The following is a 57,671-nucleotide window of genomic DNA, read 5'->3' on the forward strand; positions in this document are numbered from 1 at the left end:
ACGGAAACGCGCCTCCAGCTTGCCGGCCTGGGGCACCAGCTTCACTTCGCATCCCGGCGCCGGCAGCCCCACATAACCGGCCATCGACAACGGCCCGGTGGTGAAGGTGCAGGACGGCGCCGCTTCGGTCATGCCCAGGCCAGCCATCATGCGGATACGCTCGCCACAGTGCTGCTCAGCGATGCGGTCCAGGCGGTCCCACACGCTTTGCGACAGGCCCGCGGCGGCGAAGAAAAACAGCTTGATGCGGGCGAAGAACACCTCACGCAACTGGGCGTCCTGTTCCAGTGCCTTGGCCAGTTCTTCCCAGCCCTTGGGCACGGTCAGGTAGGCCGTTGGCGAGATTTCGCTCAGGTTGCGCAAGGTTTCGCCGAAGCCTTGCGGGGTGGGTTTGCCGGCATCCAGATAGAAGCTGCCACCGTTGTACAGCACGATGCCAAGGTTGTGGCTGCCGCCAAATGTGTGGTTCCAGGGCAGCCAGTCCACCAGCACCGGCGGCTCTTCAGCGAACACCGGGAAGGTTTGCAGCAGCATCTGCTGGTTGGCGCAGAGCATGCGCTGGGTAGTGATCACCGCCTTGGGCAGTTTGGTGGAGCCCGACGTGAAGAGGAACTTGGCGATGGTGTCGGGCCCGGTGGCGGCAAACGCTGCATCGCCAGCAGCGGTGTCGCAGGGTTGCAGCAGGCTGTCGAAGCTCAAGTGCCCACGCCCCGGCGCTTCGCCGCGCATGCTGACCACGGGTACCGACGCATCAAGCACGGCATCGAAGGCGCGCAAAAACGGCTGAGTATCGGTGGTGAACACCAGCCCGGGGGTCAACACCTGGCACACATGCCGCAGCTTGGCAAAGTCCTGCGACAGCAGCGCATAGGCCGGCGATACCGGGCAATACGGGATGCCGGCATACATGGCACCCAGTGCTATCTGCAGATGCTCGATGTCATTGCCGGAAAACAGCGCCAGCGGCCGCTCGGCGCTCAGGCCAAATCCCAGCAGGTGGGTTGCGATGGTGCGCACCTGGCTGAGCATTTGCGCATAGGTGATCTCGCGCCAGGCGCCGTCAGGCTCACGCGCGGCAATAAAAACTGTATCGGGGCGCATCTGTGCCCAGTGCAGCAGCCGGTCGAGCAAACGCGCAGGCAGCGGCGCCAGGGGCTCGACCGGCTGCATGCGCAGGATGCCGTCGGCTTCACTGACCTGCACCTGAGGGTGCCCGATGGACACCTGCCGGTAGGGCGGGCATTGGCCAGGGTCGGACGACCGTAAGCGGGCTTCGGTATTCACGCAGGTTGCTCCTTGTTCTTGTTTTACATCCGCCGCCGCCCGGCGCTGCCGGTGGCGGCCAATCGCGTGTTGCTCAGATGGGATAATGCCGCGGGCCATGCTGCAGGGTGACCCAGCGCAACTGGGTGAACTGGTCGACGGCCGTGCGGCTGCCGAAGCTGCCGTAGCCACTCGACTTGACCCCGCCAAATGGCATCTGCGCCTCGTCGTGCACGGTCGGGCCATTGATATGGCAAATGCCCGACTCCACCCGTTGGGCCAGGGCCAGCGCACGGCTGGTGTCGCGACTGAAGATGGCCGACGACAGGCCGAATTCGGAGTCGTTGGCCAGTTTCAGCAAGGCCTCGTCACCCTCAGCGCGCAACACCACCGCCACCGGCCCGAAGGACTCCTCGCGGTACAGGCGCATACTGCTGTCGACGTGGTCGAGCAGGGTCGGCTGCAGGATGCTGCCATCCAGCTGGCCACCGCACACCAGGCGTGCGCCCTTGGCCACCGCATCATCGATCAAGGCTTTGATGCGCTCACCGGCCGCGCCGCTGACCAGCGAGCCGAGCACTGACGTGCTGGCCTGTGGATCGCCGGCGCGCAACCCGGCCACCTTCACCGCCAGCTTGTCGACGAAGGCGTCGGCGATGCGGCTGTCCACAACCAGCCGCTCCGTGGACATGCAGATCTGCCCCTGGTTGAAGTAGGCACCAAACGCCGCGGCTTCGACGGTAGCGTCAAGGTCGGCGTCGTCCAGTACCATCAACGGGGCTTTGCCACCCAACTCCAGCAAAGCGGGTTTGAGGTGCCGGGCGGCCAGCTCACCGACAATGCGCCCGACGTGGGTAGAACCGGTGAAATTCACGCGGCGTACGGCCGGGTTGGCGATCAGCCGCTCGACGATGGCCGGTGCGTCTTCCGGGGCATTGCTGATCACGTTGACCACACCGTCGCCAAGGCCTGCATCGTGCAGCACCTGGCCGATCAGGCGGTGCACGGCCGGGCTCAGCTCCGAGGCCTTGAGCACCACCGTGTTGCCGCACGCCAGCGGCATGGCGATGGCGCGGGTGGCGAGGATGACCGGGGCGTTCCACGGCGCGATGCCCAGCACCACGCCACAGGGCGCACGCAGGGCCATGGCGAAACTGCCGGGCACATCCGAGGGGATCACTTCGCCGGTAATCTGCGTAGTCATCGAGGCGGCTTCGCGCAGCATGTTGGCGGCCAGCTTCACATTGAAGCCATACCAGTTGGCCATGGCCCCGGTTTCACCCGCCACCGCGATAAATTCGTTTGCCCGCGCCTGCAGCAGGTCTGCGCCGGCCAGCAAACGGCTGCGGCGCTCGCCCGGCGCCAAAGCGGCCCAGGCCGGGAACGCTGCACTGGCAGCAGCTACCGCCGCATCGGCATCTGCCAGCGTGGCGGCGGCAGCTTGCGACACCCCCTCACCAGTGACCGGGTTGCGGCGTTCGAAGGTACGTCCATCGCTGGCGGGGCACGACCGCCCGCCTATCAGCAAAGGCACCTGCAACATGCTTATTCCTCTTGTTGTACTTATAGGGAATATCCGCAGGCTGTGGCTGGTGATGGCCCAGCCTGCTCGAACTCAGCGCTTGTAGGCCTGCAGGCCCGGCTTGATGCTCTTGTCATCCAGAAATTGCTTCATGCCCTGCTCGCGCCCACCTTCGGTGTCCAGCAGGCGCGACTGGTCGAGCTTGGCGTACAGATAGTCTTCGTTCTGCTCCCAGGTCAGTTCGCGGCAGCGCTTGAAACCGTTCTTGGCCGCACGCAGCACAACCGGGTTCTTTTCCAGCAGGTTGAGCGCCAGTTCGCGGGTGACGTCGCGCAATTGCGCCAGCGGCACGCTTTCGTTAACCAGCCCCATCTCGGCAGCTTTAGGCCCGCCGAACGTCTTGCCGGTCATGATGTAGTACAGCGACTGGCGGTGGCCAACGGTATCGGCCATGGCTTTGCTGACCAGGTTGCCCGGCGGGATGCCCCAGTTGATTTCCGACAGGCCAAAGGTGGCCTCGTCGGCACAGATGGCCAGGTCGCAGGCCACCAGCGGGCTGAAGCCGCCGCCAAAGCACCAGCCGTTGACCATGGCGATAGTCGGCTTGGCGTACATGCGCAACAGCCTCCATTGCCATTGCGAGGCATCGCGGCGGATTTTTTCCTGGAGGATTTCCGGGCCGGCGTCCACCTCACGGAAGTATTCCTTCAGGTCCATGCCTGCCGTCCACGATTCACCCGCGCCGGTCAGCACGAGCACGCCGGCTTCGCCGTCCTGTTCCAGGGTTTCCAGCACGTCGACCATTTCCCGGTTCAGCGTGGGGCTCATGGCATTGCGCTTTTCCGGGCGGTTAAGGGTGACCCAGGCAATGCCCGACTCCAGTTCGACCTTCACGGTAGCCCAGCGGCCTTCGTATTTGCTCATGGTTCTGCACTCTTGTTGTTCGAGGTGGTGAACACCAAGCTAAGCGAGCAAATTAGTTATGTCAATTAACTATTATGAAAATTATCTTTCCTGTGGAGCCTGTGTGCCGGTTGTTTCCCAGTCACTCCCCTAGCCGGATGGCGCCAAGGCAGGCAGACTGGGTAACTTTCTTATCCATGAGCCAGGAGCCTGTACCCAAATGGCAAGGTCTGCCCGCACTACCGAAACCGCTTCCATGCCCGCTGCAGCTGCGGATGGGGTGCTTGAAGACTTGATCGGTTACGCCCTGCGCCGCGCCCAATTGAAACTGTTTCAGAACCTTATTGGCAGGCTCTCGGCGCACGACCTGCGCCCGGCGCAGTTCTCGGCACTGGCGGTGATCGAGCAGAACCCTGGGCTGATGCAGGCAGACCTGGCGCGGTCGCTGGCGATCGAGCCACCGCAGGTAGTGCCCCTGTTGAACAAGCTGGAAGAAAGGGCCCTGGCCGTGCGCGTGCGGTGCAAGCCGGACAAGCGGTCTTACGGAATCTTCTTGAGCAAGGCGGGAGAAGCGCTGCTCAAGGAACTGAAGCAGATCGCCAAGGACAGCGACCGCGAGGCGACCTCGGCGCTGGATGATGAGGAGCGGGACCAGTTGTTGCGGTTGTTGACCAAGATTTACCTGGAGTGACGCTCAGGCGCAGGGGTGCAAACCGGGGACAGCTAGCCCCCTGCGTTGGCCAAAGAGGTGTGCTTTTCATCCTTGAGGCTTACGAACCTTGGCCCGCAGCGATTCGAAGTAACCCTCGTCGGCACGGGCGCCAGCCGCCGTTGCGCCACCCGCAAGCAACAGGTTGCGAAGCTGCATACGGTCCTGTTCCTTACGTATCAGTTCGCGTACATATTCGCTACTGGTGGCGTAGCCTGAAAGACCACCTCTACACCAACCATAAAATGCATTTATTGAATTTTAAACATTTTAAGTAATTCATATTAATAATATTAGCTTAGACACAAAAAGTATTTCAAAACGTTTTTTCATAGAGATATGTTCTCACCAGACCGACCCCTGACTGGCGGAGGCAAAGGAACCTAATACCTCCTTGCGCCTCAGGTCATCACACCCGGCTGCGGTATCCAGGTATCCGAAATCCCACTCGATGCTGGTTATCTGGAAGCTGCAGCATGAAGCCTTTGCCCTACCCTGTTTGCCATCACCTGACCGCCGCCGTTGCATTCGCCCTGTTCACGCCAACGGCCTTCGCCGAGCCTGCCGAAACGCCAGGCGACAAGCTGCCAACAGTCACCGTCACAGCGGAGCACCGTGAAGAGAACCTGCAGAAAACCCCGCTGGCGATCAGCGCCTTCGACGAGCGCACCCTGCAGGATGCGCAGATCAACAACGTGCGGGACCTGTCCGGTCGGGTGCCCAACCTCACCCTGAACCGCCAGTCCATTTCCTACAGCGCACAAACCTACGGCATACGCGGTATTGGCGAGACCGACCCGATTCAGGAAGCGGCCGTTGCGGTATACGCCGACGACCTGTACATCCCGCGGGCGATTTCTTCGATGCTGGACTTCAACGACGTGGAGCGCGTTGAAGTGCTACGCGGCCCACAAGGCACCCTGTACGGGCGCAACAGTGCAGCCGGCGCGATACGGGTAATCACCCGCGACCCGACCCAGCAGGCCCGCGCCTTCGTCGAGCTGGGTGCCGGCAACTACAACGCACAGAACGGGCGCCTGCTGGTCAGTGGGCCACTGGTAGACAACACCCTGTTCGGCAGCTTCTCGGCCATACGTCTGACCCGCGACGGCACCGTGTACAACCGCACCCGCCACAAGGACGTCAACAACATCGACATCCAGTCGTATCGCGGCAAACTGCGTCTGGCCCCGCAGGATTCGCCCTGGGACGTGCAACTGACCCTGGCCGGCACCTTTGACCGTGGCGATACCACCAGCTATACGCCCTTCAACCCTGCCAACGGCCATTTCGACAAGTTCAAGACTTACAGCAGCCTCGACCCGAAGAACAAACTGGACCAGGGCAGCGCGGTGCTGCGGGCGATCTACAGCATCGATGACCACCTGAATTTCAAGTCGGTCACCGCCTGGTCGGAGTTCGACCAGCCGGTGGACTACGACAACTCTGGCCAGGCCAACAGCGGCACCGCGTCGCCGATCCAGAATAACCTGATCACCTACAAGCAGCGCTACGCCACCCAGGAGTTCCAGCTAAACGGCGAATACGACAGGTTCAGCTACACCCTCGGTGTGTACCTGTACAAGGAGCGCTTTCGCGCCGAGCGCGACAGCCTGACCTTTTCGGTGGCGCAAAACCGGGTCAATGCCAGCGGCCAATACAGCACCACCGATACCGAAAGCTATGCGTTGTACGGCCAGAGCAATTACAAGCTCACCCCTCGCCTGTCGCTGACCACCGGCCTGCGCTTCACCCACGAGCACAAGAATTTCGATTACACCAACTACGCCATCACCACCGACCGGGTAATCACCGGCACCAACTTCGCTGCCGAAACCAGCGATTCCTGGGCATCCCTCAGCCCCAAGATCGGCCTGGAGTACGCCTGGAGCGACAACCTGGTGCAGTACGGCTATGTGGCCCGGGGCTTCAAGGCCGGCGGCTTCGACAACCGCGCGCCAACCCGCGCCGCTGCCGAGCAGGGCTTTGATCCGGAAAACGTCACCACCTATGAGGTGGGCTTAAAGGGCGACTTTGCCGATGGCCGCCTGCGCAGCAACATCGCTTTCTTCTATAACGACTACGACGACCTGCAGACCAATGCCTGGGACCCGGCCATCAGCGCCAACCTGCGTACCAACGTTGGCAGTGCCCACACCTACGGCGTGGAGCTGGAAAACACCGTGCTACTGGCACGCGACCTGCGCCTGACCGCCAATTTGGGCTACTTGAAAAGCCAGTACGACGACTTCCAGAACGCCAGTGGCCCGGGCGTGAGCGCCGACGGCAAGAAAATGATCTTTGCGCCGGAATGGAACGCCAGCCTTGGCCTGAACTGGACAGTACCCCTCACCCTGCCGGGTGAGCTGGTGGCCAACACCGACTACCAGTACCAGACCCGCTCCTACGCCAACCCGCTGAACGCCGACATCTACGAAGTACCTGCCCAGGGCTTCTGGAATGCCAGCACCAGTTATGCCAGCGCGGACGGCCACTGGACCACCACCTTGTCGGTCAAGAACCTGCTCGACCGCGCCTACCCGCAAAGCATTGCCTACTCGGCCGCCAGCCGCACCGCCTATTACTCGGTCAACGACCCACGCACCGTGCTGCTGAGTGTGCGCTACGAGCTGTAGCGCCACGCTGAACGGACTCACTTTCCACTTGCAAGGAGAACACACCATGGGCTTGACCCGTAGAGACCTTATTGCCCACCTGATGGCCGCTGGCAGCTACGGCGCCGCGCTTGGCAGCCTGTCCGCGCTGGGCCTGTTGCCTACTGCGGCCACGGCCAGCACCTTCCAGCCGCTGGGCCTGCCGACCACGTCCGGCAACGGCAAGCGCGTGCTGGTGGTGGGGGCTGGCATCAGCGGCCTGGTGGCAGCCTATGAACTTGGCAAAGCCGGTTTTGAGGTGCGCGTGCTGGAAGCCCGCGAGCGAATCGGCGGGCGCGCATGGACGCTGCGCAACGGCGACGAGGTACTGCACAATGACGGCAGCCGCCAGCAGGTGCGTTTCGACAACGGCCACTATTTCAATGCAGGGCCCGCACGCCTGCCCAGCCATCACCTGACCATCCTCGGCTACTGCCGCGAGCTGGGCGTGCCGCTGGAAGTGCTGGTCAACAGCAGCCGCAACGCCCTCGCCCAACCGGACCTTGCGCAACCACCGTTGCTGCTGCGCCAGGCGGTGAATGACACCCGTGGGCACCTCAGCGAACTGCTGTCGCGCAGCATCAGCGGCAAAGCGCTGGACAAGGAACTGGACACCGGCGACCAGAAGGCCCTGCTGGACTTTCTAAAGGTATACGGCGACCTCGACGAGCAGCGCCATTACAAGGGCTCGGTCCGCGCCGGCTATACCCGCTTCGCCGGGGCGGGCGACCAGACCCCGATCCAGCGCCAGCCCGTGGCACTCAGGCAACTGCTAAACCCTAACCTGATGCTGCCGCTGGTGTTCGACGAGATCCCGGAGTTTTCCGCCACCATGTTCCAGCCGGTCGGCGGCATGGACCAGATTGCCAAAGCCCTGTACGCCAAGGTGCAGGACAAGGTGCAGCTACACGCCGAAGTGCAGGCGATCCGCACCGGCGACAAGACCAGCCAAGTCACCTGGCGCGACCGGCGCAGCGGCAAGACCCAGGTAGAAACGGCCGACTACGCCATCGTCACCATTCCCCTGCCACTGCTGGCCCGGGTTGACCACAACTTTGGCAAGACGACCCAGGCGGCCATCGCCCAGGCCAAGCCAGACCTGGCCAACAAGGTGGCATGGCAGGCGCCTCGTTTCTGGGAAAGCGAGTTCCAGATCTACGGCGGTCTCTCCTACATCAACCACGAAGCGCGGCTGCTGTGGTACCCCAGCGACCACCTGAACAGTGCCCAGGGCATCTTGGTGGGCACCTACAACACCGGCGAAGTGGCGCGCACATTTGCCACGCGTTCGACAGAGCAGCAACTGGCGTCCTCGCGCCAGGCCGTGGAGTCGCTGCACCCGGGCCATGCCGGCAAGTTGCAGCGCGGGGTGGCGGTGAACTGGTCCAAGGTGCCGTTCAGCGAAAGCCCATGGATTGTCCACGACGTGCTGGCCGAACCCGGCTACTCGCACCTCAACCAGCCCCAGGGCCGCACCTGGCTGGCCAGCGATGCACTGGCCCATGGCGGGGTGGGCATCTGGCAGAACAGCGCTGCGGACTCGGCACGCCATGTGGTCGGGCAGATCGCCCGGCACGCCCTGCAACAGCAACGCGGCGTCGCCGCCTGAACAAGGAAGCCCTCTGATGAACAAGACTGCCCTGCTGCTTGGAGCCTTCATGTCACTGTCTGCACTTACCGCCCAGGCCGACACCATCAAGCGTGTCGACCCGCCAGGTTCGAAGTTCCCCATTTCGCAACTGGTTACCGTACCCGCCGGCACCTCGCTGACCTTCGTCAGCGGCACCTTGCCCGACGTTGCCGACCCCAAGGCACCACCACAGACCATTGCCGCCTATGGCAACACCGAAACCCAGACCCGCTCAGTGCTGAAAAAGATCCAGGCTGCGCTGCAAAGCCAGGGTCTGGGCCTGGGTGACGTAGTACAGCTGAGGGTGTTTCTGGTAGGCGACCCGGCCACCGAGGGCAAGCTGGATTTTGCCGGGCTGCAAGCCGCCTACACCGAATTTTTCGCCACTGCCGAGCAACCGAAAAAGCCAACCCGCACCGCCTTGCAGGTGGTGGCCCTGCCCCTGCCGGGCGCCCTGGTCGAGATCGAAGCGGTCGCTGCAAAAGCGCCCTGATACCCCGCTAGCCAATTTCCCCTATTGCTTGCCTGCCGGGGCCACCCGGCGGGCGGCCCCTGTGCACCCGCTGTTCGACAGCGCTCATGGAGAGCGAACATGCTTCACGCCTTGAAACTGCCCAGCCCGCGCCTGCAACCCGCACTGCTGACCATGGCCCTTGGTACCACCGGCCTGGCCGCGCCTGACGCATTTGCCGAGAGCGCTGCCCAGGCCACGGCCCCGTCACAGCTGGGCACCGTGATCGTCACCGGCAACCGCGGCTCGGAAAAACGCACCGTCACCACCAGCCCGGTGCCGATCGATGTGATCAGCGCCAAGCAACTGCAGCAAACCGGCAAGCCCGGCCTGATGGAAGCCCTCAGCGCCACCGTGCCATCCTTCACCCTGCCGGAAAAAACCGGCTGGGACGCCAGCGGCATGGCCCGTGCGCCCAGCCTGCGCGGGCTGAATGCGGCCCAGGTGCTGGTACTGGTGAACGGCAAGCGCCGCCATACCAGCGCCACCCTTAACATCAGCGGCATCCATGCGGGCGCAGCGCCCACCGACCTTGACCTGATCCCCATCAGCCTTATCGACCACGTCGAAGTGCTGCGCGATGGCGCAGCTGCCCAGTACGGCTCCGACGCCATCGCCGGGGTGATCAACGTGATCCTCAAGGCCGACGCTTCTGGCACCTCGGTGACCAACATCGGCCAAGGTTACGACGGCAAGAAGCAGACCGTGCAGCAAGGCTTGAACAAGGGCTTCGAGGTCGGTGACAGCGGCATCGTGCAGCTGGCCCTGGATGCGCGCAGCCAGAACGACGACAACAAGGCCAGCGCCAACGGCTACAGCTATGCAGAAGCCTTCGACAAGGCCGGCAAGTCGACCTACGGCGGCTACGGCACGCCGAAGATCAACCTGCTGACCCTGGGCTACAACGCCGAACTGCCGCTAAGCGACGATCTGACCCTGTATTCCTTCACCACCTATTCGCACCGCAAGGCCGAGCAGGGCCAGAACTTCCGCCTGCCGACCATCACCAACACCATCACCACCGGCTCCAACGGCTACCCCAGTGGCTACACGCCCACCTGGTTCATCGAGGAAGATGATGTGCAGGGCGCCTTCGGCGCCAAGGGCAATGCCGGGGAATGGGCCTGGGACCTGTCCAGCACCTACGGGCGCAACGAGGCGCTGCAGGGCACCACGCACAACCAGAACGCCTCGCTGGGCGAGGCCACGCCCAACCATTTCGAATCGGGCACCTGGATTGCCACACAGCTGACCAGCAACCTGGACCTGCAACGCAGCTTCGACATCGGCCTGGACAAGCCGCTTGACCTGTCCTGGGGCCTGGAACACCGGCGTGATACCTATCAGGTGCGCGATGGCGACTGGGCCTCGTGGGCCAACGGCGGCTACTGCCGTGCGCCCGGCGACTGCGCCGCCTCCGGTGCACAGGTCACCAACGGCATCTCGCCGGACGAAGCCACCAGCACCAGCCGCAACAGTGTGGCCAGCTACATCGACGTCGGCTTCAACCCGCTGCCGCAGTGGTACCTGGGCAGCGCGCTGCGCTATGAACACTACAACCGCGGAGTAGGCGCCACCCGCAGCGGCAAGCTGACCACCCGCTACGACTTCACCCCCGAGCTGGCCGTGCGCGCCACGGTCAGCAACGGCTTTCGTGCACCCTCGCTGGCCAACAGCCTGTTCAGCGCCCGCTCGACCACTTACGGCGTGGTCAATGGCGTATACCAGTCGATCAACTACGGCGTACTGCCGGTGGACTCGGCGGCAGCCAAGGCATTGGGCGCCACCGCACTCAAGCCCGAGCGCTCGACCAACTACAGCTTGGGCCTGACCTACCAGCCTGCCCCGCAGCTGTCGTTTACTGCGGATGCCTACGTGATCAATGTGCGCGACCGCATCACGCTCACCGGCACCCTGCTGGGCGACGAAGTGACGCAGGCGCTGCTGGACAACGGCATCGACTCCACCTCTGGCGGACGCTATTTCACCAACGGCGCCAGCACCCGCACCAAGGGCCTGGACCTGGTCGGCAATTTCGACCAGAACCTGGGCAACTGGGGGCAACTGAAATGGACAGCTGCCTTCAACTGGAACCAGACGCAGATCCTCAGCTACAAGGAGAACGTCACCATCCAGGGCACGGACTACAGCCTGATGGACCGCCAGGCGCGCAACTTTTTGACTGAGGTGCAGCCGCACACCAAGTTGATTCTGGGCGCCAACTGGCAACACGAGCGCTGGACCAGCAACCTCACCCTGACCCGCTATGGTTCGTGGCGTGAAGTGAACTCGGCGACCGACCGCAGCCTGGACCGGAAGTACAAGGCGCGCTGGATCACCGATATCGACGTAGGGTACCAACTGACCAAAGACCTCAACCTGGCCGTGGGGGCGCAGAACCTGTTTGATGTATACCCGGAACGGCAGAACCCCAGCAGCAAGACCATGACCAAGGGGTATGGGGCCTATTCGCCTTATGGCTTTACCGGGGGTTACTACTTCACCCGGCTGACTTACAACTTCTGATATGCACCGTTTGCAGACCGGGGCTGCTGCGCAGCCCATCGCGACACAAGGGCGCTCAAGGAAATGGTAAGCCTGACCGATTGAGCCATTGCCGGCAAAATTACCATGGGGGATATCCGCACCGGTGAGCAGACCATCCTCGATTACCTGATCCAGCCGCTGAACCGGGCCAAGGAGGCACTGGTTTCAAGCCATGCAAAGTAACTGTAGGAGCAGCCTTGTGCTGCGAAGTGGCCATAGCTGGCGAAGATAATCGTTAGCCTTGCCGGCCTCTTCGCAGCACAAGGCTGCTCCTACAAGGAAATGGCAAGCCTGAGCGAATGAGCCATTGCCGGCAAAATTGCCAAGATGGATATCCGCACCGGTGAGCAGACCATGTTCAATTACCTGATCTAGCCGCTGAACCGGGCCAAGGAGGCACTGGTTTCAAGTCATGCAAAGTACCTGTAGGAGCAGCCTTGTGCTGCGAAGAGGCCATAGCTGGCGAAGATGATCTTTTGCCTTGCCGGCCTCTTCGCAGCACAAGGCTGCTCCTACAAGGAAATGGCAAGCCTGAGCAAATGAGCCATTGCCGGCAAAATTGGCAAGATGGATATCCGCACCGGTGAGCAGACCATGTTCAATTACCTGATCCAGCCGCTGAACCGGGCCAAGGAGGCACTGGTTTCAAGCCATGCAAAGTACCTGTAGGAGCAGCCTTGTGCTGCGAAGTGGCCATAGCTGGCGAAGATGATCTTTTGCCTTGCCGGCCTCTTCGCAGCACAAGGCTGCTCCTACAAGGAAATGGCAAGCCTGAGCAAATGAGCCATTGCCGGCAAAATTGGCAAGATGGATATCCGCACCGGTGAGCAGACCATGTTCAATTACCTGATCCAGCCGCTGAACCGGGCCAAGGAGGCACTGGTTTCAAGTCATGCAAAGTACCTGTAGGAGCAGCCTTGTGCTGCGAAGAGGCCATAGCTGGCGAAGATGATCTTTTGCCTTGCCGGCCTCTTCGCAGCACAAGGCTGCTCCTACAAGGGCATGGCACGCCTGAGCGATTGAGCCATTGCCGGCAAAATTGCCATGGGTGATATCCGCACCGGTGAGCAGACCATCCTCGATTACCTGATCTAGCCGCTGAACCGGGCCAAGCAGGCATTGGTTTCAAGCCATGCAAAGTACCCGTAGGAGCAGCCTTGTGCTGCGAAGTGGCCATAGCTGGCGAAGATGATCTTTTGCCTTGCCGGCCTCTTCGCAGCACAAGGCTGCTCCTACAAGGGCATGGCAAGCCTGACCGATTGGGCCATTGCCGGCAAAATTGCCATGGGGGATATCCGCACCGGTGAACCATTTGATACGGCCAAGCTTTTCAGCTCTGAGTACCTTAGAAAAGCTTGACCGCCAACGGAGGATCTACAGGAATCGCGATCGCCTGCAGGAGCAGTCTTGTGTCGCGATGGGCCGCAAAGCGGCGCCGAAAACCCAGGCTAGAACGCATATTTAAAACAAAAGACCATGCCGGTGGGCTAGATTCATTCGAAACATGAGGCGCACCCAATGAGCCTGATCCCCGGATTATCTGACAATGCCCACGTGCTGATATGTGGTGCAAGCCGAGGTATCGGCCTGGCACTGTGTGCGGCGTTGCTGGCCCGCGATGATGTAAGCCGGGTCTGGGCTGTGTCGCGACACGCCCGCACTGCTGACGGCCTGCTTGCGCTGGCCCAGGCACATGGCGAACGCGTGGTACTGCTGGATTACGATGCTCGCGACGAGCAGGCGCTGGCTGCGCTTGCAAGCGAGGTGGGCCTTGCCTGCCCGCACCTTCACCTGGTTATCAGCACACTCGGCATCCTCCACCAGGAGGGCACCAAAGCCGAGAAATCACTGGCCCAACTGGACCTCACCAGCCTGCAGGCCAGCTTCGTCACCAATGCCTTCGCACCGATCCTGTTGCTCAAGCACCTGATGCCACTGCTGCGCAAACAGCCCGCCACCTTTGCAGCCCTGTCGGCGAGGGTTGGCTCGATCAGCGACAATCGACTGGGCGGCTGGTACAGCTATCGCGCCAGCAAGGCAGCGCTGAACCAGCTGCTGCACACGGCAAGCATCGAACTGAAACGCCTGAACCCGAACGCCACGGTGCTGGCGCTGCATCCGGGCACTACCGATACCGAGCTGTCGCGGCCGTTTCAAGGGAATGTGCCGGAGGGGAAGCTGTTTGAACCGGGTTTTGCGGCACGGTGTGTGATCGAACAGGTGGGGCGGCTTGGGCCGTCGGAGAGTGGCAGTTTTTGGGGGTGGGATGGCGAGCGGATAGCGTGGTGAGCTATCAGGCCCCGAACCGCCCATAAAGGCATATTGACATCAGTGCGTCTCTGGGGAAAATCTAGTGTACGTTTCCCTCAAGGATGGCCTCACGTGTATCGAACTATTTTCCTGCAACCCACTGAAGGCTTCGGCTCCCACCTGATCAGCCACGACAGTGTCCCGATGCCACGCGGTACGCTGAGCAGCACATTCATCTTCTCGTCTATCGGGGATGCGTTGTCCCGGGCCTACGATTCGGTTAAGGAAACCGTAGGGGACGTTACCGATAGCGTCTCCGAAACGGTATCCAATGCCTACGATGCCACCGTTGAAACCGTCAGCAATGTGGCAGATACGGTCGCCGAGACGGCTTCAAGCGCATACAGCTCCACCGTCGAAACCCTCTCCGACGCCGCTGATACCGTTAGTGAAACGGTATCCGACGGTTACGACGCCACTCGCAATTATGTAGAGGGCGTTGCCTCGGGCGAGAAAGAAATAAACTACTGGAAAGTGCTCGGCGGCGCCGCGATCGGAGTCGGCGCTGTTGCTGCCGCGCCTTTTACCGGGGGTGGCTCACTGGCCGGGGGCGCAACATTGCTCGGTTCACTGGCTGGAGCCGGCACAGTCGCCGCCGCAGTGAGCGCCGGTGTCGCCGGCGCCGTGGTCGCAGCGAAACTCGACGGTGATGAAGAAATTCACAAGGCCGGCGTCGAGGCTGGTCGCAAACAAGCCAAGGCCGAGCACCTGGCCGAAATCACAAATCTTCATCAGCAACTGGAAAAGGCCATGCAGAGCCTCAAGCTTGCTGGCAAGCATTTCAATGCCATCATCGCGCTGAATGCGGTTGCGGTTGCGACGGCCAATTGCAAAGGCGGGATAACCGACGAGGATCGTGAAGGTATAGAGCAGTTCATTGCCGGTGTCGCTGCAGGTGCCATTCCGCAAGCCGTGCAGGGCAAGATCGAATCGCTTTATCTGCTGCCACCAAGCGTCAGGGAAGCCTTCACCATGGCAGCAGAGTCGGGCATGGACATGGCCATCTTCGACGAAATCATCAATATGGTCGTTCTTGGCAAAGCCAGCGTTCATCCGCAGGAAGCAGCCTTCATGCAAGCCTGGAACCACCTGAAAGCCGCCTAAGGAAAGCGCCGATGAGCAAGCTTGAACTGTTCCGAAAGCAACAAGCACTTCGCGCGCAACTGGCCAACCGCCCGCTGATTCATGCCGCAGCCAATCCTGAGGACGTGGCTGTCCTGCTAGCCAGCGAAGCCGACGCCACACGTCTCGCCAGCCTGGATTATCACGCCTCGCTGAGCCTTACTCTGCAAACTGCACCGCAAGATGCTCACGTATTGCTGGACGAACTTGAAAAGGAGTTCGATCAGGCGCGGGTCTCAGAGCTGCTGGCCAAGGCACAACGCGATATTGTCTCGGCCATTGCCGGCCCGTTGGGGCTGGGTAAAGTGCTTGCGGTTTACGACAAACAAGGGGGCAATGTGACGACTATTCACAATGCCCAGCAAGGCATCTATGCAAACGCCGACGAACTGTACAACCGCAACGACTACGACAGAGGCTTTAACAGCCAAGGTAAGAAGTTTGCCGGTGACAGCAAGAAGTCGGTAGGTGCCACCTTCACCAAAGGGCAGTTGGACAGCAAGGATCAGCTCGTTGACGGATACACTGGCGAAACCGTCATGGGCATGCATACCAGTCCCGACCATATCGTGCCGCTGAAGTCTTATCACAAGAACGGCGGCTACATGCAGTCGAAGACCCAACGCGCCGACTTTGCAACGGATACCGAAAACCTGACCTCCACCCAGCGCGGCATCAACCACTCGATGAGTGATGAAGACAAACTGGACTGGCTGGATAAAAAGTCCAACGGTCGTTCGGTCAGCAACGAACAACACTATGGCATTGACCGTGAGCGACTTGAGGCAGCAGTCCAACGCGGCCAGGCCGCAGCTGACCGCCACGGCCCTACCGCCGCAGAGAAAGCCGCCTTCTACTCGACCCACGCTGCCCAGACGGGTATGACCGAAGGCTTGAAGATGGGCGCCCAGCAAGCCTTCGGCCTGTTGATGGTAGAGCTGTTCAGCAACGCCTTGGACGAGATCAAAGACCTCTACCGCAATGGCCGCGAAAGCGACACTTTATTGGCCGAGCTGGGCAAGCGACTTAAGCGTGTCGGCGATAAAGTTGCAGCCAAGTGGGAACAGATGCTCGACAGCTTCAGTGGCGGGTTCATATCCGGGTTTATCTCCAATGCAGTAACCGTGCTGGTGAACTTGTTTGTCACCACCGGAAAACGAGCCGTGCGGATGATACGCGAAGGTATTTTCTCGCTGTTCAAGGCACTGAAAACCTTCCTTTTCCCACCTAAAGACATGACCTTCGCCCAGGCGGCGCACGAAGCGTTGAAGCTGATGGCGGCAGGTGGCGTGGTGGTCGGCGGCGTTGCGTTGGAAGAAGCTGCCGAAAAGCTGATTCTAAGTGTGCCGCTGTTTGCCCCGATAGCCGGCATGCTGACGGCAATTCTGGTAGGCGCAGCGACGGCACTGAGCATGACCTTTGTCTGCTATCTGCTCGATAAGCTCGACCTGTTTGGTGTTGTGCGGGCTGAGCGAGACAGGCAGGTGATTGGCGCCCTGGATACCCGCATCAGTGGGCAAATGGCATTGTCGGTGAATATCATTGAAGAGCTGGATGGGTATTTGCTGGATCAGCCACTGCCAGCTTGATTTATAGCTACGCTGGAGCGACAGGGTTATATCTCCGGCGTAGCCTGCTCACCGCAGGCTACGGGTTAGGGTTACTAACTGCAATCCAGCAGTACAGGAAAGTGCTGAACATATTTTAATGACCACCAACACCTGATGCACTCATTACACACACGATAGGAAATCAAGCTTTGTTTATTATCACCGCAGTAATCCGGCTCATATGGTCACTCACAGTCGGATTATTTTTTTTCGCCCTTGGCCTCATACTATTTTTGCTCTTTGACATTTTCAAACCGTCGTCCGATCTGGGCTACCGGATTCTAAATTCCATGTACAAATTCGGCAGCCTGGGCGTCTTTAAAGGCCTGAGAATGGTGCAAGACCAATTCGATATTCGCGTCGAGAAGCGTCGCGGACAAGCAGTTGATCAAGGCAAAACTGACGGTCTGAGCTAGTTGAGGGAGTAGAGGTTTCTGGGGACAGGATGGCAGCGGCCAGATGGGCAGGCGGACGAGCCGCCGGCCCCGTAAATGCTGATGAATGCTCTCGCGCCGGGTGCCCAGTTGCATCCCGGCCGAGGCAGTGCGTTCCATCGCGAGGTCAGCTCAGCGAGGGCCGCCGCCTTGATGGCCGCCGAAGCCACCGCCACCGCCGCCACCGTGGCCACCACCGTGACCGCCGCCACCGCCCGGCGGCATGAACATCCAGCAACCCGACAGGCTAGATACCAGGACTGCAACCAGGGCTGCACGGAAAAGCTGTTTCAACTTCATTGGAACGCTCCACAGGGTTAGATCTGCTGCCTGCCAGTAGCCGGTTCGGCAGCGGGCGGATTCTAGAGCTGTGGGGTGATGGCACAGGGAAACTTTGCATAACTTTACAGTTGGCGCAGTCACCAGGGCGTAGTGAACAAGTCTTGCCAGCGCTTGGGCCGGCGGGTAGTCAGCATGTGCCGGTGTCGCGCTCCTGCAGCAACTTGCGGGCTTCGCGGGCCAGCTTGTCGAGACGGTCGACCATCACGTCCAGCGTGTCCGCTTCTTCGTCCCGCTCGTGATTCTTCGCTCGATCACTTCATCGCTGAGTGAGCTTGGGTCCACCATCACCCCGTACTTGTGCAGGAGGTCGAAGGCGACTTTGTAACGCGGGGTCAGCAGCTTGCGGTTGATGCCCTGATGAAATGGCGCCGACAAGGTGCGCATTGCGTCGTTCAGGGTTCGGTTATCCAGCACCCCGACCAGCTCGCCCAAGGTGTCTGCGTCGCTGGCACCTTCTGGTACCACCCAGTCGGCCATCAAGACACGTGCTTCATCCAGCGCCTGGGTGATCGTTTATACAGCGTGCGGCATGGGAAATCCCTTTTGTATAAGCGTCCATGCACAGGGCCTGGAACAATGCATGATATCTTTTTGATATTGCGGCGAAGATTGCCAATTTATGCCGGCTTCGGCAAGCCGCGCCAGAGGGCTGCGGTATGGCGCCACCACGACGTCCTTGACCCACTTCCCCCACCGCCGCATGCTCGAACGCTTCCACCCCACGCTCAAGGACCGACTGCATGAAGCTGGAAACTCTCGCCATCCACGCAGGCTTCAGCCCTGACCCGACCACCAAGGCAGTGGCCGTACCGATCTACCAGACCACCTCCTTCGCCTTCGACGACACCCAGCACGGCGCCGACCTGTTCGACCTGAAAGTGGCCGGCAACATCTACTCGCGCATCATGAACCCGACCAACGATGTACTCGAAAAGCGCATGGCAGCCCTCGAAGGTGGGGTTGGCGCGCTGGCGGTGGCCTCGGGCATGGCGGCCATCACCTACGCCATCCAGACCGTCGCCGAGGCTGGTGACAACATTGTCTCGGTGGCCAAGCTGTACGGCGGCACCTACAACCTGCTCGCCCACACCCTGCCGCGCATGGGCATTCAAACCCGTTTCGCCGCCCATGACGACATCACTGCGCTCGAAGCCTTGATCGACGCACGCACCAAGGCGGTGTTCTGCGAATCCATCGGCAACCCCGCCGGCAATGTCGTCGATATCGCCGCACTGGCCGAAGCCGCCCACCGCCACGGTGTGCCGCTGATCGTCGACAACACCGTGGCTACCCCGGTGCTGTGCCGACCGTTCGAACATGGCGCGGACATCGTCGTGCACTCGCTGACCAAGTACATCGGCGGCCACGGTACCAGCATCGGCGGCATCGTCATCGACTCCGGCACGTTCCCCTGGGCCGACAACAAGGAACGTTTCGCCCTGCTTAACACCCCCGACCCGTCCTACCACGGCGTCACCTACACCGAAGCCTTCGGCCCCGCCGCCTTCATTGCCCGCTGCCGCGTGGTGCCGTTGCGCAACACTGGCGCTGCGCTGTCGCCGTTCAACGCCTTCCTGATCCTGCAAGGCCTGGAAACCCTGGCCCTGCGCATGGAGCGCCACACCGAGAACGCGCTGAAGGTCGCCCATTACCTGCAAGCGCACGAGCAGGTGGCCTGGGTGAAGTACGCCGGGCTGCCCGACCACCCCGAGCATGAACTGGCCCAGCGCTACACCGGCGGCAAGCCGGCGTCGATCCTGTCGTTCGGCATCAAGGGCGGCCAGGCTGCCGGTGCGCGTTTCATCGATGCGTTGCAACTGGTGGTGCGCCTGGTGAACATCGGCGATGCCAAGTCACTGGCTTGCCACCCCGCCTCCACCACCCACCGCCAGCTCAACGACGAGGAGCTGGAAAAGGCCGGTGTACCGCGGGACATGGTGCGCCTGTCGATCGGCATCGAGCACAGTGACGACATCATCGCCGACCTGGCCCAGGCCCTGGAGGCCAGCCGCGGGTGAATCATCCGCGCCCTACCCAATGCCGACGGCGGGCGCACCGTCATCTAGCCTGGATACACCCGCAATGACCTTGTTCTACCTGAAACTTATCGTCACCCCCCTGCTGATGTGGGCCATCTCCCTCGCCTCGCGCTCGCCTCGCGGCGCTGGGGCGGTTTGCTGGGTGGGTTGCTGTCCGGCCTGCCGATCACCTCGGCACTGGTAATGACCTTCCTGTGCCTGGAACAGGGCAATGCCTTCGCCTTGGGCGCGATACCGGGCGCACTGGGCGGCTTGGCGGCGGTGCAGGCCACCTACACCTTCTACCTGTTGGCCACGCGCAGGCTCGGCACCGCCGTAGCCGTGCTGCTGGCGTTGCTGTGCTATGGCGTGGCCGCCTATGCGTTTACCCACTGGGGCAACCTGTACCTGTCGATTGCCGTGGCACTGGTGCTGATCGGCGTGCTGATACGCGCCAGCGGCCGTGAGCCCAAGCCCGACACTTTGAGCCGCACCCGTCAGCGATTTTGGGAGATCCCCCTGCGCATGGTGTCTGCAACTTGCCTGCTGATGATCATCACCAGCCTGGCCAGTTGGTTGGGCCCGGCGACCAGCGGGATGCTCGCCCCGATACCGGTGATTGCCTGGCCGCTGGTGGTGTTCGCCCATGTACAAGGCGGGCGGGCCGGGATGGTAGCGATGGTGCGGGGCAATGCGATCGGAGCGGTGGGGGTGATCGCGTTTTATCTTGTGCTGGCGGCGCTGCTCGAAGTGTGGGGCGTTGGCCTGACCATCGGGCTGGCCATGCTTTGCGCCGTAGTGCTGACCGTTGGGCTGGCTACCGTATTACGACGGCGTTGATGCGCCAGAGGGGCTGCTGCGCAGCCCATCGCAGGCAAGCCAGCTCCCACAGGGGCGGTGCAACGTCTGAGCCTGGCGCCATACCTGTGAGAGCGGGCTTGCCCGCGAACACCGGCGCAGCCGGTGCCATACTCCGCGCAGGATGCTTCGCGGGTAAACCCGCCCCCACGGTGGCCGTGCCAGATCAATGAATTGAGGTAACCCCATGAAGTATCAGATTCGCAGGGCGCGACCAGAAGATGCTGCGGATATTAGCCGAGTGATCATCGCTGCCCTGCGGCAAACGAATGCAGCGGACTACGATACCGCGACCATTGCCAGGGTCGAGCAATCGTTCAGCGAAGCGGGCATTGCTGGCCTGCTGGAGAAACGCCTGATCTTCGTTGCAGCCGATCATGATGAGGTCGTGGCTACTGCCAGCCTTGCAGACGATGTAGTCAGAAGCGTATTCGTCGCCCCCGAATATCAGCGGTCAGGTCTCGGCGAGAAGTTGATGTTGGCAGTCGAAAACCAGGCGCTGATGCGTGGCTCACAACGGTTGCGAGTGCCCTCTTCGATTACGGCGCAGGGTTTCTACAAGCGCTTGGGGTACAGCAAAGTGCGTGATGAATACCACGGGGATGAACGCACGATCATCATGGAGAAGCAACTGATCAAGCCATGATGGCAGGGCCTGGACGCCTTGTAGTTGTTGGCATCAGGCCCTGTAGGGCAAATTCCATCAACGCGGTTGAGGATGCTCGGCGGATACCGAGTTATTGGCCTGCACGTCTTTCATTTCCTCTTCAATCGGGCCTTCATCATCTGCGGGTAATGGAACCTCTCCATCACCTGCACCCGCCTGCTCATCGTTGGTTCTTGCGGTACCGTTGTCCCGGTCGAGCTGCCCGTCCTGGTCCGAGCCGGGATTGCCGGGAGGTGGGTCCCAGTCTACCGGGCGCTTTTCGGACCAGGCTTCACCGACGCCTTGCTTGGGCTCGGACTCGGCTTGATCTAGGCCCGAGCCGTGGCCCCCTGCGTCGGTGGTATTTTCCGTAGGCCCCGGGTACGGCGAGTCCGGGCCATTGTGGTCGATTGCCATGGGTGTTCTCCTGATTGCAGCGCAGCGATGGTGCGCTTGTTGTTCAGAGCGAAATCGGCTGGCGAGAGTGCCTTGTGTTCGACCGGTGGTGCAAAAGGCCGGGCTCGCGGCTTTTGCTTGCCAGGTTGCAAGCGGGCGGCATGACCAGGCTCTTTGCACTATCACCCAAGTGCAGCACCATCAAGTGAAGGGCCGCTTCGTGCAGGGCGAGTTCGTCCTGTTTCAGTTCAAAAGCCTGCGGCCCTAGTCGAACGCCCCGTTCAACACCTCATAGATGATCCCGGTCGCCACAGCGACCAGAATCAGGTCCGCGCCCGCCTGCATCCACTCATAGCCGTCATAGTGCGGCAGCTGCCCCAAAAGGCGGCCATCCAGTTTTTTGGCGATTCCGGGCGGCAAGGGCTTGCCGCGCGCCAGGTTCTTCTGAATACCTGGAGGCAATGCGGGGCCTGGGCTCCAGTAACTGCGGTGCCCACCGAGAATGCCCAGCACATCACCACGGTCGATGGACGGGCCGCCGTGCCAGTCCTTGCCGCCAGCGCTCTGCTTGTGGCCGCCCGCATTACCCTGGCCTTGGGAGTGTTGAGCCTGGCCCTTGCCGTGCCCCTGACCTTGGCCCTGGCCTTTGCCGTTACCCGGGTCAGCGAGCGCCGGGCCAAAGGCCAAGGCCAATGAGGTGAGAACAGCTGTAAGGACTGTTGATCTGGCCATGTGAGCATCCGTCGCGCGAAGAGTTGCCCACATTATAGACAGTGCGCAGCGCGTGCTTCGCTCTGCAGGCCGTGGAAATAGCAGTTGTCCCCTCAAGGGGACATCGCTGGCTGTCGCCTCGAGTACAGTCACTTGCACACCTGAAAAGCTACAAAAATAAGGATGTGCACCACATGCATCAGCCCCATAGCGAGCCGCGTCGTTCCCTCTATTTCAACTATCAAGTCTTCCCCGCCCATACGGCCAGCGTCGGGGCCGCCCGCGTTGAACGCAAACCTGTAGTGGTGGTAGGCGCCGGCCCGATCGGCCTGACCACTGCCCTGGACCTTGCCCGTCATGGCATAGCCTGCGTGGTACTGGCGGCGGAACGGCAAGTGAGCGAGGGCAGCCGGGCGATCGTGTTCACCCGTCGCTCGATGGAAATCCTGCAGCAGGTAGGTGTCGCCGAGCGGGTCTGCGAGCTTGGCTTGCCGTGGAGCTGTGGCAATTCGTTTTACCGCAACCAGCTGGTGTTTCGAATGGAAAACCCACACGACCCTGACGACCGCTACGCGCCCATGACCAACCTGCAACAACCCTGCCTGGAGCAGTTGCTGGTCGAGGCCGCCGAGGCTGATCCGTTGGTAGACCTGCGCTGGGGCAACCGCGTAAACGGCCTGGCGCAGCATGAAGACTTCGCCCGGCTGAGCATCGATACCCCAGCCGGTAGCTATGAGCTGGACGCTGACTGGGTAGTAGCGGCGGACGGTGCCCGCTCGACACTGCGCACCCTGCTGGCGCTGAAACTGGAGGGTACCGCCTACGAAGGGCGCTTCGTGATTGCTGATATCAAGATCGACCTGGGCCTGCCCACCGAGCGCCTGGCCTATTTCGACCCGGACTGGAACCCGGGCAACACGGTATTGATGCACCGCGAACCAGGTGATATCTGGCGAATCGACTACCAACTGCCCGCAAACGAAACCCCGGAACAGGCGCTGCAGCCGGAGTCACTGCGCGAACGCATCAATGCCCAGCTACACATGCTTGGCGTTAAAGACCCACAGTGGGAAATGGACTGGAGCTCGGTCTATTCCACCCGGGCGCTGACCCTGCCGAATTACATCCACAAGCGCGTGATATTTGCCGGGGACGCGGCACACCTGTTGCCGATTTTCGGCGTGCGTGGCGCCAATACCGGGTTCCAGGACTGCCATGGCCTGGTGTGGAAACTGGCCCTCACCCACAAGGGTTTGGCAGGCCCCAAGCTGCTGCCGTCCTATTCCACCGAACGCGTCAGTGCGGCGCGGGAAATCATCGGCGAGGCCGGCAAGAGCACCCGGTTCATGGCGCCACCCACTGCGGGTTACCGCCTGGTACGCGATGCGGTGTTGTCGCTGTCGCTGACCCAGGCATTCGTCCGCCCGTTGTACCACTGGCGCACCTCGCGGCCACACGACTACGCGGACTCGGTGCTCAACTGTGCAACTGACGACAATGAGCATTTCACTGCCGGCCCGCGCAACGGCGCCCCGCTGCTGAACATCAGGCTGGCCGAAGACGACTACCTGTTCGACCACTTGGGTGCCTGCTTCTACCTGCTTTATTTCACCGACAGTGACTGCATCCCAAGTGACGTGATCGAGCAGGCGACTGCCATTCGCAGCAGCGGCGTGCCCTTGCAGATCATCGCGATTGCGCAAAACGCCCAGGCCATCATCACCGGGGCAGACCAACTGATCGACGACACCACCGGCCGCATCGCCGCCAAGTATGGCATCCCCCGAAATGGCGCTTACTTGGTGCGCCCAGACCAGCACATCTGCGCCCGCTGGCTGCAGGTATCGGCCGCACAACTGCAATCCGCCATCGACACTGCCTTGGGCAAGCACTGAGAGGAAGCGCCATGAACACCCTGACCGCAACAGACCTGGAAGTGGTTTACGACATACTGGCAGACGCTTTGGACCAGGCCACACCGGCCAAGGCCGAGCTGTTCCTGACCAAGCTGGCGCTGCTCAGCGCCCATGCGCTTGGCGATGCCCAGGCCTTCACCGAACTTGCCCAGTGCGCGCTTCAAGACCTGTAGTACCTGCACTTGCCAATGCACCGGAGCCGGTGCCGCTGAAACCAATAATAATCAGGCGCCCACATGCATCAGAACACTGCCCCCATTACAACGATAAAAACCGCCAGCAGTCCCCAGCAAACTGTGATGCGCAAAGTGTCCAGGCGCCTGCTCGGCTTTCTGTTCCTGTGCTTTGTGCTGTCGTTTCTCGACCGGATCAACATCGGCTTTGCCGGCCTGACCATGATGGGTGACCTGGGCCTGAGCAGTACCCAGTTCGGCATGGCCACCACGCTGTTCTACATCGCCTATATCGCCTGTGGTATCCCCAGCAACATGGCCTTGGCCAAGGTTGGTGCACGCAAATGGATCGGCAGCCTGATGATCGCCTGGGGGCTGGCCTCGACCGCGACGTTGTTCGCGACCGATGCCAGCAGCCTGTACCTGCTGCGGATTCTGGTCGGTATCACGGAGGCAGGCTTTCTGCCCGGTGTGCTGCTGTACCTGACGTTCTGGTTCCCGGCGGCCTATCGGGCACGGGCCAACGCTTTGTTCATGATCGCGATGCCGTTTACCGCAGGCTTCGGGTCGGCGCTTTCGGGGCTGATACTGGGCCTGGATGGCGTGTGGGGCTTGCACGGTTGGCAGTGGCTGTTTCTGCTGGAGGGCATGCCTTCGGTGATCATGGGCTTCGTGGTGTTCGGCTACCTGAACGACACGCCGCAGCAGGCCCGCTGGCTGAGCCGCGAAGACAAGCAACATCTGCAGCATGCCCTGGCCGCAGACACCCCACCTTCCAACCGCACAACAGGGGACGGCCCCGGCAGCCTGCTGCGCGAAATGCTCTCACCCACGGTGCTGATGTTCAGCCTGGTGTATTTCTGCCTGGTCAACACGCTGGCCATGATCGCCGTGTGGACGCCGCTGATCATCAAGAGCATCAGTGCCGCCGACAGCAGCAACAGCACCATTGGCTTTCTGGCGATGATTCCGCAGGTGTGCACCATCATCGGCATGGTGGTATGGGGGCTGCATTCCGACCGCAGCCAGGAACGCAAATGGCACCTGGTGTTGCCCATGCTAATGGCCGCTGCCGGCTGGATGTTTGCCGCTTATGCCGGTAACCCGATGGTGCAACTGTGCGGCATCTGCATGGCGGCCACGGGGTCGTACACCGCCATGTCGATATTCTGGACTACCCCGGACCAGGCGCTGACGTTCAAGGCGCGCGCCATTGGCATTGCGGTGATCAACGCCTTCGGCAATACAGGTTCGGCGCTGAACCCGCTGGTGGTTGGCTGGTTGAAAGACCTGACCCAAAGTTTCACGGCCGGGATTCTCTATGCCGCAGTGCTGTTGGTGATAGGCGCGTTGCTGACCTTCATGCTGCCCCTGCCCTCGCCCGCATCAGTTCCAAAGCATGCACAAAAGCTGTAGCCGGCGGTTGGCCGCCTCGATAAATCCGAGCCTTACGCAAAACCTGTGGGAGCGGGTTCACCCGCGAAGAATTCAACGCGGTGGATGGCACCGGCGCTGCCGGTGTTCGCGGGCGCGCCCGCTCCCACATGCCTGCGACCCGAGAGCCCGTCAGTGGACAGTTTTATGATTATCCAATGGCTCATTTAGAGACGTTTCCTACAAGGTTTTAGGACGCCCCAGGAACCTCCGGCAAGCGATTCCTCGTTAGTGTTCAGGGACCATCACAGTCCCTTTCAACGCGAGGTCGTTTTTGACAATCAGCCAACGTATCGCCATTGCGGCAGCCGAAGCCGGGCTCCCTTCTGACCAGTGCATGTCTTGCGAACGCCAGGGCCTGCCGATCCTGCCGCTACGTCGCGCCCTGGTGCCGGATGCGCGCCCAGGTTGCGTCACCACCGTCGCCGGTAGCCTGCACGTTACAGCCAAGATGGGCCTGCGCACCTTGCGCATGGGTTACCTATATGTACTGCTCGATCAGCAGGTCTGGCATGCCTACGAAGTCAGCGAACAGGGCCACCTGCGCCGCTTCAACCCCTACGAACCGTCAGACGGCCTACCCGCGTCGCTGCCCGAAAAGTGCGTGAATGAGAACCACGACATTCCTTCATCCTTCCTGAACATCGATACCGACCGGTATGGCACAGCCTGGCTGGCCTTCTCCAGCGATGCCTGGCCGGTCAGCGTGCTGAATGCCTACAAGAAGGGCCAGGCACCTGCACATCGCTTCGAGGGGGTTGACCTGACCCAGGCGCGTAACAACCCAGAATTACTGGGCATTGCCATGACGCCCGACAACCTGCAGGTCGACAAGGATGTGTTCGAGTACGCCCAGCATGGGTGCTCGCCGTTTGACAGTGCGCATGGGTTTCACACTCGCAAGCTGCGTAGGTTTGCCTTGAAGGGGTACCTGGTCAACGCGATGAACCGGCACAAGCTGGAGAACGGCGTGCTGGCGGTGGTGCTCGACGATACCGTTGGCCTGATTCAGGAATTCAACCATCAGCGGTTGAACTGGGTGGTGAAGCGCCAGGTCTGGCGTGAAGACCCCATGCGTGCCTACCAGTTGCAGACCTCGCAGATCCTGCAGGCCATTCGTGCCACGCACCGGGAGTGGGCGGCGCAGAAGGTGCCTTCGCTGGAACCGATGACCGGCGATGGGCCACCGGTCTTCGTCGACCCGGCAGTGGAACGTCAACGGTTGGTAGAACGAGCCCAGCTGGAAAGTGACGAGCGTCTTGAAGAGCGCTACCACGAACCGAAGCGAGCGGCGTTCCAGGCCGAGTATGACCAGCAGGAAGCCGAGTTCCAGCGCTACATCGATAAGGACGCCCATGCTTATACCGCGCTGTTCGACACGCCCATGTTCAAGGTGGCCGAGCAATACGACTACGACGGCGATCATCGTGAGTCTGGCGTGGCGTATGCCAAGACCATGGCCTTATGCCTAGGTGGCGGTATTACCGAGGCGGTGGCGTCCGATGTGAGTCCCGCTGCCGGCACCACCGAAACGCTCTGGCAGAAATGGCTACAGGATCCTGATAGCCCTCCCTATCGCGCGTTGTTGATGCGTGACCGTGCGTTGTTGGCCGGACTGCTTCCCAGCTTTTCCGACGTCACCAACTGGAATGACAGCGACAAGCTCTACGGCATGCTGAGCAAGATCATTGCGAGCGACGATGCCGGCTTGCGCATGCGCAATACCTTGAAGCAGGCCATTGCCGAAACCCAGGGCGCGCTCAACGCGGCGAGCCAACGCCTTGCGCCCAATTTGCCACCTGGTATTCAGACCGCCGTGCGGCATCTGAACAGTGCAACCCAGTTCCTTTACAACGGCGTGCACCTGATCGAGCTGGAAGTGAAGATGAAGCTGGGCGAGTACTACGCCCTGCAGAGTGCTCATCTACGCGAATTGCAGCACAAGGCCAATGCCTCGATTGCCGAGGCCAGGGACCGGATGCCTCGCACCATCGCTGACAGCGACATTCATTCGACCAAGGCCTGGAACAAGGTGCGGCCGATCATTCAGCACGGGCTGATGAGCCTGGCAGTGCTCGACCCGCGGTTTACCAACACCATGATCAGTGTGTCGGTGTGGGTCGAGGGTACTGCGGCGGACGTGCAGGGTCGGTTGTTTGAGGAAGCCAGTATGAAGGTGACCCAGGCGAGCAGCTTGGCGCAGCGTACCTTGGTGGAGGTCTCGGTCGCGGCGGGGACGCTCGAGTCGAATGCGCGAAAGGTGTTGCAGGGCATGCGTATCACTTCGCAGCAGGCGGCGCAGTTGGTGCGAACCGGCTTTCGCGGATTGCGGGGTGTGGCTGGAAGCTGGGAAGTACTGCTGGCGATTGGAGGCCTGTACTTGCAATACGACAGCCTGAGCAGAAACCTGGAGAAGACGGAAGCCGAGATCGGGCCTAGGGCGCATGAGGCCAAGCTGGCGTTGCAGGGTTCGCAATTGGGAATATTGGGCGGTCAGATCGAGTTGGTTGGGCTAGTCATGAGGTCCAGTACCGCTTTAATTAAGACGTCATGGGGGGCAGGCACTGGAGCTTCACTGATAAGGTTCGGAGCTTTGCTAAGTGCTGTAGCTGGCATTTTCGATGTTGCGCAATCGATTTCTGCGACCAAACGTACCTCGGCGGCGGGCGACGTTATCGCTAGTAGACAGCATGCCGTGGCTGGTTTGTTCTATGGTGCTGGCGCAGGGGCGTTTACCCTGGCAGTCGCACAACCTTATCTGATAGGCCCATTAGGTGCGGCTATTATCTTGACGCTCATTGCGTATTCATTCAGCAAACGAGCTGAAACAAATGATTCTCACAGTTTCGAACGCTGGGTGAAACGGTGCTATTTCGGGAAGGCCAATGAGAATCCACGTATACATTGGGATACTCCTGAGTGGGCAGACATAGCGTTTGCTGAGCTAAATGCGGCAACCTTGGGGCTGCATGCAAAGCTGAATTTTGAGTCAACCCTAGCGACCAATCAAGCCGCACCTAAATTGGGCGGATTAATAAACTTGACTGTAGAGCACAAAATAAAGTTTCGAATAATTTTACCTAAATACAGTGAGGTGCGCTCCGCCTACCTCTGGAGTTTAACCGTCCATCGCATGGGTGATGGTGAATTCCCTGATTTTGACGGCGGGGAAGTGATTGCGTCAGGGGAATATAATGTTGCAGATTTAAAGCCTTTATCTGAAGCAGCGAAAACCTCTTATTATGCACCACCACGCTTCCCCGATTACACGCCCGATTTTAATTTACAAACAAAACTGCATGGCTCTGCAGATAATGCGGATATTTCCCTTCTAGAAAATGTTGCCGTGATAGAGCTTGCGCCAGCCATTGGAAGACACAGTATAGTCGCAGCCACCCTACGCGTGGCGTACTGGCCAGATCGAGAGATAGCAAGTGCGCTTTTAGAGAGCTGTATTCGGGAGGTGAACGAGTGAGAAACAGCGGTAAAATTCTGTGGGCTCGAGCAATAGGCTGGAGCCATGACCTGCCTCATGTTGATCAAACTCCGACCTTGCAGTATGACGCGAATGAATTAACCCCACCTCCCAACTACTGCGATGAAGCATATTTGGAACTGCCAAGAGCTACGGTGAATTTGCGTGGCATAGGCGTTTTGATTGGGACTGTCACGCTTCTGTTCTGCTGTGGAATTGCGCTATTTTTGTACCGGAGCTTTATTGTAGATGGCTGGCAAGGTGATTGGGCGATGAATGCATTCTTGGTACTTAGCCCTCCTGCTGCCGCGTGGGCTTTGTTTCCTTACATAAAACTGGACGTTGTTCTTCCTAGAGATGAGCCTATTCGCTTTAATCGCTTGCGTCGGAAAGTCTATTTTTACCAGTACCGCTTCGACCGCATCTTCATCTTCAGCCGTAAACGCTGGGGTGTCCAACCCGTCGCCTACAACTGGGACGACGTCACCGCCGAGGTCTACCGAATCTACGCCCCTGGCCATGGTGGCCTGATCGAAAACGTCATGCTGTCAGTCCGCAATCCTGAGACTGACGAAGTCATTGATCGTGTCTTCTTCACTCATACCCTGCATGAGGGCGAGGCGTACTGGGCCATTGCCCGGCTCTTCATGCAGCAAGGCCCGGAAGCCCTGCCCAAGTTCGTGCACCCACCCCGCGACTGGAACGATGACGATGGCCTGAGCCACATGCATTGCCTGGCGCCGAAAGTACAGTGGCCGACGGAAATCGACCTTGAGTCACGCACTGCGCCAGCAACGGATGAGGTCTGCTGAAAACTACCGCACTCGGTGCTGGCGATTCGGCCAAGATCAGTAGGACGAGACAGCGCGCTGGATGGCACCGGCTTTGCCGGTGTTCGCGGGTGAACCCGCGAAGGGGCCGGTCCCCTCGCAATGCGGAACGCGCACAGTTCAATGCCTCATGCGCTGGCTGACACTGGTCGCGGTGTACGTACACCCCACAGCCAGTAGCCCAAAGACAGAAGGACCAACCAGCCAACCCCGACATACAGGGCTGTGCGGCTGGCCGGGAACCAACCGAGCACGCCAAAGATGAACACCATGAACGCAATCGCGCAAGCCGGCCCTACTGGCCACAGCGGCACCCGATAGCCCAGTGCAGCAACTTCCTCCTTACTCATGCCGCGCCGCATGGCCACCTGCGACAGCAGGATCATCAACCAGACCCAGACAATGGAGAAAGTGACCACCGCGGCAAGCACCAGGAACAAGTCTTCTGGCACCAGGTAATTCAATACCACGCCCAACAGCAGAGCGACGCCCATCACTGCAACCGTCATCCACGGCACACCGAAACGCGACAATGATGCAAATCCGCCAGGGGCTTGGCCGTTTTGAGCCATGCCGTACATCATTCGCCCGGCGCTGAATATGTCGCTATTGATGGCTGATACCGCAGCGGAAATTACCACGATGTTCAACACGGTTGCCGCTGAGCTGATGCCAAGGCCACTGAAGATCTGAACGAATGGGCTACCGTGGCTGCCAATGCTGGTCCAGGGATAAATGGCCATGAGCACGAACAGGGTGAGGATATAGAACAGCAGAATGCGCAGAGGCACCGAGTTGATGGCCTTAGGCAGCACGCGCTTCGGGTCCTTTGCCTCGCCTGCGGTAATGCCGATCATTTCGACCCCGCCAAAAGCGAACATCACAACGGTGAACGAAGCAATCATCCCACCGATGCCATTAGGGAAGAACCCGCCGTGGCTCCACAGGTTCGAGATGCCGGCAACAGTGCCTGCCTCGTCGTTCAGCTGGATGCCCAACAGCAGCACGGCCCCGCCTGCCACAATCATGGCAACGATAGCGGTCACCTTCAGCAACGACAGCCAGAACTCCATCTCGCCGAACACTTTCACGCTACACAGGTTCAGCGCCCCGATGAAGAACACTATTCCAAGCACCCAGATCCAGGCGGGTGTTTCGGGGAACCACAGCCCCATGTAGACGCCAAACGCCGTCACGTCTGCCAGGCACACCACCAACATGGAGAACGCGTAGCTCCAACCAGTCAGAAAGCCAAAATAGCGGCCCAGGTATTGGCTGGCATAGTGGCCGAACGAGCCTGACACCGGGTTATGAACTGCCATTTCGCCAAGGGCGCGCATCATCATGTAAATGGCGGCACCCCCTATCAAATAGGCGAGCAACACTGATGGCCCTGCCAGTTTTATTGCCGATGCCGAGCCATAGAACAGCCCCGTACCGATAGCAGAACCTAATGCCATGAAGCGAATATGCCGGGTAGAGAGACCCCGCTTCAGCTGTTGTGAAGATTGAGCGCTCATAGATACCTTCTTGATTTTATTATCAGGTCCGCACAACGCAGATGCTGTGCGTTTTAATCAGGCACGCATTTATTCAATCATCAAGCTCTTGGCCACAGCACCGGGAACAACTCATGGTTCATCTGGGCACCGCTGGCCAATTGTGTTTCGAGCCCGGGAAACTGCGGTGAAGTTTTCCACTGGCGCGGTGCGTGAGTGATGTCGTCGCCCAGGAAACGCACCGAGAAGGCACGGCGCCGGCGGTTGCCCCCGACACCTCCAGAAGCGTGCAAGGTCAGCATGTGGAAGAACACCGCGTCGCCTGGGGAAAGCTCCCAGCCGAGGATGTGCCAGGCGCTGCGGTCGGCCTCGATATCCGGCAAGTCGGCCAGGCTGCCTTCCGGGAACCATTGCGCCTGGCTGTCGAGGAAGCTGCGCGGCATCAGCCACGGCCCCAGGTGCGAGCCCCCTACAAACTCCAGGGTGGATTCCCTTGCGACGGGGTCGATAGGCATCCACATGCTGCAGTTCTGGCGCCCATCGATGTTGTAGTACGGCTGGTCCTGGTGCCAAGGCGTGCGCTGGCGCGTGTTGGGCTCCTTGACCAGCAGATGATCGTGATAAAGCCGGGCTGTTTCGCTGTTCATGAGTTGAGCGGCAACGCTACCCACCCGGCTCTCGAAGATGAACTGGCGATAGGCAGCGATATCGCCCCAGTTGCAGAAGTCTTCGAAGAACCAACCTGGGTCGTCGGGGCGGCTCGCCACTTTGGCGCGCTCGCTGGGGGTTTTCAGGTTCTGTTCGATGCCGGTTTCGAGCAGTGCAACTTCCTCCGGCGTGAACAGATTACGTACGCAGACAGCACCATCACGCTGGAAAGCTTCGATGGTTTCTTCGCTGAGTTGAAATTCGGCGGACTGTTTCATAAAGCACCCTTTGGTCTTTTTATTGGGCAACAGCACCACTGCCAGAAGTTAAGCGGGACAAGCATGGTGCACGGCGAGTATTGCGTTTCGGCACCAATAGGAAAAGAATATATTTCCTAATCCGGAGTATAGGAAAAAATGATAGGTTTCTCGTTCCGGCAGTTAGAGTACTTCGTCGCCGTGGCCGAACACGGCAGCATCAGCGCTGCGGCGAGAGCCCGCCACGTTTCACAGCCGTCGGTATCGGTCGCTATTGCCCAACTTGAAGAGGCGCTGAATGAGCGGCTATTCCGGCGCCAGGTCAGCCGAGGGCTGGAGCTGACGTCAGCGGGCACGCGATTGCTCGCACAGGCCCGCGATATCATTGGCATGGCCATCGCCATGAATCAGAACGCCGATACAGCGCAAGGCTCGCTGCGCGGCAACCTGTCGCTTATCTGCTTTCAAGACTTAGGCCCATACTTCGCACCCCGGCTGCTATCGAGCTTTCGCAAGCAGTACCCCGATGTCGAGGTAACGCTGTTCGAAACGGACCTGGCAGGCGTGCACCGCCACCTGAGCGCCGGTAAAGCAGAGCTTGCGCTTACTTACGACATCGGCCTTGATCCCTCGCTGCCGCGCCAGGTACTGGCGGAGTTGAAACCCTACGCGCTCATCGCTACGGACCATCGCCTGGCCCACCTGGCAGCGATACCGCTGCATGAACTGGCCCAGGAATGCCTGATTCTTGAGGACATCGCACAAACGCGTGAGTATTTCCTTTCACTGTTTTGGGCGCACAACCTGCAACCGCGCACCCAGCAATACACCCAGACCTTCGAGATGCAACGCGGTCTGGTCGCGCATGGCTACGGGGTTGCCCTGTCGTGCACCCGCCCAGCCGGCGACCACTGCTATGACGGTACACCGCTGCTGTGCCGGCCATTACTGGAAGAGGTGTCACCACAAAAAGTGGTGCTGGCCCAGTCAGGCGCCATGCACCCGTCGCCGGTAGCGGAGGCGTTCAAGGGCTGGGTGACTCAGGACATAGCAGGCTCCGTTACCCGCGAGCCCGCCCACTGATCAAAACACCGACCACCCGATCCGTGAACTCAGCAACTCCAGCGCCGCCATGCCCGCGAGGGAGTTGCCCGCAGCATTCAACTCGGGGGACCAAACGCATACGGTAAATTGCCCCGGCACGATTGCCACGATGCCGCCACCCACGCCACTCTTGCCTGGTAACCCCACTCGGTAGGCGAAATTACCGGCTTCGTCATACAGCCCGCTGGTGGCCATGATCGAGTTCACCTGCTGGGCCTGGCGCCGGGTGAGGATTTGCTCTTCGCTGTGCTTGCAAAACCCGTCGTTGGCCAGGAAGCAGAATGCCCGGGCCAAGTCCAGGCAGTTCATTTGTAGCGCGCAGTAACTGAAGTAACTGCGCAGCACCGGCTCGACTTCGTTATGGAAGTTACCAAAAGACTGCATCAGGTAAGCCATGGCAGCGTTACGCGCGCGGAACTGATATTCCGAATCGGCGACACGGGCATCGATCGAAATGTGAGGGTTGCCCGAAAGACGTCGAACAAAATCACGCATCGACAACGTGGGTGCTGCGAAGCGTGACTGGTTGATATCGCAGATCACCAACGCCCCCGCATTGATAAACGGGTTGCGCGGGCGCCCGCGCTCGAACTCCAGCTGCACCAGCGAATTGAACGGCTGGCCTGAAGGCTCATGGCCAAGCCGCTCCCAAATGGCTTCACCTGAGTGGCCTATTGCCTGAACCAGGCTGAACACCTTGGAAATACTCTGCACCGAAAAAGGCACGCTTGCATCGCCTGCACAGTAATGGCTGCCATCGTTGCTATAGACCGCGATGCCCAACTGCTGCGCCGGTACGTCGGCCAGCGCTGGGATGTAGTCAGCCACTTTGCCCTTGCCGATCAAGGGGCGTACTTCTTCAAGAATCTCGTTCAACAGCGTTTGCATGAAAGGCCCTGGCTCAATCCCCTTCAGACGTCGGTAAGGGGTCGCATGCTTGACGAAGACTGAGCGGCATAGATCACACATTCGGCAAGAAACGCATGTGCGCCATACAGCCCACTGTGTGCACAGCGTCACGTTCCGCAAGCCACTAGCACATGCGTACTATTCTCAGCGCGGCAAGGGCTTGCCGATACTCCCAGCGTTAATCCGTTGCACATATGGAACGCCATTGCCCTCAGGGCTGGCAGCCACTTGCGTGGCATCTAATGGAGTATCTGGAGTCGCTATGAATCCCCTTTTCCGACTATCCCCGCTGACGTTCGCGATCAGCCTCGCCCTGCTGCCGAGCGCTCAAGCAGCTGACTACATCCTCGACAGTGGCGAGGACACCTTCAGCAGTGACCGCGCCTACGATGGCACGGTGTCGCTGCGCCCCGGCAACGGCGTGCCCGCCAGCCTGACCATCAACAACGGCGCCGAACTCACCAGCAAGGGTGGGCGGATCGGTGGCTCGCTCACCAACAACGAAGCCAGTACGGCCATGGCGACTGTCACGGTCCAGGGCCCTGGTACGCGCTGGGTGGTGCCCCGTACCACTGCCGTGCTGGGTAACACCATCGTGGTCGGCGGCGCCGGCCAGGGCACGCTCAACGTGCTCGACGGCGGCCAGGTATCGGTGCGCGACCTGCAGCTCAGCGACAACGGCAACGCCGGCAATGCGCTGTCCCGGGCGAACCTGGTGGTCAGTGGCCAGGGTGCGAAGGTGGACGCAGTCAACGTGACTTCTGGCGGCGTATTCCTTTACGACTCGCGCATTGCCCTGCGCGATGGCGGGCAGCTTGCCAGCGAACGTGTGGCCATCAACTCGATCAGCGACCTGTCCGGCGCCAACACCCGCTGGGACAACACCGGCACCTTCCGCAACCGCAACGACCTCAGCCTGAGCAACGGTGCGGTGCTGACCAGTGACTCGATGGAGCTGGGCTCGGCCAACCTGAACCGCAACACCGTGGTGAGCGTGTCCGGCGAAGGCACGCGCCTGGCCACCCGCGCACTGACCTTGGGCACCACCACTTCGAGCACCAACCTGGTATTGGGCAATGGCGCCGAGCTGAGCAGTACCGAAGGCATCGACATCAGCGTGCTGACCAGCATCAACTCGGCCGCACGCGGCACCCTCAGCATCGGGGGCGGGGTTGTACGAGACGATAGCCGCACCGATATCGACGCCCTCACGGCCAGCGCCGCACAGGCCGCCGGCCGCCTGGACCCGCAAACGGCAATCCGCTTCGGCGCCGGTAGCGGAGCGCTGGCGTTCAACCACACCGACAGCGACCTGCAACTGAGCAACAGCATCAGCGGTGCGGGCCGCGTTTACGCCTTCAGCGGCAACACCACCCTGAGCGGCGACCTGACCGGGATGTCCGGCAGCACGGTGGTGCGCGGCGGGCGTTTGGTGCTGGCCGGCGATGTCGACCAGACCAACCCACGCGGCACCTCGCTGCTGAGCGTCGGCAACGGCACCCTGGTGGTCAACGGCACCGTGGGCCACACCGACGCCTCGGGCAACTACAGCAACCGCGCCCAGGTGCTGGCCGGTGGCGTGCTGGCCGGTAACGGCCAGGTCGGCACCACCCATGTGGCCTCGGGCGGTACCCTCTCGCCGGGTGAAGGCGCGTTGGGCACCCTGTCGATCAAGGGCGACCTGGACATGGCCGACGGCTCGCGCTACGCCGCAGACATCGCCGGCAATGGCGGCGCCGACCGCGTAAACGTCAGCGGCAGCGCGACCCTGCGTGGCACACGGGTCGATGTCACCACGCTCAACGACGCGCAAAGCTACCAGACCGGGCAAACCTATACGCTGTTGGCGGCCCAGGGCGGTGTAGTGGACGGTGCGGCTGCCGGCACGGCCTATGCCCAGGCCTTCACCAACTCGGCGTTTCTCAACGTCAGCCTGCAGCGCACAGCCAACGAACTGAACCTGACCATCGCGCAGAAGACCACTCCCCCTGTTGAGCCACCGGTTGAGCCACCGGTTGAACCACCGGTTGAACCACCGGTTGAACCACCCGTGGAGCCGCCCGTAGAACCACCGGTGACGCCTCCGGTGGAACCGCCTGTCGAGCCGCCTGTACAACCACCGGTACAGCCCCCGGTCGAGCCGCCCGTACAGCCGCCCGTACAGCCCCCCGTACTCCCCCCGGTGCAGCCGCCAGAAACGGGCGGGCCTGGCACCCCCGGCATCTTCCAGACCGTGGCGCAAACCGAAAACCAGTGGCACACCGCAGGCGCACTAAGCGTGCTGCAGCAAAGCGGCGACCCGCTGCGCCTGTACAACAACCTGCTGGTGCTGGATGCCGACAGCGCGCGCAATGCCATCGACCAGCTCTCCGGTGACTACCACGCCAGCACCGGCACCGCGCTTATCGCCAACAGCCAGGTGGTTTCCGGCGTGCTGGGCACCCGCCTGCGCGACTTGTTCGACAGCACGAGCGTGCGCATGCCGTTGGGTGCTTCGAACCTCATGCCAACCACCCCTGAAGCGCAGGGCGGTGCCTGGGCGCAAACCTTCGGCAACTGGTCCAAGCTGGACGGCAACAACGGCGCTGGCGGCCTGCACCAGAGAACCGGCGGTGTACTGATTGGCGCCGATGGCAGCATCAACCCGGACTGGCGCGCCGGTGTTTACGGTGGCTACAGCCGCACCAAGTTCGATGCCGACGACCGCGATGCCAAGGGCCACAGCGACAACTACCACCTGGGCCTGTACACCGGTGCCCAACTCGATGCCCTGCGCCTGAGCGCAGACGTCGGCTACACCTGGCACAAGCTGGACAGCAAACGCAACGTGGCCTTCGCCGGGTTCAACGACCACCTGAAGGGCGAGCGCGACGCCAACACGTTGCAGGCCAGTGGCGAAGCGGCTTACCGCATCGGCCTGGGTGCGGTGGCGCTGGAGCCGTTCGTGGGCGTGGCCTACGTGAAGTACGACGCCGACAGCTTCCACGAAAAAGGCGGTGCGGCTGCCCTGGACGTGGCCAGTGAAAAGCAGGACACCTGGTTCTCGACCGTGGGCATGCGCGCTTCAACCCGCACCCGCGTGGCTGACCACGACACCCAGTTCTACGGTTCGCTGGGCTGGCGCCGCGCCTACGGCGACCTGGACCCAAGCAGCACCCAGGCCTTTGCCGGTGGCCCGGACTTCGCGGTGCAGGGCATCGCCCAGACGCGCAACGTGGCAATGACCGAAGTGGGTGCGAAAGTGCAACTGAACCGCCAGACTGAGGTGGGCCTGTCGTACCAGGGCCAGTTTGGTTCGGACGCCCGGTTCCATTCGGTCAATGCGGGTATCACGGTCCGCTTCTAAGCTGCTGCGGCAGAGCTGCGCAGGCAAGCCAGGGCCTACAGCACGGGATGCTGTGGTGCCCTGCCCTCAAGCACTGCCGCCAGTTCAGCCGCTGCGGTACGGGCCATCAACGCACGTGTCTCGACAGTGGCCGAGCCAATGTGCGGCAAGGCCACCACCTGGGGCAACGCCAGCAATGGCGAGCCCGCTGGCAGCGGCTCCCGCTCGTATACATCCAGCCCGGCCGCACGGATCTGCCCTTCGGCCAGCGCCTGTACCAGCGCGGCCTCGTCGACCACCGCGCCGCGGGCAATATTGACGAACACCGCATCCGCACGCATGGCGGCGAACTGCTCGCGGCCGAACAGGTGGTGGGTGTCTGCACTCAGCGGCACGCAGACGCAGACGAAGTCCGCCTCGGCCAGCAACTGCATCAGCGGCACACGCCGTGCCGCGAACTCCGCTTCATATACGGGCTTGGCGCTATTGCCGCTGTACAGCACCGGCATGCCAAAACCGAAGTGCGCGCGCCTGGCCACGGCCGCACCAATGCGGCCAAGGCCGACGATGCCCAAGGTCTTGCCGTGTACATCCAGGCCGAAGCGCGAAGCATCGATAGCGCACGTCCAGCCGCCGTCACGCACCAGTTGGCCCAGCTCACACGCCCGTCGCGCGGCCATCATCAACAGCATGAACCCGGTATCGGCGGTGGTTTCGGTCACTGCGTCGGGGGTGTTGGTCAGGCAAATACCGCGGTCGCGCAGATAGCCCAAAGGGTAGTTGTCGATGCCGGCAGACACGCTGGCAATCACCTTCAGCGCAGGCGCGTAGTCGAGCAGCGCGGCATCCAGCGGCAAGGTACTGCCGATCATTCCGTCGGCAGTGGCCAAGGCCGCCAGGAAGCTTTCGCGGTCAGCCAGCGGCTGGTCGAAACGCCGGAAGTGGTACCGCTTTTCAAGGTCGGCCAGCACCTCGGCGCTGGAAACAGGGCCGAAAGAAACGACACGTTGCATGCAACCTCCTCAGTGGGTGCGCGATTCAGATTGAGCCGCATACAAGCGGCGTGGCACGGCCCAGACAATCAACACCACCGCCAGCAGGCTGACCGCCGTCAACAGCCATAGTGCGGGGGTCGCCGAGCCGCTGAGTTCTCGGACTTTGCCCACCATGTAAGGGGCAATGATGCCGCCGAGCTGGCCAATCGAATTGATCAGCGCAATGCCGGCCGCAGCGGCCAACCCGGCCAAGTATTTAGGCGGCAAGGTCCAGAAGATCGGCATCCAGGCGATGATCCCGGTCATGACCAGGCTCATGCCCAGCATCAGCACCCAAAGCTGGGCGTTGAAACCGGCACAAAGGGCATAACCCACGGTGGTTATCGCTGCGCAACTCGCCATATGCCAGCGGCGCTCGCCGCGCAGGTCGGAGCTGCGGCCGATCAGCAGGTTGCCCACCACTGCCAGCAGATACGGGATCATCGTCAGCAGGCCGATATCCAGGGCATCGTCCACCCCGGCGTTACGAATCAGCTGAGGCATCCAGAAAAGCAAACCGGTCAGCGCCATGACCAGGCACAGGTAAATCGCCGACAGCGCCAGCGAAGCCGGCTCGCGCAAAATCGCCCTGATCGAGCTGCCACCACTGGGCTTGGGCTCGGCGTCCAGGCGCGCGCGCAGGTAGCGCTTCTCTTCGCCGTCGAGCCAGCGGGCATCTTCGATGCGGTCACTGACCAGCCAAAGTACCAGCAGGCCGAGCACCACCGAAGGCAGGCCTTCGAGCAAGAACAGCCACTGCCATCCGGCCAGGCCGCTTACCCCGTCGAAGTGACTGAGGATAAACCCGGCCAACGGACCGCCGACGATGCCACACAGGCAGATCGAGCTTTTGAAATAGGCGTTGATGCGCGCACGGCGATCGCTGGGGTACCACTGGGTGAAGAAGTACAGTACCCCCGGCACGAAGCCGGCTTCCATCACACCAATCAGAAAACGCAGCACGTAGAACCAGGTTTCGCTGGTGACGAACATCATTGCCGCCGAGGTCAAGCCCCAACTGACCATGATGCGGGCAATCCAGATACGCGCGCCGATGCGGTGCAGCAGCACATTGCTCGGTACCTCGAACAGGAAGTAGCCGACGAAGAACAGGCTCGCACCCAGGCCGTAGACAGCGTCACTGAAACCCAGCGCGCTTTGCATCTGCAGTTTGGCGAAGCTGATATTGACCCGGTCCAGATAGGCGAACAGAAAACACACGATGAACAACGGCACGATGCGCCAGCTGATCTTGCGAAACAGGCGATTATCCAATGAGTCCCACGCGACCTGGTCGGCGGGCAGGGAACGACTCGGCATGGCTGCAACCTCTTGTTGTTATTTTCTGGTGTCGGTCGGAAACCCGCCGGGGCATATCCGGCGGGCATACAGCGCCAGCGCCGGGTCAGCTCAGCGCGTCACGGCTGTGTTGGCCATCGACCAGGCGTTGCAGGCCTAGCGGGTTGGCGTTTTTAAGGGCATCGGGCAGCAGCGCGTCCGGGTAGTCCTGGTAGCACACCGGGCGCAAGAAGCGGTCGATGGCCAGTGTGCCGACCGAGGTACCACGGGCATCGGAGGTGGCCGGGTACGGCCCACCATGCACCATCGCATCGCATACCTCGACGCCGGTCGGGTAGCCATTGACCAACAGGCGCCCGGCCTTGCGCTGCAGCAGGGGCACCAGCGTGGCAAAGCGCTGGAAGTCTTCCGGCTCGGCAATCAGGGTGGCGGTCAGTTGCCCATGCAGGGCTTGCAGGGCGCGGTGCAATTCGGCCTGGTCGGCCACTTCGACCACCACCGTGGCTGGGCCGAAAACCTCCTCCTGCAGCAGCTCGTCGCCGTTGAGCAGCAGGCTCACATCGGCCTGGAACAACTGTGCCTGGGCTTGCTCGCCTACCTGCCCGGTACCGGCCAGATGGCGCACGCCCGGGTGTTGCTGCAGGCGCTGCACGCCGCGGGCATAGCTGCTTAAGGTGCCCGCATTGAGCATGGTCTGGGCGGGCTGGTCCGCCAGTTGCGCAGCCAGTGCCGCGACGAAGGCGCTGAACGCCTCACCGGCGATACCAATGACCAGCCCGGGGTTGGTGCAGAACTGCCCGCAGCCCAGCACCACCGAAGCGGCCAGTTCCTTGGCCACTTGCTCGCCGCGGGCCTGCAACGCCGCTGGCAATACCAGCACCGGGTTGATGCTGCTCATCTCGGCAAACACCGGGATCGGCTGAGGGCGCGCCGCAGCCAGGTCGCACAGGGCACGGCCGCCCTTGAGCGAACCGGTAAAGCCCACAGCCTGGATGGCCGGGTGGCGTACCAGCGCTTCACCGACACCGGCACCGTAGATCATGTTGAACACGCCAGCGGGCATGCCGGTGGCTACCGCCGCACGCTCGATGGCCTCGGCCACCTGCTCGGCCGTGGCCATATGGCCGCTGTGTGCCTTGACCACCACCGGGCAACCGGCAGCCAGCGCTGCGGCGGTGTCACCGCCGGCAGTGGAGAACGCGAGCGGGAAGTTGCTGGCGCCGAACACGGCCACCGGGCCCAGGCCGGTACAGTACTGGCGCAAGTCGGGGCGTGGCAGCGGCTGGCGTTGTGGCTGCGCGCGGTCGATGCGCGCCCCCAGGTAATCGCCACGGCGCAGCACCTTGGCGAACAGGCGCATCTGGTTGCTGGTTCGGCTACGCTCGCCCTGGATACGCCCAGCCGGCAACGCCGTCTCGCGGCACACGGTGGCGACGAAGCTATCGTCCAGCGCGTCCAGCTGATCGGCAATGGCATCCAGAAACTGCGCACGGCGCTCTGGCGCCATGGCGTTGTATTCGGCAAAAGCCGCTTCGGCGGCCTGGGCGGCTGCGGCCACCTCCTCAGGGGTGGCCTGGATGAAGGCCACAGGCAATGCTTCGCCGGTGCGCGCATCGACGCTTTGCAGGCGCACACTGCCAGCAGCGCTGCGCTGCCCGCCAATGAAGTTGCTTCCAGACATGATTGACTCCTGTAACAGATAAAGAGGATGCCTTGACTGGCTGGCATCAAGCTCAAAGGCTTTTCACTACCCCAGGGCGAACCTGCCCAGGCGCTGCGGCAATGCCATTGCGCAACGGCTGGCCAAAGGCGTCGAGGCTGACCTCGAAGGTATCGCCCGGGCGAGCCTGAACGCCGTCAGCAAACGACAGCGTGGCGGTGCCGAAATAGTGCACATGGATATCGCCAGCACGCAGGAACTGGTCGTACTTGAAGTGATGAAACTCAAGGTTTTCGAAGCTGTGGCACATGTTCTGCTCGCCCGACAGAAACGGCTTGCTCCACAGCACCTGCCCATCGCGCAGGATGCGGCTGGTGCCTTCCAGGTGCGCCGGCAATGCCCCCAGGCGCAGCTCCGGACCGAAGCTGCAGGCGCGCAGCTTGGAATGCGCCAGGTACAGGTAGTTGCGCCGCTCCATCACATGGTCGGAGAACTCGTTGCCCAGGGCGTAGCCCAGGCGGTATGGCGTGCCATCGGTGCCGATCAGGTACAGCCCGACCAGTTCCGGCTCTTCGCCGGCATCTTCGGCGAAAGCCGGTAGCGGCAAATCGGCGCCGGGGCGCACGACGATGCCGCCGTCGCCTTTGTAGAACCACTCCGGTTGCGCACCCTCCTCGCCCGCCGGCGGCCGACCGCCCTCCAGGCCCCACTGGAACATGCGCATGCTGTCGGTCACGGCACCCTCAGCCTGCTGCTGGTGCATCTTGTCGCGGGTGGCGGCACTGCCCAGGTGGGTCAACCCTGTACCGGTCACCAGGCAATGGGCCGGGTCCGGGTGGTCCAGCGGTGGCAATACACGGCCTTCGCTCAGCAAGGCCAGATAGTCATGGCGCTCGCCCAGCCCGGCGGCCTGCACCTCGCCGGCCAGGTCACGGCCAGCGGCAATGGCCTGCAGGGCCAGCTCACGGGTACTGCTGGCGCCACGTACTTCAAGGGCGTACTCGCCTTCCACCACGCCCACGCGGCGCTCGCCGCCAGCGGTTTCGAATTGGATCAGTCGCATGCTTGTGCTCGCTTGTCGGTTGCAAAGATTAGCGGGAGGCTTGCGCCGCCCGCGTGGAAGCCAGGCGCTGGCGGCGCTCCAGGCGGTTGTAGACAACGCCGGTGAGCAGCACCCCGCACAGCATCACCAGCGCCAGGAAATACAGGCCGGACGACAGTTGCCCGGTGTGCTCCTTGAGCGCGCCGATGCCGAACGGGCCCAGGTAGCCGCCGAGGTTGCCGATCGAGTTGATCAAGGCGATGCCCGCAGCAGCGCTGGCACCGGAGAAGAACCGCCCCGGCAACGTCCAGAAGATGGCTGTACAGGAGAACAGCGCAAACGCCACAAGGCAGAGCGCGGCCAACTGCAGCACCGGCACCGTCAGCCAGGCGCTGAAGAACAGGCCGATGGCCCCCAGTGCGTACAGCAGGCCCAGATGGCCATAGCGATCATTCAGGCGGTCGGAGCTACGCGGCACGATCAACAGGCCGATGATGCCGAACAGGTAGGGCACGGCCGAGACGAAACCGGTAACCAGGTCACTGCCGCCAAACTGATGGATCAGCGTCGGCAGCCACAGGCCCAGGCCGTAGATGCTCAGGGTCATCGGCAAGTAGAACAGCGCCAGCAACAGCACCCGGCCATCCTTCAGCGCATGCAGCGGGTTGCCATGACGGGTCTGGCCAAACTCGCGCAGGTCGTTGGCCAACTGCTCTTGCAGCCAGTTGCGTTGCTCGTCGCTGAGCCAGCGCACCTTGGCTGGGCCGTCCGGCAGCAGCCGCAGGGTTGGCCAGGCCAGCAGCACCGCCGGGGTACCGATACAGATGAACAGCCACTGCCAACCATGCAGGCCGTAGCTGCCCTCCAGCCCCAGCAGCGCGCCGGAAAGCGGCCCGGTGATCAGCATGGCCAACGGCTGCGAAAGAATGAAGAAACCAAGGATCTTGCCGCGATGGCGCACCGGGTACCACTGGGTGATGTAGTACAGCACGCCGGGGAAGAAGCCCGCCTCGGCGGCCCCCAGCAAAAAGCGCATCACATAGAAGCCATTTGGCCCCGTGACAAACGCCATGCCGACGGTGATCGCGCCCCAGGTCAGCAGAATGCGGGCAAACCAGCGACGTGCGCCAAAGCGGTCGAGCAACAGGTTGCTCGGCACCTCGAAAAGGAAATAACCGATGAAGAACAGCCCGGCGCCAAGGCCATATGCCGCGTCACCCAGGCCGATGTCGGCGCCCATGTGCAGCTTGGCAAAGCCTACCGCCGAACGATCGACATAGGCCACCAGGTAAAGCAGAACCAGAAAAGGGATGAGTTTCAGTGTGATCAGGCGGACAAGCCGCTGCTCCTGGATCATGGCGATGTCTCCAATTGTTCTTGTAATGGGCACAGCACCTGGCCGGGGCTTTTTGGCAGACCGCTAACCTGGCGAATCGATCATATAGTATTACCATTTAAAACAACAACCCTTCACAGATGCCTTTTTAGCCGGTAGAGTCAGCCACATAACGACAAATAGTAATACTAATTAGGTGTCCCGCTCATGTCAGATAACAAACGCCCCCTGCGCTCCGCCCAATGGTTTGGTACCGCCGACAAGAACGGCTTCATGTACCGCAGCTGGATGAAGAACCAAGGCATTCCAGACCACGAATTCCAAGGCAAGCCGATCATCGGCATCTGCAACACCTGGTCGGAGCTGACCCCGTGCAACGCCCACTTCCGCAAAATTGCCGAGCATGTGAAAAAAGGCGTGCTGGAGGCTGGCGGCTTCCCGGTGGAGTTCCCGGTGTTTTCCAGCGGCGAGTCCAACCTGCGCCCCACCGCCATGCTCACCCGCAACCTGGCGAGCATGGACGTGGAGGAAGCCATACGTGGCAACCCGGTGGACGCCGTGGTGCTGCTGACCGGCTGCGACAAAACCACCCCGGCGCTGCTGATGGGTGCCGCCAGCTGCGACGTACCGGCGATCGTGGTTACCGGCGGGCCGATGCTCAACGGCAAGCACAAAGGCAAGGACATTGGCGCCGGCACCATCGTCTGGCAGATGCACGAGGCCTATAAAGCCGGCCAGATCGACCTCAACGAGTTCCTCTCGGCCGAGGCTGGCATGTCGCGCTCGGCGGGCACCTGCAACACCATGGGCACCGCCTCGACCATGGCCTGCATGGCCGAAGCGCTGGGCACCTCGCTGCCACACAACGCCGCCATCCCGGCTGTGGATGCCCGCCGCTATGTACTCGCCCACCTGTCGGGCATGCGCATTGTCGACATGGTGCGCGAAGACCTGCGCCTGTCGAAAGTCCTTACCCGCGAAGCCTTCGAGAATGCCATCCGCGTCAACGCCGCCATCGGTGGTTCGACCAACGCCGTGATCCACCTCAAGGCGATTGCCGGGCGCATTGGCGTAGACCTGCAACTGGAAGACTGGACCCGCGTCGGCCGCGGCACACCGACCTTGGTCGACTTGCAGCCTTCGGGCCGCTTCCTGATGGAGGAGTTCTATTACGCCGGCGGCCTGCCCGCAGTGATCCGCCGCCTGGGTGAACATGGCCTGCTGCCCAACCCCAACGCGCTGACCGCCAACGGCAAGAGCCTGTGGGACAACTGCCAGGCCGCGCCGCTGTATGACGAAGAAGTCATCCGCCCGCTCGACAAACCGCTGGTGGCCGATGGTGGCATCTGTATCTTGCGCGGCAACCTGGCGCCCAAGGGCGCGGTGCTCAAACCCTCAGCGGCAACCCCTGCGCTGATGCAGCATCGCGGGCGTGCTGTGGTGTTCGAAAACTTCGAAGATTACAAGGCACGCATCAACGACCCTGAGCTGGAGGTGGACGCCAATTCGGTGCTGGTGATGAAGTACTGCGGGCCCAAGGGCTACCCAGGCATGGCCGAGGTGGGCAACATGGGCCTGCCTGCCAAGCTGCTGGCCCAGGGTGTGACTGACATGGTGCGCATCTCCGACGCCCGCATGAGCGGCACCGCCTACGGCACCGTGGTGCTGCACGTGGCGCCCGAAGCCGCTGCGGGGGGGCCATTGGCAGCGGTACGTGAAGGCGACTGGATCGAGCTGGATTGCAAGGAAGGCCGGCTGCACCTGGACATTGGCGCCGAGGAACTGGCCGGCCGCCTGGCCGACCTGCAAGCCCCGCCACAGTTGATCACTGGCGGTTACGCCAAGCTGTACCTGGACCATGTGATGCAGGCGGATGAAGGGTGCGATTTCGACTTTCTGGTGGGCTGCCGGGGGGCAGCGGTGCCCAAGCATTCGCACTAACCAGCTCGCAACACCGCTCCTACAAGCACGGTACCTGTAGGAGCGGGTTCACCCGCGAACACGGGCGAAGCCCGTGCCACCCAGCCCCCCCTGCCCCGAACAAACCCAACCCGCTCAAACCTGCCTCACAGACCTCCCCTCACCCACTAATGCTATGATGCCTGCCCCGCTCGAAGGACCACCCGCGCCCCCATGAACTACCGCCAGCCCACCACGCGCAAAAGCATGCACGCCACCCTGGTCCAGGACCTTGGCCTGCAAATCGTTTCCGGCCAACTCGCACCCGGGCAAAAGCTGCCCTCCGAGGCCAGCCTGTGCGAAAGCTACGCGATCAGCCGGCCGGTGTTCCGTGAAGCGATGCGCGCGCTTACCGCCAAGGGCCTGGTCCAGGCCCGCCCTCGGGTAGGCACCTTGGTCAGGCCCCGCCATGACTGGCACATGCTCGACCCCGACGTGCTGCACTGGCTGATGCAGGCCACCCCGCAAAAGGACTTCTTCAACACCTTGTCCAGCGTACGCTGGGTCATCGAGCCCGCCGCCGCCGCGCTGGCCGCCACCAACGCCACCAGCGAAGATGTCGCATCGATCGGCGAAGCCTACCAGCGCATGGAAGCCGCGCGCACTCATGAAGAGCGCCTGCAACCCGACCTGGACTTCCACGCCCGCATCGCCGATGCCACCCATAACGACCTGCTCGCCTACCTGTGCAACATGCTGTCGATGGCCCTGCGTGAATCGGTGCGCTATTCGAACCAGCGGCCGAACTTCGACCAGCTGGCCCTGCCCCGGCACAAGGCGATTCTCACTGCTATTCAGAACGGCGACGCGCTCGGGGCGCGACATGCATCGCTGGTGCAGCTGGAAGATGCACGCGTGGCGTTGAGCAAGGTGTTGGGGCAAGACCCGACAAGCTGAAGCAAAGCCGCTGCTTGCAGACCCCCAGGCTAAGCGCCGCGCCTGCAAATTGGTTATCCTGCCCAACAGCCCAGCCCCAGCGGCCGCCTAAAACAATAAGTCATGCCTTGCCCTCAGGGAGTACCGCATGGAATTCTGGCCACTACGCCCCTCCACGACCGACTTTCGCCTACCCATCGAGCAAACCGCCACCCTGCTCGCCCGCACAAGCGAAAGCTGCGGCAAGCTGTTGGCCGCCGACATGCTGAAACTGGTCAGCGCCCAGGTCCCGTTGGCCCAGTGCACCATTTTCGCCTATAGCCCCAACCGCAGCCCGCAGATCATTTCATTCGCCGACCGCGCGCGAATGATCGAGCTACCCAGAATCTCCAGCAACTATGCCGAACGCTTCTACAGCATGGACGGCAACCAGCAAGCGATGACTGCGCGCCAGGCCCTGCCCACAGCCGAGCGCATCATGGTGCAACGCCAAGGCATCGAAGACATAGCCCACCGCGATTACCGTCGCATCTGCTACGAGCTGCCGCAAATTTCCGAACGCGTTGCCCTGCTCACGCACTGCGAAGGCAACCGCTGGCTATCGGTAAACTTCTACCGGGGCCGGGAGCACGGCCGTTTTGCCCCCCACGAAATCAATGTCATCGAAACAGCAGCCCCGCTGATCGTACAAATCTCGCGCCTGCATTACCGCACCTACCTCGAAGCCAATGAGATGCCGGCCCTGCTCACTGAACGGGTTGTCAGCCTGTACCCGGAACTGACCCGGCGTGACCAGGAGCTGCTGCAACTGATGCTGGCTGGGTGTGAGGTTGAGGACATTAGCGTGAGCATGGGTATTCAGCTTTCGAGTGCGGCTACATATATCAAGCGGCTGTATCGCAAGTTAGGGGTTTCTGGGCAGCGGGAGTTGTTGGCGCTGGCTACCCAGCGCAAGTGGCCTGGCCAGGTGCATTAACGCTAGCCAGGGGCCCTGCAGGCACACGGCTGAACGCCTGATGAAGCTGGCAAGGCAGCCCCGCTTCGGCCACAATCGGTCGCTTGGTACACGCTGGAAAGCACTGCATGCTCACTACCCTCGCCATCGGCAACTACCGCTCGATCAACCACTTGGTACTGCCGCTGGGCCAACTCAACCTGGTGACCGGTGCCAACGGCAGCGGCAAATCCAACCTGTACAAGGCCCTGCGCCTGCTGGCCGAAACCGCCCAGGGCGGCGTGATCGAAGCCCTCGCCCGTGAAGGCGGGCTGGATTCGACCTGGTGGGCCGGCCCGGCAACCAGCGCACGGATGAAGCGCGGCGAAGTGCCCATCCAAGGCCAGCACCCGAGCGAGGCCAGGCGCCTGCGCCTGGGCTTTGCTACCGAGGACTACGGTTTTGCCATCTCCCTCGGCCTGCCGATTCCCCTGCCGTATCCGACCGCGTTCATGCTCGACCCTGAGATAAAGTGCGAAGCCATCTGGGGCGCTGGTGCCTATCGGCCCGCTTCCTTGCTGGTCGAGCGCAAGAACGCCATGGTGCGGGCCCGCGAGGGCAATGGCTGGGCAGTGCTGGATCAGCATGCTGACAGCGGTGAGAGCTTCTTCAACATCGTCGGCCGACCCCGCCAGGCGCCGGAGATTGGTGAGCTGCGCGCCTTCATCAACAGCTGGCGGTTCTACGACCACTTTCGCATCGACCGCGATGCGCCTTGTCGACAGCCACAGCTGGGTACCCGGTCGCCGGTGCTGCATCACGACGGCCGCAACCTCGCTTCGGCGTTGCAGACCATTATCGAGATAGGTGATGTCGAAGACCTGGTAGCGGCGCTGGACGACGCGTTTCCCGGCAGCCGCCTGGCGATTGATGCACCGCCGGGCGGGCTGTTCAGCGTGCGGCTACACCAGCATGGGCTACTGCGCCCGTTAGGGGGTGCTGAATTGTCCGATGGCACCTTGAGGTACCTGTTGCTGATGGCAGCGCTGCTGACACCCCGCCCGCCGTCACTGATGGTGCTGAACGAACCGGAAACCAGCCTGCATGCCGACCTGCTACCTGCGCTGGCCCGCCTGATCATCCGCGCCTCGCAACGTAGCCAGGTGTGGGTGGTGTCGCACAGCAAGCCGCTGATCGACGCATTGACCGCGTGCGACGGGTGCAATGTGCTGGAGCTTGAGAAGCACCACGGGCAAACGCAGTTGCGAGGGGTCGGCTTGCTGGACGAGCCACTGTGGCGATGGGTTGACTGACCACGGCTGACCAAGCCTCAGCCCCAACTGCCAAGGCATGCACCGTACCTGTAGGAGCTGGCTTGCCTGCGATGGGCCGCAAAGCGGCCCCATTGGCCATAACTGACCAACATCAGCCCCGGCCCCACCCCGGCCCACTTCGGAAATACCCTTAAGGCCTCATCAGCGGCTCAATCCCGATCCATTTTTTCACAGGGTGATAACAGAGCCTCAACGGCGGAATCTCCACCTTGCGGCCCAGCACATCCAGTGTCCCCAGATGAATCGTCCATTTGGAGTCCGCATCAAACTTGTCCGTCTGGAAAATCACATACGCCGAGCCATAGCGCGTGTTGTTGGTCATCCTGGGAATCATCCGGTGCACTTCATCGCTGTTGATGTCGTACGGCGATGGCCGGGCGGTCTTCTCATTCACCAACGGAAAGTCGTAAGTCTCGTTGGCGCCAACGTACACCTCGGACCGTGCATTCAGCCGCGAACCGTCTTCAAAGGTGATGTAAGCCTGGCGGCTGTCGTACAGCACCGGTATCGGCGGCTCGCCACGCCTGGAATCAGTCGACGGGCGCTGACGGTCTTTGTTGTAGGCGACCAGTTGCACATAAAATTCCTGCCGCGAGTACTTCTCGCCCGGGTACTGCACGTACAGGGCTTGCTCGTAGGGCTTTTCGCCCCATAGAGCTGCGTGGTCGTAGAGGTAGGTTTCCAGGTAGAGCGTGGTCTCACCCTGCGGCCCTGGCACCTTGAACTGGAACTCGGACTCGCAGAGGTCCGCGTACGCGGCGCGTTCGCGTTTCCAAGGGACGCAGGCGGTCAACGAGGCTACTGTCACCAGTAGCATGAGAAAGGTGGTCCGTTTCAGCTTATTCATGACCTGCCCTGGTCGAGATGAGAGTGGATCAGTTTCGAGGGCCGAATGGCGGAAGTCCATGCTGCCCCTTTGCCATTATCGCGCTACAGACAGCAGACCGTGAAGCCGCTGTGGATGTGACCACAAAGCCGCAAACGGATTTGCTAAGATCGCGTCATTTCCGCTGGGTGAACTGCATCCTCACCCAAGCCATTTGCAGCTTGCTGGAAGACCCGATGAACAAATTGATCCTGCCTTTCGCCATCTTCGTTAGCGTCCTCCTCACTGGGAAAATCGCCGAGCATTACGGCCTGGAGGGCAGCTGGAAAATCGGCCTGCTGTGCCTCGTGGCAGCTGCCGTCCAGATCGCTGTTACCCGTTTTCAGCGCTACCAGCGGCAGAAAGCCCAGCTGTAAAGCGCGCGAGCCCCGCGCTAACCTCGCGGGTTGATCACGTTCTGGGGACTTTTCTTTCACCCAATTTTCACAGTGGCTTAGGCAGTATCAAGCTATCCCTACGTGATAGTACTTAGCCCGCCTCGGCGGGCTTTCTTTTGCCCGCATGTTTCCTGTCGACGTCTTAAGGAACGGCAGCGGGTCGAAAAATCAGAAATAACCCCTTCCTTGTAGGCCATTTCCCAAAGATACTCCTCGCGCCTGTTTTTCGTTGCACATGGAAATAGTCAGCCCTAGTCTCGACCAGTCGCTACCCATTGGCGGCACGGTTTTGACAGACCGTGGTTCACTGAGAGCATGTGCAATGCCAGTTTATGGCAGCTGCGCGTGGGGCACCTTCGTGTGCGCCGGGATTCTCAGTGCCCCCGGTCTGTCAACCCACAAACAGCTGCCACCCTTCCGTTTGACAGCGGTTTTGCGGCAGCCCTTAAGGCACTGAGAGGGTTTATGCTGAAAATAGTACCTGATCCACCCCACCACGTTCTTTCCCTGGAAGACACCTTGATCCAAGCCACGGATTACGCACTATGTGCGGAGACGGTCGTGCATCAAGCCATGCTACTGCAGCCCAAGTCGCCAGCGTCGATTCTGATGATGACCTCGATGCATGAGCTGGAAACGCTGCGGGCTTTGCTGGAGTCCGCAATAGCCCAGGTGCAGATGCCCACTGAGCCTGGGACTTCGCACTGAAGCCTAATTGATGCGTCGCCCAGGCCCCCAAACGCCTGCAAGCCGAGCCTCCACATGGATCTGAGCCATGTCGCAGATCGTGAAGCCTATGCAGCACTTGTGGGAGCTGGCTTGCCGGCGAGAGGCCAGCCCAGGCACTAGAGATTTCGGGGAGATTGACCAATGTCCACAGAAGAAACCAAATTCACCGTCGGCAAAACCACCTTCTATCAAGGTGAAAACCAGACCCATCCGCTGTTTCGCATCGAAGCCGGTATTCCTTGCCAGAGTGCCCGCGAGCAGGCCTCGGAGCTGATGGGCTACGCACGGGATATGACCTTGGATGGCTTGATGGAAGACAAGCCACAGCTGATTTGGGCTTCGCACTACCTGTGCGCTTTGGCCAAGGCGCTGATGGATGATGCTGAGCTGGGAATGATGCGCTGAACTACCCCTCACGTGGTGCCTTCAAGATCTGCCTCGACCCGTGGTTTTGAAGGCGCTCCAACTACCTGACCCTCTCTGAGCAACCACGCTTAAACATCTCCAACGCCACAAGTGTCACTCCGCAAAGCACAATGCTGAGCGACTAATTGCCCTGATTTGATCGCCCCCTAAATGGCCTCAGATTCAACTCCATTGAGTGCGACACCAAAACCTTCATTGACGCAAAGTCTCGGGTAGGCTGACGAAATGAAGCCCGCTCGCTTTTTGAGAATTGCAACGCGGGGCTATTCCCTCTAGCCATACCCAGGCAAGTGCTCGCCACCTCACGACATTCAGCATCGCCTCCCTCAAGCTAGGCTCGACCTGCTCTAACTCTACGTGCGGCCAGCGTTATTCCTACGTCGACCTCTAGAGTGAGCTAAACACCGCCGCCGGCTTTTGTGCCGTCCATTGATCACTTCCGGCAGAGAAGCTGCTCCAGATAGGAGGGCAAAACGGCCCAGAAAGTTGATCCTTCACAAGCCCCTGCTTCCCCATCGAATGTGCGCCCATCTCTGTAGGAAAAGACCGTTATCAGTGTAGGATTGGCGCAGCTATTCATCGAACCAGCGCAATGGGGCCGCGCGCCAAGACGGTTACCCCTCACGTCTGGTTACATACCTGGAGAACGCTAGGGTCCAACTTCATCTCCTGTGGATCTAGCGGCAGTGGAGCATTTGCATTGAAGGAACGCGGCGTGGCATTGAACCAAGTGCTTTTCGGGCCACCTGGTACCGGGAAAACCTATGCGACTATCGATCTGGCACTAGAAATTTTGGATCCTGAGACGCTTCGGGAGCACCAGAAAAACCGCGCCGTGCTCAAGCGTCGATTCGATGAACTCGTCCAACAGGATAGAGTGCGCTTCGTCACATTCCACCAAAGCTTCAGCTATGAGGACTTCGTAGAAGGCTTACGCGCAACCACCGATGAAAGCACTCAGCAGTTGCGCTATGAAGTCGTGGACGGTGTCTTCAAGTCGATGTGTGAGGCCGCAGCCGCAAAGGTGACGCACCAGGCTCAAGCACCAAGCGACCTGAAAGGTCGACGGGTATGGAAGATGTCCCTTGGAAATACCCTGGGAGACGATTCCCACGTTTACGATGAGTGTTTGCAAGGCGAATATGTGTTGCTGGGATATGGCGAAGATATCGATTTTACGGGTTGTACTAGCCGCCAAGAGGTTCAGCAACGCTTCGCTTCGGCAGGCATAATTCCTGCCAACCCAACCAACGACTATCGCATCACGAGCGTGACAGCCTTCGTCACGCGCATGAAAATGGGTGATCTGATTGTGGTGTCGGATGGTAACTTCAAGTTCCGCGCCATCGCAGAAATCACCGGCGACTACCTATTCAAGCCTCACGCAGAGTTCGATACGGGTTACTCACAGATGCGTTCAGTGAAGTGGCTCCGTGAATACAGCCCTTCCCTGCCTCACACCGAACTGCTCAACGGCCAGTTCAGCCAGATGACTCTGTATGAGATGAGCAGCTCAACCTTGGATCGGGAAAAGCTCGCAGGACTGCTCGGTACAGCTTCTAATGCTGGAGAATTCGCCCTCCAGGTAGACCAACGATTCGGCAACTACGTTGTGCGTAAAGTCGGTAGCGAGCAAATCGAGTTCGATAAGCCCAGCGGGGGTAGCCTGCCTCTTCCGCTGAGCATTATCCGTCAGCTCCTCTCATACGTTCGAGATGGACGCATAACGGTGGAGGACATTCGCCAAAAACGGGTTTTCGAACGGGTAGCCGAGTCGGACCTTGAGAAATATCTCGTGAACGGTTACCAGAATCTTTTTGCGGCCGTGGTCGAGCGCCTGCTCGAGCCCACCGATGGCCCCCGAGTCAATGACGCGCGAGTGTTGATCATCGATGAAATCAACCGGGGCAATATGTCACGAATATTCGGCGAACTTATCACTCTCATCGAGCCGAGTAAGCGCGCGGGCGCGGATGAAGCGCTCTCGGTAGTGCTGCCTTATTCAAAAAAGTCATTCAGCGTCCCAAACAACCTGTTCTTGATTGGCACCATGAATACCGTCGACCGCTCCCTTGCAGGATTAGATATTGCCCTGCGGCGCCGATTCACGTTCCGTGAAATGCCACCAAAGCCCGAGCTGCTAGATAATGTTCTGATCGAAAACCAGCTGCACATCGGGCAGCTGTTGCGCGTGATGAATCAGCGGATAGAAGCGCTACTGGACCGGGACCACCGTCTGGGCCATGCCTACTTTATGCCGTTGCAGAACGACGCCTCGCTCTCACGACTGGAAGAGATTTTCCGAAACCAAGTGTTCCCGCTACTACAAGAATACTTCTTCGAAGATTGGCAGCGTATAGCATGGGTTTTGAATGATCATCGCAAATCACCTTGCGATCAATTTGTACGCAAGCTACCAAGCCAAGTAGAAGAATTGTTTGGCAGTGACGTCGGTGCAGGTCTGGAAGAATTTTCTTGGGAAGTTAACGAAGAGGCATTTCAACGGCTGGAAGCCTTCCTCCGTATCCTCGACATTCAGATCCCAGCCGGTCTCGAGGTCGTGAAACGGGAAGCCTCATCCGGTGACTTCGTCTTACGAGAGCTCAACAGTGGCTCCATCGAAGTATTGCACCAAGGGCATCCGCAACAGCCCACACACCCAGCGCTGCGAGAATTGGCAAATCAGATAGGTATGAGCATTCAAGGCGAAACCGGTCATAGACTAAATACGCGTACCCTCGGCCGTAATCTGCTGAGTCACCTTCAGAATCAAGAGTCGTGAAAACCAATATAACGATCCGCGAGTATGCACGTCTGACTACCGACGACGTGCACGCCACTCTTGACCTGGCGCAGGTATCCCAAAGCGCTTTCGATTGGTTGTGCGATTTCAATGGCGGCGCCGAAGGTAGCGGTACAAGTCTGCTCAAGCTCACCAATCGCCGCACCTTGAAGTGGGACTCATACGTAGGCGTACTGGAGACCCCATGCGGTACACGTCTAGAGATTCTTCCTAAGCATCATGAGCAGGACGACTGTGTAGTAAAAAGTCGCCAGCTGTTACGGAAACTCATTCAAAACGCGCTCCAGTTGAAGCCGCGAAAAGCTGGCGGTGCTAACGTCGAAACTTTTGACGCACCACTCAGTGAATGGCTAATGGAACAGTTTCTCTACGAGCTAGACTTGTTGCTGAAGCGCGGCCTACGTTTTGACTACCAACGAATCGAAGAAGAGCAACGTTATCTTCGAGGCCAGCTAAATGTGGTCGCACAAATGCGCCAGCCACCAGGACGACAGCATAATTTTGCCATTCGCCATGACATATTTGTGCCGGATCGTGCGGAGAACCGACTGCTTAAGCTCGCATTGGAGCAAGTGGCTAAACACACCAAAAGCGACCAGAACTGGCGACTAGCTATTGAATTGCAGGCACTTCTAGCTAGCGTTCCTCGTAGCCAAAATATCGCTCAAGATTTAGGCGCTTGGAGCGATAATAGGCTGATGAGTCACTACGAGCCAATCAAGCCATGGTGCGAGTTGATTCTGAGTCAACACATGCCTCTGGCGGTGGCAGGCAAGACTTCCGGCATTAGCCTACTGTTCCCGATGGAGCGGCTATTCGAGCGATATGTGCAGGATTGGCTACATCGTAGACTCACGACTGAAGCTCAAATGAGAACTCAGTCCGGGAGCAGATACTTGTGTGAACAAGATGGCAAGAGTAGGTTCTGCCTGAGGCCAGACATCTTGATCGACTTACCTTCACAAAGGTGGATTCTGGACACCAAGTGGAAGCGTATTGACTCGCAAAAGCACCAGAGCAATTATTATGTAAGCCAGGCGGATTTTTATCAGCTTTTTGCCTATGGACATAAGTACTGGAATGACACAAACGCACCCAACCTAGTATTAATTTATCCATACTGGTCAAAATTACAGAATGAACTCCCGATTTTCGATTACGGAAATCGTCTTCAACTGAGAATCCTGCCTTTTAACTTAGACACAGATTGTTTATTAGTTAAAAATGAACAGCACCTGCCCTTTATACGCGCCTAGGATTAGCTGTACCACCGTAGGAAATGGACCGTGTGCGTTTGGAGAGTAGAATATATCCTACCTGACACGTCCGCCGCCCGTTTAGCCGCGTATCAATGTGTTTACTCGGACGGGAGTTCAGCTCCCCCCGGCTCCACCAAATTATCAATCAAAGACGAAAGGCAGCTTGGAAACGGTGAAGCGGCTTAGCCAGCGCCTCAACGAGATCATGACCTACGGGGTCAATTCGGGAATGATTTTCGCGAACCCGCTCAGCGGGATTCGGGCGGTATTCAAGAAACCGAAGAAAGAAAACATGGCGGCGCTACCGCCCGAAGAGCTTCCTGAGCTCATGCTGGAAATAGCGAACGCCAGTATCAAGCGCACGACCCGCTGCCTGATCGAATGGCAGTTGCACACCATGACTCGCCCCGCCGAGGCGGCGACAACTCGCTGGGCAGACATCGACTTTGAAAGGCGAGTCTGGACTATCCCGCCGGAACGGATGAAGAAGCGCCGCCCGCACAGCATCCCGTTGAGCGATCAAGCCATGTCATTGCTGGAGATACTGAAGTCCCACAGTGGTCATCGGGAATACGTCTTTCCGGCAGACCGAAACCCTCGTACTCACGCCAATAGCCAGACCGCCAACATGGCGTTGAAACGCATGGGCTTCCAGGACCGCTTGGTCAGCCACGGCATGCGCTCGATGGCCAGCACCATATTGAATGAACATGGGTGGGACCCGGAGTTCATCGAAGTGGCGTTGGCGCACGTCGACAAGGATGAGGTGCGCAGTGCCTACAACCGAGCCGACTACATCGAGCGACGGCGGCCGATGATGGCTTGGTGGAGCGAGTACATTCTGAAGGCGTCGACGGGCAATCTCTCGGCCAGCGCGATGAATGTGGCTAAGGATCGGAACGTAGTGCCCATCCGATAGGGCGGCGACAACGGCGACACTGGCGACAGACCGCATGCCATCTACATCCTTGCCGTCTGAGCGGATGGCGACAGTCGCCAACTCGCCTCAATTTTGGCTTCTCCGGCTAAGCCCGTGAGCATGGGGAGGCTTCGCATCCCCATGCTCACGGGCTAACACTAGAAAAGCGACAAACGGCCACTTTGCCACTGACACCCACCGACTTCCAAAGCACACCAAAGAAGGAATCTGGCGCATTTCCATATGCCCTTCACCAATTGACCCATGCCGCGGTGACCGATAGAACGAAGGTTCAAAACGCTGCCTTAGGCAGCACCCCAGATGACCAGAGCCTTCAAGGTCATGCCGCTAACCCGGTGGTTCATCCCAAAGTGCGATTCGCGCCCGGAGGCTCGCACGGTCATTCGCCAGAATGATGGACGCCCTCTAAACAATCCGCCTAGTGCGGCTGCCCGCTAACCCTTTAGCCCTGCAGCAACGAACCTGCTCGGCCAGCGTTTTGCGCCAACCGTTCGCCCGTCTCTTTCTCCAGAAAAGAGACGGGCGCTCCTACCACTGCTGCAGCCCTCATCGCACATGGCTTTGCGGCAATTCTCCTCGTGACAATCGGCGTGACAAACGCCGATGTCACCAGCAACAGCGCTGTAGATGATGGTGCCGCAGACCAGGGAATGGACTGCACCTGACTGACAATCAGGCATGCCCCGGTCATCGCAGTGCTGCTTGCACCCGGCTCAGGATCTCGCGGCGCTGGTCTCGTCACCCAGTGCAGCCTCCACCCGCCCACCGCTTTCGGTGCTCAGGAGGCCAGATCATGAGATGCCCTTGCTCCTGGTAGTAAGGAGCCGCCAGTCCCGCGTCAGTGGACACCCTCACAGGTCGCAGGGGCCTTGATCCCTGATAACACTCAGCATTCTTGGCGGGATGACGTGAGGGAGAGATCGGTAATTTATGGAGGACGGCTATGCAACTGCGCGAAGTACAAGGGCCACCACGCCCCTTGTTGGAACAGCAGATTACGCCCCTACCCTACCCGGTCGCG

General features: G+C 60.7%; 45 protein-coding genes and 2 pseudogenes (2 of these 47 running past the window's edge). 30 read left to right on the forward strand and 17 right to left on the reverse strand.

Annotated features, from left to right (window positions below):
• The 3 genes from MRBLPB4O_RS17180 to MRBLPB4O_RS17190 form a co-directional block, all read right to left on the reverse strand.
• Positions 1 to 1,284, reverse strand: the 5' portion of a protein-coding gene (locus MRBLPB4O_RS17180) for a feruloyl-CoA synthase (protein ID WP_341796038.1). The gene continues 600 nt to the left of window position 1, outside the view; only the first 1,284 of its 1,884 coding nucleotides appear in the window; it begins with the start codon at positions 1,282 to 1,284; its stop codon lies beyond the left edge, outside the window.
• A 73-nt stretch (positions 1,285 to 1,357) separates the two neighbouring features.
• Entirely contained in the window at positions 1,358 to 2,806 is a 1,449-nt protein-coding gene (locus MRBLPB4O_RS17185) for an aldehyde dehydrogenase (protein WP_341796039.1), read from the reverse strand.
• A gap of 72 nt (positions 2,807 to 2,878) precedes the next feature.
• A complete protein-coding gene (locus tag MRBLPB4O_RS17190; protein ID WP_043199667.1) occupies positions 2,879 to 3,709 on the reverse strand; it encodes a p-hydroxycinnamoyl CoA hydratase/lyase in 831 nt (276 codons plus the stop codon).
• A 235-nt stretch (positions 3,710 to 3,944) separates the two neighbouring features.
• Here MRBLPB4O_RS17190 and MRBLPB4O_RS17195 point away from each other — a divergent pair, with 235 nt between their 5' ends.
• Positions 3,945 to 4,379: a MarR family transcriptional regulator gene (locus MRBLPB4O_RS17195; RefSeq protein WP_085988660.1), complete on the forward strand. Its 435-nt coding sequence runs from the start codon at positions 3,945 to 3,947 to the stop codon at positions 4,377 to 4,379.
• Positions 4,380 to 4,445: 66 nt separating this feature from the next.
• Here MRBLPB4O_RS17195 and MRBLPB4O_RS17200 read toward each other — a convergent pair whose 3' ends face one another.
• Positions 4,446 to 4,652, reverse strand: a complete 207-nt coding sequence (locus MRBLPB4O_RS17200) for a type II toxin-antitoxin system ParD family antitoxin (protein ID WP_341798903.1) — start codon at positions 4,650 to 4,652, stop codon at positions 4,446 to 4,448.
• Positions 4,653 to 4,873: 221 nt separating this feature from the next.
• Here MRBLPB4O_RS17200 and MRBLPB4O_RS17205 point away from each other — a divergent pair, with 221 nt between their 5' ends.
• The 8 genes from MRBLPB4O_RS17205 (at position 4,874) to MRBLPB4O_RS17240 (ending at position 16,760) form a co-directional block, all read left to right on the forward strand.
• Positions 4,874 to 7,033 carry a TonB-dependent receptor gene (locus MRBLPB4O_RS17205; RefSeq protein WP_341796040.1) on the forward strand — a complete coding sequence of 720 codons (2,160 nt, stop codon included), beginning with the start codon at positions 4,874 to 4,876 and terminating at the stop codon, positions 7,031 to 7,033.
• 46 nt (positions 7,034 to 7,079) lie between these two features.
• Positions 7,080 to 8,660, forward strand: coding sequence for an FAD-dependent oxidoreductase (locus tag MRBLPB4O_RS17210; protein ID WP_341796041.1), 1,581 nt, complete (start codon positions 7,080 to 7,082; stop codon positions 8,658 to 8,660).
• A 16-nt stretch (positions 8,661 to 8,676) separates the two neighbouring features.
• A complete protein-coding gene (locus tag MRBLPB4O_RS17215; protein WP_016499049.1) occupies positions 8,677 to 9,174 on the forward strand; it encodes a RidA family protein in 498 nt (165 codons plus the stop codon).
• A 99-nt stretch (positions 9,175 to 9,273) separates the two neighbouring features.
• Complete coding sequence (locus MRBLPB4O_RS17220) at positions 9,274 to 11,718, forward strand: TonB-dependent receptor (protein WP_341796042.1); 2,445 nt, start codon at positions 9,274 to 9,276, stop codon at positions 11,716 to 11,718.
• Positions 11,719 to 12,927: 1,209 nt separating this feature from the next.
• The gene (locus MRBLPB4O_RS17225; RefSeq protein WP_341796043.1) at positions 12,928 to 13,098 is read left to right on the forward strand and encodes a hypothetical protein; all 171 of its coding nucleotides are present in this window, start codon (positions 12,928 to 12,930) and stop codon (positions 13,096 to 13,098) included.
• A gap of 159 nt (positions 13,099 to 13,257) precedes the next feature.
• Positions 13,258 to 14,028 (forward strand): SDR family NAD(P)-dependent oxidoreductase, encoded by a 771-nt coding sequence (locus MRBLPB4O_RS17230; protein WP_341796044.1) that lies wholly within the window; start codon positions 13,258 to 13,260, stop codon positions 14,026 to 14,028.
• 93 nt (positions 14,029 to 14,121) lie between these two features.
• The gene (locus MRBLPB4O_RS17235) at positions 14,122 to 15,153 is read left to right on the forward strand and encodes a hypothetical protein (protein ID WP_341796045.1); all 1,032 of its coding nucleotides are present in this window, start codon (positions 14,122 to 14,124) and stop codon (positions 15,151 to 15,153) included.
• A gap of 11 nt (positions 15,154 to 15,164) precedes the next feature.
• Positions 15,165 to 16,760 (forward strand): hypothetical protein, encoded by a 1,596-nt coding sequence (locus MRBLPB4O_RS17240; protein ID WP_341796046.1) that lies wholly within the window; start codon positions 15,165 to 15,167, stop codon positions 16,758 to 16,760.
• Between the two features lie 587 nt (positions 16,761 to 17,347).
• Here MRBLPB4O_RS17240 and MRBLPB4O_RS17245 read toward each other — a convergent pair.
• Both MRBLPB4O_RS17245 and MRBLPB4O_RS17250 read right to left on the reverse strand, forming a co-directional pair.
• Positions 17,348 to 17,515, reverse strand: a complete 168-nt coding sequence (locus tag MRBLPB4O_RS17245) for a hypothetical protein (RefSeq protein WP_341796047.1) — start codon at positions 17,513 to 17,515, stop codon at positions 17,348 to 17,350.
• 243 nt (positions 17,516 to 17,758) lie between these two features.
• Entirely contained in the window at positions 17,759 to 18,034 is a 276-nt protein-coding gene (locus MRBLPB4O_RS17250; protein ID WP_341796048.1) for a hypothetical protein, read from the reverse strand.
• 263 nt (positions 18,035 to 18,297) lie between these two features.
• Between MRBLPB4O_RS17250 and MRBLPB4O_RS17255 the strand changes: the two genes are divergently transcribed.
• The 3 genes and pseudogenes from MRBLPB4O_RS17255 (at position 18,298) to MRBLPB4O_RS17265 (ending at position 21,079) form a co-directional block, all read left to right on the forward strand.
• The gene (locus tag MRBLPB4O_RS17255; RefSeq protein ID WP_341796049.1) at positions 18,298 to 19,575 is read left to right on the forward strand and encodes a bifunctional O-acetylhomoserine aminocarboxypropyltransferase/cysteine synthase; all 1,278 of its coding nucleotides are present in this window, start codon (positions 18,298 to 18,300) and stop codon (positions 19,573 to 19,575) included.
• 64 nt (positions 19,576 to 19,639) lie between these two features.
• A pseudogene (locus tag MRBLPB4O_RS17260) lies at positions 19,640 to 20,415 on the forward strand (hypothetical protein).
• Between the two features lie 205 nt (positions 20,416 to 20,620).
• Positions 20,621 to 21,079, forward strand: coding sequence for a GNAT family N-acetyltransferase (locus tag MRBLPB4O_RS17265; protein ID WP_341796050.1), 459 nt, complete (start codon positions 20,621 to 20,623; stop codon positions 21,077 to 21,079).
• A 57-nt stretch (positions 21,080 to 21,136) separates the two neighbouring features.
• Here MRBLPB4O_RS17265 and MRBLPB4O_RS17270 read toward each other — a convergent pair whose 3' ends face one another.
• Together MRBLPB4O_RS17270 and MRBLPB4O_RS17275 are read right to left on the reverse strand one after the other, a co-directional pair.
• Positions 21,137 to 21,496 (reverse strand): hypothetical protein, encoded by a 360-nt coding sequence (locus MRBLPB4O_RS17270; RefSeq protein WP_341796051.1) that lies wholly within the window; start codon positions 21,494 to 21,496, stop codon positions 21,137 to 21,139.
• 243 nt (positions 21,497 to 21,739) lie between these two features.
• A complete protein-coding gene (locus MRBLPB4O_RS17275) occupies positions 21,740 to 22,207 on the reverse strand; it encodes an anti-virulence regulator CigR family protein (RefSeq protein WP_341796052.1) in 468 nt (155 codons plus the stop codon).
• A gap of 173 nt (positions 22,208 to 22,380) precedes the next feature.
• On the opposite strand from MRBLPB4O_RS17275, the gene MRBLPB4O_RS17280 reads away from it, so the two are divergent.
• From MRBLPB4O_RS17280 to MRBLPB4O_RS17300, 5 genes are all read left to right on the forward strand, one after another.
• Entirely contained in the window at positions 22,381 to 24,081 is a 1,701-nt protein-coding gene (locus MRBLPB4O_RS17280) for an FAD-dependent monooxygenase (RefSeq protein ID WP_341796053.1), read from the forward strand.
• A gap of 11 nt (positions 24,082 to 24,092) precedes the next feature.
• Positions 24,093 to 24,275: a DUF2783 domain-containing protein gene (locus MRBLPB4O_RS17285; protein ID WP_341796054.1), complete on the forward strand. Its 183-nt coding sequence runs from the start codon at positions 24,093 to 24,095 to the stop codon at positions 24,273 to 24,275.
• A 126-nt stretch (positions 24,276 to 24,401) separates the two neighbouring features.
• Positions 24,402 to 25,691, forward strand: a complete 1,290-nt coding sequence (locus tag MRBLPB4O_RS17290) for an MFS transporter (protein WP_341796055.1) — start codon at positions 24,402 to 24,404, stop codon at positions 25,689 to 25,691.
• 292 nt (positions 25,692 to 25,983) lie between these two features.
• Complete coding sequence (locus MRBLPB4O_RS17295; protein WP_341796056.1) at positions 25,984 to 29,184, forward strand: T6SS effector BTH_I2691 family protein; 3,201 nt, start codon at positions 25,984 to 25,986, stop codon at positions 29,182 to 29,184.
• A 272-nt stretch (positions 29,185 to 29,456) separates the two neighbouring features.
• Positions 29,457 to 29,996, forward strand: a complete 540-nt coding sequence (locus MRBLPB4O_RS17300; RefSeq protein WP_232251928.1) for a DUF6708 domain-containing protein — start codon at positions 29,457 to 29,459, stop codon at positions 29,994 to 29,996.
• 146 nt (positions 29,997 to 30,142) lie between these two features.
• On the opposite strand, the gene MRBLPB4O_RS17305 is transcribed toward MRBLPB4O_RS17300, so the two are convergent.
• Together MRBLPB4O_RS17305 and MRBLPB4O_RS17310 are read right to left on the reverse strand one after the other, a co-directional pair.
• Positions 30,143 to 31,534, reverse strand: coding sequence for an amino acid permease (locus MRBLPB4O_RS17305; RefSeq protein ID WP_341798904.1), 1,392 nt, complete (start codon positions 31,532 to 31,534; stop codon positions 30,143 to 30,145).
• Positions 31,535 to 31,614: 80 nt separating this feature from the next.
• Positions 31,615 to 32,439: a phytanoyl-CoA dioxygenase family protein gene (locus MRBLPB4O_RS17310; protein WP_174370184.1), complete on the reverse strand. Its 825-nt coding sequence runs from the start codon at positions 32,437 to 32,439 to the stop codon at positions 31,615 to 31,617.
• A gap of 138 nt (positions 32,440 to 32,577) precedes the next feature.
• Here MRBLPB4O_RS17310 and MRBLPB4O_RS17315 point away from each other — a divergent pair, with 138 nt between their 5' ends.
• Positions 32,578 to 33,501 carry a LysR family transcriptional regulator gene (locus MRBLPB4O_RS17315; protein ID WP_341796057.1) on the forward strand — a complete coding sequence of 308 codons (924 nt, stop codon included), beginning with the start codon at positions 32,578 to 32,580 and terminating at the stop codon, positions 33,499 to 33,501.
• On the opposite strand, the gene glsB is transcribed toward MRBLPB4O_RS17315, so the two are convergent.
• The gene (gene glsB, locus MRBLPB4O_RS17320; protein ID WP_016499031.1) at positions 33,502 to 34,410 is read right to left on the reverse strand and encodes a glutaminase B; all 909 of its coding nucleotides are present in this window, start codon (positions 34,408 to 34,410) and stop codon (positions 33,502 to 33,504) included. It lies immediately after the preceding gene.
• A 283-nt stretch (positions 34,411 to 34,693) separates the two neighbouring features.
• Here glsB and MRBLPB4O_RS17325 point away from each other — a divergent pair, with 283 nt between their 5' ends.
• Positions 34,694 to 37,777: an autotransporter domain-containing protein gene (locus MRBLPB4O_RS17325; protein ID WP_341796058.1), complete on the forward strand. Its 3,084-nt coding sequence runs from the start codon at positions 34,694 to 34,696 to the stop codon at positions 37,775 to 37,777.
• A 35-nt stretch (positions 37,778 to 37,812) separates the two neighbouring features.
• Here MRBLPB4O_RS17325 and MRBLPB4O_RS17330 read toward each other — a convergent pair whose 3' ends face one another.
• The 5 genes from MRBLPB4O_RS17330 to MRBLPB4O_RS17350 all read right to left on the reverse strand — a co-directional run bounded on the left by MRBLPB4O_RS17330 (position 37,813) and on the right by MRBLPB4O_RS17350 (position 44,148).
• Complete coding sequence (locus tag MRBLPB4O_RS17330) at positions 37,813 to 38,769, reverse strand: D-glycerate dehydrogenase (protein WP_341796059.1); 957 nt, start codon at positions 38,767 to 38,769, stop codon at positions 37,813 to 37,815.
• 9 nt (positions 38,770 to 38,778) lie between these two features.
• Complete coding sequence (locus MRBLPB4O_RS17335; RefSeq protein ID WP_341796060.1) at positions 38,779 to 40,110, reverse strand: MFS transporter; 1,332 nt, start codon at positions 40,108 to 40,110, stop codon at positions 38,779 to 38,781.
• Between the two features lie 85 nt (positions 40,111 to 40,195).
• Complete coding sequence (locus MRBLPB4O_RS17340) at positions 40,196 to 41,770, reverse strand: aldehyde dehydrogenase (NADP(+)) (RefSeq protein ID WP_341796061.1); 1,575 nt, start codon at positions 41,768 to 41,770, stop codon at positions 40,196 to 40,198.
• A gap of 52 nt (positions 41,771 to 41,822) precedes the next feature.
• On the reverse strand, positions 41,823 to 42,812 hold the full coding sequence (gene araD1, locus MRBLPB4O_RS17345) for an AraD1 family protein (protein WP_341796062.1): 990 nt from the start codon (positions 42,810 to 42,812) through the stop codon (positions 41,823 to 41,825).
• Positions 42,813 to 42,840: 28 nt separating this feature from the next.
• Positions 42,841 to 44,148: an MFS transporter gene (locus MRBLPB4O_RS17350; RefSeq protein ID WP_061203957.1), complete on the reverse strand. Its 1,308-nt coding sequence runs from the start codon at positions 44,146 to 44,148 to the stop codon at positions 42,841 to 42,843.
• Positions 44,149 to 44,334: 186 nt separating this feature from the next.
• On the opposite strand from MRBLPB4O_RS17350, the gene MRBLPB4O_RS17355 reads away from it, so the two are divergent.
• From MRBLPB4O_RS17355 to MRBLPB4O_RS17370, 4 genes are all read left to right on the forward strand, one after another.
• Positions 44,335 to 46,068, forward strand: coding sequence for an IlvD/Edd family dehydratase (locus tag MRBLPB4O_RS17355; protein WP_341796063.1), 1,734 nt, complete (start codon positions 44,335 to 44,337; stop codon positions 46,066 to 46,068).
• Between the two features lie 192 nt (positions 46,069 to 46,260).
• Entirely contained in the window at positions 46,261 to 46,983 is a 723-nt protein-coding gene (locus MRBLPB4O_RS17360) for a FadR/GntR family transcriptional regulator (RefSeq protein WP_061203959.1), read from the forward strand.
• 127 nt (positions 46,984 to 47,110) lie between these two features.
• On the forward strand, positions 47,111 to 47,938 hold the full coding sequence (locus tag MRBLPB4O_RS17365) for a helix-turn-helix transcriptional regulator (protein WP_341796064.1): 828 nt from the start codon (positions 47,111 to 47,113) through the stop codon (positions 47,936 to 47,938).
• Positions 47,939 to 48,045: 107 nt separating this feature from the next.
• Entirely contained in the window at positions 48,046 to 49,209 is a 1,164-nt protein-coding gene (locus MRBLPB4O_RS17370) for an AAA family ATPase (RefSeq protein WP_229608786.1), read from the forward strand.
• A 151-nt stretch (positions 49,210 to 49,360) separates the two neighbouring features.
• On the opposite strand, the gene MRBLPB4O_RS17375 is transcribed toward MRBLPB4O_RS17370, so the two are convergent.
• Positions 49,361 to 50,077 carry a hypothetical protein gene (locus MRBLPB4O_RS17375; protein ID WP_341796065.1) on the reverse strand — a complete coding sequence of 239 codons (717 nt, stop codon included), beginning with the start codon at positions 50,075 to 50,077 and terminating at the stop codon, positions 49,361 to 49,363.
• A 215-nt stretch (positions 50,078 to 50,292) separates the two neighbouring features.
• Here MRBLPB4O_RS17375 and MRBLPB4O_RS17380 point away from each other — a divergent pair, with 215 nt between their 5' ends.
• From MRBLPB4O_RS17380 to MRBLPB4O_RS17410, 7 genes and pseudogenes are all read left to right on the forward strand, one after another.
• Complete coding sequence (locus MRBLPB4O_RS17380; RefSeq protein ID WP_019471428.1) at positions 50,293 to 50,472, forward strand: hypothetical protein; 180 nt, start codon at positions 50,293 to 50,295, stop codon at positions 50,470 to 50,472.
• A 486-nt stretch (positions 50,473 to 50,958) separates the two neighbouring features.
• Positions 50,959 to 51,201: a hypothetical protein gene (locus MRBLPB4O_RS17385; RefSeq protein WP_061203962.1), complete on the forward strand. Its 243-nt coding sequence runs from the start codon at positions 50,959 to 50,961 to the stop codon at positions 51,199 to 51,201.
• Positions 51,202 to 51,363: 162 nt separating this feature from the next.
• Positions 51,364 to 51,627 carry a DUF3077 domain-containing protein gene (locus MRBLPB4O_RS17390; RefSeq protein ID WP_003250694.1) on the forward strand — a complete coding sequence of 88 codons (264 nt, stop codon included), beginning with the start codon at positions 51,364 to 51,366 and terminating at the stop codon, positions 51,625 to 51,627.
• Positions 51,628 to 52,240: 613 nt separating this feature from the next.
• Positions 52,241 to 54,430 (forward strand): AAA family ATPase, encoded by a 2,190-nt coding sequence (locus tag MRBLPB4O_RS17395; protein ID WP_341796066.1) that lies wholly within the window; start codon positions 52,241 to 52,243, stop codon positions 54,428 to 54,430.
• On the forward strand, positions 54,427 to 55,707 hold the full coding sequence (locus MRBLPB4O_RS17400; protein ID WP_341796067.1) for an McrC family protein: 1,281 nt from the start codon (positions 54,427 to 54,429) through the stop codon (positions 55,705 to 55,707). The genes MRBLPB4O_RS17395 and MRBLPB4O_RS17400 overlap by 4 nt, the downstream gene beginning before the upstream one ends.
• A gap of 157 nt (positions 55,708 to 55,864) precedes the next feature.
• Positions 55,865 to 56,629: pseudogene (locus tag MRBLPB4O_RS17405) on the forward strand (tyrosine-type recombinase/integrase); the annotation flags it as partial.
• Positions 56,630 to 57,593: 964 nt separating this feature from the next.
• Positions 57,594 to 57,671: the beginning of a YfjI family protein gene (locus MRBLPB4O_RS17410; RefSeq protein WP_341796068.1), read on the forward strand. The gene runs 1,320 nt beyond the window's last position; only the first 78 of its 1,398 coding nucleotides appear in the window; its start codon is at positions 57,594 to 57,596; its stop codon lies beyond the right edge, outside the window.

Origin of the sequence: Pseudomonas sp. LPB4.O, assembly GCF_038383825.1 — a bacterium.
Taxonomy (GTDB): Bacteria; Pseudomonadota; Gammaproteobacteria; order Pseudomonadales; family Pseudomonadaceae; genus Aquipseudomonas; species Aquipseudomonas putida.

Coding starts and splice junctions, on each gene's coding strand:
- MRBLPB4O_RS17305 (WP_341798904.1), bottom strand. CDS start 31,534: ATGAGCGCTCAATCTTCACAACAGCTGAAGCGGGGTCTCTCTACCCGG.
- MRBLPB4O_RS17285 (WP_341796054.1), top strand. CDS start 24,093: ATGAACACCCTGACCGCAACAGACCTGGAAGTGGTTTACGACATACTG.
- MRBLPB4O_RS17190 (WP_043199667.1), bottom strand. CDS start 3,709: ATGAGCAAATACGAAGGCCGCTGGGCTACCGTGAAGGTCGAACTGGAG.
- MRBLPB4O_RS17220 (WP_341796042.1), top strand. CDS start 9,274: ATGCTTCACGCCTTGAAACTGCCCAGCCCGCGCCTGCAACCCGCACTG.
- araD1 (WP_341796062.1), bottom strand. CDS start 42,812: ATGCGACTGATCCAATTCGAAACCGCTGGCGGCGAGCGCCGCGTGGGC.
- MRBLPB4O_RS17360 (WP_061203959.1), top strand. CDS start 46,261: ATGAACTACCGCCAGCCCACCACGCGCAAAAGCATGCACGCCACCCTG.
- MRBLPB4O_RS17365 (WP_341796064.1), top strand. CDS start 47,111: ATGGAATTCTGGCCACTACGCCCCTCCACGACCGACTTTCGCCTACCC.
- MRBLPB4O_RS17215 (WP_016499049.1), top strand. CDS start 8,677: ATGAACAAGACTGCCCTGCTGCTTGGAGCCTTCATGTCACTGTCTGCA.
- MRBLPB4O_RS17310 (WP_174370184.1), bottom strand. CDS start 32,439: ATGAAACAGTCCGCCGAATTTCAACTCAGCGAAGAAACCATCGAAGCT.
- MRBLPB4O_RS17270 (WP_341796051.1), bottom strand. CDS start 21,496: ATGGCAATCGACCACAATGGCCCGGACTCGCCGTACCCGGGGCCTACG.
- MRBLPB4O_RS17245 (WP_341796047.1), bottom strand. CDS start 17,515: ATGAAGTTGAAACAGCTTTTCCGTGCAGCCCTGGTTGCAGTCCTGGTA.
- MRBLPB4O_RS17280 (WP_341796053.1), top strand. CDS start 22,381: ATGCATCAGCCCCATAGCGAGCCGCGTCGTTCCCTCTATTTCAACTAT.
- MRBLPB4O_RS17335 (WP_341796060.1), bottom strand. CDS start 40,110: ATGCCGAGTCGTTCCCTGCCCGCCGACCAGGTCGCGTGGGACTCATTG.
- MRBLPB4O_RS17375 (WP_341796065.1), bottom strand. CDS start 50,077: ATGAATAAGCTGAAACGGACCACCTTTCTCATGCTACTGGTGACAGTA.
- MRBLPB4O_RS17290 (WP_341796055.1), top strand. CDS start 24,402: ATGCGCAAAGTGTCCAGGCGCCTGCTCGGCTTTCTGTTCCTGTGCTTT.
- MRBLPB4O_RS17325 (WP_341796058.1), top strand. CDS start 34,694: ATGAATCCCCTTTTCCGACTATCCCCGCTGACGTTCGCGATCAGCCTC.
- MRBLPB4O_RS17250 (WP_341796048.1), bottom strand. CDS start 18,034: ATGGCCGACTGGGTGGTACCAGAAGGTGCCAGCGACGCAGACACCTTG.
- MRBLPB4O_RS17385 (WP_061203962.1), top strand. CDS start 50,959: ATGCTGAAAATAGTACCTGATCCACCCCACCACGTTCTTTCCCTGGAA.
- MRBLPB4O_RS17315 (WP_341796057.1), top strand. CDS start 32,578: ATGATAGGTTTCTCGTTCCGGCAGTTAGAGTACTTCGTCGCCGTGGCC.
- MRBLPB4O_RS17390 (WP_003250694.1), top strand. CDS start 51,364: ATGTCCACAGAAGAAACCAAATTCACCGTCGGCAAAACCACCTTCTAT.
- MRBLPB4O_RS17300 (WP_232251928.1), top strand. CDS start 29,457: ATGAATGCATTCTTGGTACTTAGCCCTCCTGCTGCCGCGTGGGCTTTG.
- MRBLPB4O_RS17380 (WP_019471428.1), top strand. CDS start 50,293: ATGAACAAATTGATCCTGCCTTTCGCCATCTTCGTTAGCGTCCTCCTC.
- MRBLPB4O_RS17340 (WP_341796061.1), bottom strand. CDS start 41,770: ATGTCTGGAAGCAACTTCATTGGCGGGCAGCGCAGCGCTGCTGGCAGT.
- MRBLPB4O_RS17255 (WP_341796049.1), top strand. CDS start 18,298: ATGAAGCTGGAAACTCTCGCCATCCACGCAGGCTTCAGCCCTGACCCG.
- MRBLPB4O_RS17370 (WP_229608786.1), top strand. CDS start 48,046: ATGCTCACTACCCTCGCCATCGGCAACTACCGCTCGATCAACCACTTG.
- MRBLPB4O_RS17230 (WP_341796044.1), top strand. CDS start 13,258: ATGAGCCTGATCCCCGGATTATCTGACAATGCCCACGTGCTGATATGT.
- MRBLPB4O_RS17210 (WP_341796041.1), top strand. CDS start 7,080: ATGGGCTTGACCCGTAGAGACCTTATTGCCCACCTGATGGCCGCTGGC.
- MRBLPB4O_RS17330 (WP_341796059.1), bottom strand. CDS start 38,769: ATGCAACGTGTCGTTTCTTTCGGCCCTGTTTCCAGCGCCGAGGTGCTG.
- MRBLPB4O_RS17205 (WP_341796040.1), top strand. CDS start 4,874: ATGAAGCCTTTGCCCTACCCTGTTTGCCATCACCTGACCGCCGCCGTT.
- MRBLPB4O_RS17265 (WP_341796050.1), top strand. CDS start 20,621: ATGAAGTATCAGATTCGCAGGGCGCGACCAGAAGATGCTGCGGATATT.
- MRBLPB4O_RS17185 (WP_341796039.1), bottom strand. CDS start 2,806: ATGTTGCAGGTGCCTTTGCTGATAGGCGGGCGGTCGTGCCCCGCCAGC.
- glsB (WP_016499031.1), bottom strand. CDS start 34,410: ATGCAAACGCTGTTGAACGAGATTCTTGAAGAAGTACGCCCCTTGATC.
- MRBLPB4O_RS17195 (WP_085988660.1), top strand. CDS start 3,945: ATGCCCGCTGCAGCTGCGGATGGGGTGCTTGAAGACTTGATCGGTTAC.
- MRBLPB4O_RS17395 (WP_341796066.1), top strand. CDS start 52,241: ATGGGGCCGCGCGCCAAGACGGTTACCCCTCACGTCTGGTTACATACC.
- MRBLPB4O_RS17225 (WP_341796043.1), top strand. CDS start 12,928: ATGATCTTTTGCCTTGCCGGCCTCTTCGCAGCACAAGGCTGCTCCTAC.
- MRBLPB4O_RS17355 (WP_341796063.1), top strand. CDS start 44,335: ATGTCAGATAACAAACGCCCCCTGCGCTCCGCCCAATGGTTTGGTACC.
- MRBLPB4O_RS17240 (WP_341796046.1), top strand. CDS start 15,165: ATGAGCAAGCTTGAACTGTTCCGAAAGCAACAAGCACTTCGCGCGCAA.
- MRBLPB4O_RS17275 (WP_341796052.1), bottom strand. CDS start 22,207: ATGGCCAGATCAACAGTCCTTACAGCTGTTCTCACCTCATTGGCCTTG.
- MRBLPB4O_RS17350 (WP_061203957.1), bottom strand. CDS start 44,148: ATGATCCAGGAGCAGCGGCTTGTCCGCCTGATCACACTGAAACTCATC.